The sequence below is a fragment of the Pseudomonas citronellolis genome (genome assembly GCF_900112375.1).
Taxonomy (GTDB): Bacteria; Pseudomonadota; Gammaproteobacteria; order Pseudomonadales; family Pseudomonadaceae; genus Pseudomonas; species Pseudomonas citronellolis.
In genome coordinates, this window is sequence record NZ_FOLS01000021.1 from 1 (window position 1) to 55358 (window position 55358).

Here is a 55358-nt window from a genome sequence, read left to right on the forward strand (position 1 = left end):
TAACCGATACTAATTGCCCGTGAGGCTTGACCATATAACACCCAAACAATTTGTGTGTTAGACGGTGAAGTCGACGAACCGAAAGTTCGTGAGAACCGCAAAGAAGACCTGTCACATACCCGAATCAGGGTGAGCGTGAGCGCAAGCCACGAGCATCCGAAAGAATTGCTTGACGACCATAGAGCGTTGGAACCACCTGATCCCATCCCGAACTCAGCAGTGAAACGACGCATCGCCGATGGTAGTGTGGGGTTTCCCCATGTGAGAGTAGGTCATCGTCAAGCACCTATCCCAAAACCCCTGATCAGCCTGGCTGGTCGGGGGTTTTGCTTTTGGGGCGGAAAAGCCGGGGCGGCGGCGCCAGGCAGGCCTCCCGTAGGAGCGGACCTTGTCCGCGATAGCCGGCGGTCCCGGCGCGATTCGCGGATGAGATCCGCTCCTACGCCGCCCCACCTGCGCCATTCCCCTTGTAGGCGCGCGCCCTGCGCGAATCGCGATGGGTATCGCTGCGCTCAACACCATCCTACGAGGGCGTGTCTCCTGCGCCCGTAGGAGTAATTGTCTACAGGCTGTAGTGCTCTTCGTAGGAGCGAGCTTGCTCGCGAACAAGCCCCGTCGCGGAGTCCGTTCGCGAGCAAGCTCGCTCCTACGAGAAGACATGTTCGCCGGCAATATGGGGCGCTCCTACACGGAACGCCCCCGCCCTGGCCCTAGTTCAGCTCTACCTTCTCCCCCTTCGCACTCAACTGCTCGAACGCCTGGTCCAGGCGCTGGCGGAGTTGTTCGGCATCGGGCGTGCGGCGGGAGACGATGAGCTTGAGCGGCAGGCGGTAGAGGGTGTCGTAGGCCAGCGGCGGCAGGCCGGCGGCGTTGCGGGCTTCTTCCACCGGGGCCTGGTAGTCCAGCAGGTAGTCGCCGCGGTCGCGCAGCAGCATCTGCAGCGCCGCGCTGTGGGTGGTGGTGCGGTGGACCTCCAGGTTGAGCCGCGGGTCGTCCAGCAACTGGGTGGCGGGCCGCCAGTAGCTGTAGCCGCTGATCAGGATCACCCGGCTGCCGGCCAGGCCCTGGGGCAGGCGCGGGGCGGGTTGGGACGCCAGGCGATAGAGGTTGAGGGTGACCTGGCCGAGCACGTGCTCGCACTCCAGGGTGCTTTCGGCCAGTTCGGGCTTGCCGGGCGCCCCGGCCCACAGTTGCACGCTGCCGTCGCGCAGGCCCTGGTAGAGGCGGGCACTGGGCAGGGCCCGGAGTTCGGCGCGGTAGCCTGCCTGGCGCAGCAGCTTGCGGATCAGCTCGGCACCTTCGCCCTGGGTGCTGCCGTCATCGTCGGTATAGATGTACGGCGGGAACTCGTAATAGCCGACCGCCAGCGACTGGGGGCCACCGGCCGGGCCTGGCAGGGCATGGGCCAGCGACGCCGGAAGCAGCGACGAGGCCAATGGGAACAGGAGTTTCTTGAGCATTGCTGCGCCGCACCTTTATCGTTCTTGTGTTGGTGTCTGCATTGAGCATGAGTCGCCAACCGGGGCTTGTCCAGTCCGCGGCCGGCAAAGCGGCGGCGACATTCAAGGGCTGCGACCAGCGGCACAAGGGGCAGCCGAAGCGTGACCGCCACGGGGCTATGCTTGAGGGGCAGCCGGCCGCACCCGGGCCTGGCCGAGGGCTCTGCACATGCCACGCAAGGTCTTCTCCAGCAAGGTCTACCTGCACAAGACGGTCCTGGTGACCGGCGGCTGCTCGGGCATCGGCCGTGCGCTGGTCTTGCGCTTCGCCCAGGCTGGCGCCAGGCCGGTGATCCTCGACCTGGACCAGGCCGCGCTCGACAGCCTGGTGCAGCACCTGCAGCAGCACCTCAACGTCGAGGCCCTGGGGCTGCGCTGCGACATCACCGAGCCCGCCGCGGTGGAGCAGGCCGTAGCCGTCGCCATCGAACGCTTCGGCGGCATCGACGTGCTGATCAACAACGCCGGCATCACCCACCGCAGCCTGTTCGCAGAGACCGACCTGAAGGTGTTCCAGCGGGTGATGGCGGTGAATTTCTACGGCGCCCTGCATTGCACCCGGGCGGCCTTGCCCAGCCTGATCGCCCGCCAGGGGCAGATCGTCGTGCTCAGTTCGCTGACCGGCTTCGCCCCCTTGCTCTATCGCAGCGCCTACAACGCCAGCAAGCATGCCCTGCATGGCCTGTTCGACACCCTGCGCATGGAACTGGAGGGCACCGGCGTCTCGGTGACCCTCGCCTGCCCCGGCTTCACCGCCACCGACCTGCGCAAGAACGCCCTGGTCGGCGACGGCTCGGTTATCCGCCAGCCGGCCGTGGTGCTGGGCAGCGAAGTGGCTTCCCCGCGCGACGTGGCCGAGGCGATCTACCAGGGCGCCCTGCAGCGCAAGCGCCTGCTGGTGCTGTCCAACGTCAACTGGCGCGCGCGCATCCTGGCCCGTTACTGCCCCTGGCTGTTCGAGCGCCTGCTGGTGCCGCGCATGTCCGGGCTGAAGCCGAGCCGGCGCTGAGCCGGGCCCGTCAGTGGGTGTGCGGCACGGCCTTGCCCAGGTCCCAGAAGGTGGCCTCGATCTTGTGCCCGTCCGGGTCGCGGACGAAGCAGCCGTAGTAGGGCTCGCCATAGTGCGGGCGAGGGCCCGGAGCGCCATCGTCGTGACCGCCGGCGGCCAGAGCGGCGGCGTGGAAGGCATCCACCGCTTCGCGGCTGTCGGCGATGAAGCCTATGTGGGTACCGTTGCCGACGCTGGCGGGGGCTCCGTCCAGCGGCGTCTGCACCCAGAACTCCGGGAACTCGCGGCCATAGGCCACGGCGCCGGGGTGTTCCATCACCCGGCGGCAGCCGAGCGTGGCCAGCACCGCGTCATAGAAGGCGCGGGCGCGGTCGTAGTCATTGGTGCCGATGGACACGTGGGAGATGCAGCTCGGCGGGCTGTTGTCGTCGCTCATGGCAGGTTCCTGGCGCGGTCGGGAGAGACAAGGTTAGCCGCCCGCGCCGGAGCCTGCCTCAGGCTTCCTCGCGCTCCGGGCCGAGGATGTAGATGCGGTAGGCGGCGACGGTCAGCAGCAGCTGGAAGAAGCCGCTGAGGGCGCTAAGCGCCAGGCTGTAGCCGAGGGCGTTCTCGCTCAGTTGCTCGATCCAGCCCTGCAGGGCCCAGGTGGGGGCGAGGATCACCAGCACGGTGCTGAGCAGCAGGAAGAAGTGCCCGCCGGTGAGGCGGAAGCTCTCGCGCATGGCATCGATCGGGCGCAGGCCGCGCTTGACCAGCAGCACCTCGGCGAAGGCCAGCTTGATCATCACGTAGATGCCCGGCAGCACCATCAGCGACAGGCCGATGACGATCAGCAGCGAACTCAGCGCCGAGAGCAGGGCGAAGGCCGGCCACAGGCGCAGCGCCGCGCGCCACAGCTCGCCGACGCCGCGCTGGCGGCCCTCGCCGAAGTCGACCAGGTAGAGCAGCAGGCTGGCGGTGTAGATGGGGTAGAAGATCAACCCGGCGGCCATGCCCCAGGGCGCGAACTGCTGGGAATTGGCGGCCATGCTCAGCTGTTGCTGGGTGAGCGTCTCCAGGACGATCCAGGGCAGGCAGAGCGGCAGCAGCGTGCCGATGTGGCGGCTGAAGAAGTACCAGGTATCGCGCAGGATGGAGATGGGATTCATCGGCTCGTCTAGGGGACCAGGTGGCAATCGACTCTAACCCAAGCCCGGCGGCGCAGGCCAGAGCCCCCGCCAGCGCGGATGAAGAAGTTTTCATCGACCGGAACTTGTTTTTTCTCCGGCCGATCCAATCTAGTGATGCGTTCCCTCCCCCGGTGCTCACTCGAGGCCCCAGATGAATTCCGAAGAGCAAACCCTGATCGATGGCCTGTTCACCCGCCTGCAGGAAGCCGAGCGGCAAACCGCGCCGCGCGACGCCCAGGCCGAGGCGCAGATCAACCAGCACCTCGTGCGCCAGCCGGCCGCGCCCTACTACATGGCGCAGGCGATGCTGATCCAGGAGGCGGCGATCAAGCGCCTGGACCAGCGCGTCAAGGAACTCGAAGCCCAGGTCGCCAGCCTGCAGCAGAACCGCCCCAGCAGCGGCGGCTTCCTCGCCGGCCTGTTCGGCGGCGGCCAGCGCGAAGCGGCGGCGCAGCCCCAGCAAACGCAACAGCGCCCGGACGGCTGGGGCCAGACGCGCTTCTCCCATCCCGGCGCCAATGCCAGCTACGCCAGCAACCCCAACGACTTCCGCCCCGCCGCGCCCCAGGCCGCTCCCGCCCAGGGCGGCGGCTTCCTGCGTGGCGCCCTGCAGACGGCGGCAGGCGTGGCCGGCGGGGTGATGGTGGCGGACCTGCTGACCAACATGTTCCACCACTCGCAGCCGCAGGAAATCGTCGAGGTGATCCAGGAAGAGGTTCCGGCCGAGCGTTTCGACCCGCAATCCTCCGGGCTGGACGACTCCAGCCAGTCCTCCCTCGATGGTGATCGCTACGCCGACAACGGTTTCACCGACACCGGCTACGACGATGGCGGTTTCGCCGACGACTCCAGCTTCTTCGACGACGACGGCGACATGTTCAGCTGATCGATAGCCCCGCGCCGACGACGCGGGGCTGGCGGTGCGGCGGTGGGCTGCGATAATGCGCGTCCACCGCCTGATCCGGAGCCGCCGTTGAAAACCCTCGCCCTGTTCGCCGATGTGCAGAACCTCTACTACACGGTTCGCCAGGCCTACGGCTGCCATTTCAACTACGCCGCCCTGTGGAGCGAGTTGAGCCGCGAAGGCCGCATAGTCGAGGCCTACGCCTACGCCATCGACCGTGGCGACCCGCGCCAGCAGCAGTTCCAGCAGATCCTCCGCAACCTCGGTTTCGAGGTGAAGCTCAAGCCCTACATCCAGCGCAGCGACGGCTCGGCCAAGGGCGACTGGGACGTGGGCATCACCATCGACGTGCTCGACGCCGTGGCGCGGGTGGACGAGATAGTGCTGTGCTCCGGAGACGGCGACTTCGACCTGCTGCTGCAACGCGTCCGCGCCCAGGGCAAGACCGCCGCCGCCTATGGCGTGCCGGGCCTGACCGCGCAGGCGCTGATCCGCTCGGCGACGCGCTACGTGCCCATCGAGGGCGAGCTGCTGCTGCGCCACTAGCGGCTACAATGCCGGCCATTCCCCCTTCCGTTGCGTGAGTGCTCCATGACCTTCGCCGCCCTCGGCCTGATCGAACCCCTGCTGCGCGCCCTCGACGGCCTCGGCTACCAGAACCCGACCCCCGTGCAGGCCCAGGCCATCCCCGCCGTGCTCAAGGGTCGCGACCTGCTGGCCGCGGCGCAGACCGGCACCGGCAAGACCGCCGGCTTCGCCCTGCCGCTGCTGCAGAAGTTGCTGCAGGAGGGCCCGCAGGTGGCCGCCAACTCGGTGCGCGCCCTGGTGCTGGTGCCCACCCGCGAGCTGGCCGAGCAGGTGCACGACAGCTTCCGCGCCTATGGCCAGCACGTGCCGCTGCGCACGGCGGTGGCCTATGGTGGGGTGAGCATCAACCCGCAGATGATGAAGCTGCGCAAGGGCGTCGACGTGCTGGTGGCCACCCCCGGGCGGCTGCTCGACCTGTACCGGCAGAACGCCCTGAAATTCACCCAGCTGCAGGTGCTGGTGCTGGACGAGGCCGACCGCATGCTCGACCTGGGCTTCGCCCGCGAGCTGGAAGAAGTGTTCGCCGCGCTGCCGAAGCGGCGCCAGACATTGCTGTTCTCCGCCACCTTCTCCGAGGCGATCCGCCAGATGGCCGGCGGCCTGCTGCGCGACCCGCTGTCCATCGAGGTGGCGCCGCGCAACACCGCGGCGAAGACGGTGAAGCAGCAACTGATCACCGTGGACAAGAAGCGCAAGGCCGAGCTGTTCCTGCACCTGCTGCAGGCCCGCCGCTGGCGCCAGGCCCTGGTGTTCGCCAAGACGCGCAAGGGCGTCGACGAGCTGGTCGGCGTGCTCCAGGCCGAAGGCATCGCCGCCGACTCCATCCACGGCGACAAGCCGCAGCCGGCGCGCCTGCGCGCACTGCAGCGGTTCAAGGACGGCGAGGTGGACTTCCTGGTGGCCACCGACGTCGCCGCCCGCGGCCTGGACATCGACCAGATGCCGCTGGTGGTCAACTTCGACCTGCCGATCGTCGCCGAGGACTACGTGCACCGCATCGGCCGCACCGGCCGCGCCGGCGCCAGCGGCCAGGCCCTGTCGCTGGTGTGCGCCGACGAAGTGCAGCAGTTGGCGGCCATCGAGACGCTGATCGGCCAGACCCTGCCGCGCAGCGAGGAAGAGGGCTTCGAGCCGGACCACCGGGTCCCGCAGACCGCGCCCGGCGGGCAGGTGCTGAAGAAGCCGAAGAAACCCAAGCAGCCCAAGGTGCCTGCGGCCAAGCCGGGCAATATCCACCTGGGCGACCTGCTGGCCGACAAGCCGCAGGTGAAGGCGGTGCGCAAGGCGCCGGGCTTCGCCAAGGCGCCGTCCGGCAAGGGCAAGCCGAAGGGCCGCTGAGGGCGAGCACGGGGCAGGGCGCCTCGCGTTGGTGCGCCGGCCCCTCGGCCTTGCCGCTGCGGGCCACGGCTGGCGGGCTTTCAGGATACTGGCGCAAAACCTGCATTTCCGTGCGCAATTCTGAACGCCTATAGTGTGTGCACTGCGCACACAACAAGAACGACAGCCCTATGCGCCACAAGGAACTCAAAGCCTGGACCGCCGGGCTCGCTCAGCTGCTCCCGCTCGCCCCCGGACGCCCGCGCCTGCTCGGCCTCAGCCAGTGGCTGCAACAGGCCTGCCCGGTGGACCACTTCGTGCTCTTCGTCTACGAGGGCAACCACCGCCCGTTGGACCTGTTCGACACCTTCCCGGCGGACGTGCGCCACGTCTACGTGCAGGACTACCAGGTCGGCCCCTACCTGCTCGACCCCTTCTACCTCGCCTGCACCCGCAACCAGGCGCCGGGCCTGTGGCGCCTGCGCCAGTTCGCCCCGGACCACTTCTACCTGGGCGAGTACTACCAGACCTACTACCAGCAGACCGGCCTGACCGAGGAGATCGCCTTCTTCGTCGACCTGGCCGGCGGCGCCAAGGCGGTGCTGTCGCTGATGCGCAAGACTTCGAGCCCGGCCTACAGCCGTGACGAGATGCAATTACTGGACTGCGCCCGCCCGGCGGTGGAGCAGGTGGTGCGCGAGGCCTGGGAACTGCGCCGCGCCCAGCCGCGCCCGGCGCAGGACCTGGACTACAAGATCCGCGAGGCCTTCGACCAGTTCGGCGCGCAGCTGCTCACCGCGCGCGAGCAGGAGATCGTCCAGCTGCTGCTGCGCGGCCACTCCAGCGCCTCGGTGGCCGAGCAACTGGACATCAGCCCGGGCACGGTGAAGATCCACCGCAAGAACATCTACGCCAAGCTCGGCATCGGCAGCCAGTCGGAGCTGCTCGGCCTGTTCATCCGCGAGCTGGCCGGGCAGGACGACGCCGGCGACCTGCGCGCCACGGGCTGACCGCCGGCGCCATGCCCATGTAGGAGCGCGCCCTGCGCGCGAAATCGCGGGCAGGGCCCGCTCCTACAGGTTCATCGCTATCCGCCGTTGCCCATGGTCGCGCGGCCTGAGGCAAGGGCGTCTTTTCGTAGGAGCGAGCTTGCTCGCGAACATCTCCGTGCCGATGCGGTAGGCCGTGCGCCCGGCATCTATCCCCCGAGGGATATATACACCCCGAAAGCCCCATTGCTAGCGTGGATGCCAACAAGAACAGCCACCGAAGGGGCGTGCGGCGATGGATTCCAGCCAGGCTTTCGACATCGAGTTCCGCAACGTGGTCAAGCGCTACGGCAGCGTGCCGGCGGTCAACGGCCTGAACTTCAGGGTCCGCCGCGGCGCCTTCCACTCCTTCCTCGGCAGCTCCGGCTGCGGCAAGACCACCACCCTGCGCATGATCGCCGGCTTCGAGCAGCCCAGCGAAGGCGAGGTGCTGCTGGCCGGCCAGGCGGTGGCCGGGGTGCCGGCGCACCGGCGCCCGGTGAACATGGTGTTCCAGCACTACGCGCTGTTCCCGCACCTGAGCGTGGCCGAGAACATCGCCTACGGCCTGCGCTACCGCACCCCGCGCCCGGACCGCGCCGCGCAACGGCGCATGGCCGACGAGGCGCTGGAGATGGTGCGCCTGTCCGGCTTCGGCGCGCGCAAGCCCCACGAGCTGTCCGGCGGCCAGCAGCAGCGCGTGGCCCTGGCCCGCGCCCTGGTCAACAAGCCCACCGTGTTGCTGCTCGACGAACCGCTGGCCGCGCTGGACCGCAAGCTGCGCAAGGAAATGCAGTCCGAGCTGCTGCGCCTGCAACGCGAGGTCGGCATCACCTTCGTGCTGGTCACCCACGACCAGGAAGAGGCGCTGTCGATGAGCGACAGCATCAGCATCATGAAGGACGGCCTGATCATCCAGACCGCCACCCCCGAAGCCCTCTACGAGACCCCGGCGAGCCGCTACGTGGCCGACTTCATCGGCGAATCCAACCTGTTCGGCGGCACCGTGCGCCGCATCGACGGCGGCCGCGTGGTGCTCGCCACCGCCGCCGGCCTGGAGCTGAGCAGCCCGCAGACGCCCACCGGCCCGGCCCTGGCGGCGCAGAGCGAAGGCTGCATCGCGGTGCGCCCGGAGCTGGTCGGCATCGCCGCCGCCGGCGCCGAGCTGGCCCGCGAGGTGCGCCTGGGCGGCAGCGTGGAAGACCGCATCTACCTGGGCAACCTCACCGAATACCGGGTGCGCACCGAGGCCTTCGGCATCGTCTGCGTGCGCGTGCCGCGCCAGGGCGCCGAGGCTGGCGAAGCCTTCGAGCACGGCGCGCGGGTGCAGGTCGGCTGGAACCAGGCCAGCGGCCTGGCCATGGGCCTCTGAGCAGTGCGGCCGCGCCCTGCGTGGCCTTCGAAGAACCAACCATAACGACAGCAGACAGGCGGGGAGTGACGATGGACAAGAAGACTTTCATCAAAACCATGCGCAGCTGGGAAAACGGCTCCATCACCCGCCGCGAGTTCCTCGGCCGCACCGGCCTGGGCCTGGCGGCGGCGGTGGTGGCGGCGAACACCCCGGGCCTGCTGCTGGGCAAGGCCTACGCCGGCGAGAGCGGCAACCTCGGCGACCGTGTGACCCTGGCCACCTGGCCGAACTACCACAGCCAGGAGAACTTCGACGCCTTCGCCAAGGCCACCGGCGCGCGGGTGCAGATGAACGTGTTCGGCTCCAACGAGGAGATGCTCGCCAAGCTGCAGGCCGGCGGCAGCGGCTGGGACGTCTTCGTGCCGACCAACTACACCATCAGCACCTACGTGAAGCTGGGGCTGATCGAGCCGCTGGACCTCTCGCGCATCCCCAATTTCGACGCCCAGGCCTTCGAGCAGCGCTTCATGGCCCAGGGCACGGTGGACGGCAAGGTCTACGCGGTGCCGAAGAACTGGGGCACCACCGGCATCGTCTACGACGCCAGCCGGATCAAGGACAACCTCGATTCGTGGAAACAGTTCTGGGACCTGACGCTGACCAGCGCCTCGGGCCGCACCATCGTCCACGACTACCAGCTCACCGCCATCGGCAACGCCCTGAAGTACTACGGCTACAGCTTCAACTCGGTGGACGAGAAGGAGCTGGCCGAGGCCGAGAAGCTGCTGATCAAGGCCAAGCCGCACCTGTTCGCCATCAACTCCGACATCCAGCCCTCGCTGCGCAACGGCGATGCCTGGATGGCCATGGCCTGGACCGGCGACGCCTCGCAGCTGCACCGCGACAACCCGGACATGACCTTCGTGCTGGGCAAGGAAGGCGGCGAGATCTGGAGCGACTTCTTCGCCATCCCCAAGGGCGCCGAGCACCGCGACGCCGCCTACGCCTTCATCAACTACCTGCTCGACCCGCAGCACAACAAGCTGGAGGTCCTGGCCCACGGCTACCCCAGCGGCGACAAGCGGGTGGATGCGCTGCTGCCCAAGGAGATGCTCGACGACCCGATCATGTACCCGGCGGCCGAGCGCCTCTCGCCCCTGGAGTTCGGCGCCGCGGCGACCCTCACCAGCCCGGCGCGGGCCGAGCTGATGGCGCGCTTCAAGGCCGCCTGAGGACGGCCCTTCGTAGGAGCGAGCTTGCTCGCGAACCGCTTCGGCATGGCGATGTTCGCGAGCAAGCTCGCTCCTGCAGGGGAGGGCCCATGCAACTCAATGCGTAGGGAATCGAACATGAACATCGCTGTCAGCGCCCCCCTGCAGGCCGCTGCGACGCCGGCGGCCGCTCCGGCGAGGAGCCTCGGCCGCCGCGTCACGCTGCTCCTGCTGCTGCCTTCCACCCTGTGGTTCCTGCTGCTGCTGTTGATGCCGCTGGTGATCATCCTGGTCTTCAGCTTCGGCGAGCGCAGCGCGGTGGGCGGCTACGGCGGCGGGCTGACGCTGGACAACTACCTCAACCTCGGCTCGCGCGCCCAGGCCTTCTGGAACACCCTGACCCTGGCCCCGCTGGGCACCCTGGCCTGCCTGCTGGCGGCCTACCCGCTGGCGTACTTCCTGGCGGTGAAGGTGCGGCGCAACAAGTCGCTGCTGCTGACCCTGGTGATAGTGCCGTTCTGGACCAGCTTCCTGATCCGCACCTACGCCTGGATCTTCATCCTCAGCGGCCGCGGCATCCCGGCGCTGCTGGAGAGCCTGGGGATCGCCGACGTGCGCCTGATCAACACGCCCTGGGCGGTGCTGATCGGCATCGTCTACGGCTACCTGCCGCTGATGGTGTTCCCCATCTACGTGAGCCTGGAGAAGCTCGACAAGCGCCTGCTGGAAGCCTCCGGCGACCTCGGCGCCAGCGCCTTCGAGACCTTCCGCCGGGTCACCCTGCCGCTGTCGGCGCCGGGCGTCATCACCGGGGTGATGCTGGTGTTCATCCTGCTCATGGGCGAGTTCCTGATCCCCGCCATCCTCGGCGGCGGCAAGGTGTTCTTCGTCGGCAACGCCCTGGTCGACCTGTTCCTGCAATCGCGCAACTGGCCGTTCGGCAGCGCGGTGGCCATGACCCTGGTGGCGATGATGCTGGCGATCATCGGCCTGTACCTGAAACTCGCGGCGCGCTATGGCGGCCCGCGCAACGACGGGGTGCTCTGACATGTGGCTGCGCGGCTATTCGACCTCGCTGTACCTGTTCCTCTACGCGCCCATCGCGCTGATCATGCTCTTCGCCTTCAACGCCGGGCGCAGCGCCCTGAGCTTCCAGTGCTGCTCGGTGCAGTGGTTCGGCCGCGCCTTCGGCAACCCCTTCATCATGGAGGCCCTGGGCAACAGCGCGCTGATCGCCTTGTGCTCGGCACTGATCGCCACCTTCTTCGGCACCCTGGCGGTGTTCGGCCTGCAGCGCGTGGGCAAGCGCGTGCGCCTGCTGTTCGACGCGCTGACCTACTGCGCGATCATCGTCCCGGGGATCGTCATCGGCATCGCCACGCTGATCGCCTTCATCACCCTGTTCGACGTGCTCAACCCGCTGCTGCTGGCGCTGGACATGGGCCTGCTGAAGCTGCGCATGGGCTTCCCCACCGTGGTGGCGGCGCACTCGCTGTTCACCATGGCGCTGGTGATGGTCATCGTGCGCACCCGCGTCGAGGCCATGGACAAGGCCCTGCTGGAAGCCTCCGCCGACCTCTACGCGCCGCCGCTGGAGACCTTCCGCCGGGTGACCCTGCCGCAGATCGCCCCGGCCATCCTCGCCGGCTTCCTGCTGGCGTTCACCTTCAGCTTCGACGATTTCATCATCGCCTTCTTCGTCGCCGGCTCCGAGACCACGCTGCCGATCTACATCTTCTCCTCGATCCGCCGCGGCATCACCCCGGAGATCAACGCCATTTCCACGGTGATCATCTGCGCCTCGCTGGCGTTGCTGTTCACCTCCCGCTACCTGCAGAACCGCCGCGCCGGCGTACAGGCCGCCTGAGGGCCGCATTCAAGGAGACGAGCGATGCGTGACCAGCTGTACATCAATGGGCAATGGGTGAGCCCGGACCTGGGCGGCACCTTCACCAGCTTCGACCCGGCCAGCGGCCGGCCGCTGCGCGACGTGCCGGCGGCCACCGAGGAAGACGTCGACCACGCCGTGCGCGCGGCGCGCCAGGCGTTCAACCGCGGCTGGGGGCAGAGCCGCGGCAGCGAGCGCGCCGAGTGGCTGGAGGCCCTGGCCAACGAACTGGAGCGCAACCAGGCCGCCCTGGCCGAACTGGAAGTGCGCGACAACGGCAAGCCGCTGCCCGAGGCGCAATGGGACGTGGCCGACGCCATCGGCTGCTTCCGCTACTACGCCGAACTGGCGCGCGAGCTGGACGGCCGCCAGGACCAGGCGCTGGCGCTGCCCGACGAGCGCTTCCGCTGCCGCATCCGCCACGAGCCGGTGGGTGTGGCCGGGCAGATCATCCCCTGGAACTACCCGCTGCTGATGGCCGCCTGGAAGGTCGCCCCGGCCCTGGCCGCCGGCGCCACCTGCGTGCTCAAACCGTCCGAGCTGACGCCGCTGAGCGCCCTGGAACTGGCCGCCGCGGCCGACGCCATCGGCCTGCCCGCCGGCGTGCTCAACGTGCTGCCGGGCCTGGGGGCCGACGCCGGCGGGCCGCTGGCCCAGCACCCGGGCGTGGACAAGCTGGCCTTCACCGGCAGCGTGCCGACCGGGGCGAAGATCATGTCGGCGGCAGCCCAGGACATCAAGAACGTCAGCCTGGAGCTAGGCGGCAAGTCGGCCTTCATCGTCTTCGACGACAGCGACGTGGAAGCGGCGGTGGAGTGGATCCTGTTCGGCATCTTCTGGAACCAGGGCCAGGTGTGCAGCGCCACTTCGCGCCTGCTGGTGCAGGAGGGCATCGCCCCGCGCCTGCTGGAACGCCTGGTGGAAGCCACCCGCGCCATCGCCATCGGCAACGGCCTGCAGCCGGGCGTGCTGCTCGGCCCGCTGGTCAGCCAGGGGCAGTACGACAAGGTGCTCGGCTTCATCGAACAGGGCAAGGCCAGCGGCGCCCGCCTGCTCACCGGCGGCCGGCGCCCGGCGGGGCTGGAAGAGGGCTGGTTCGTCGAGCCGGCCATCTTCGACGAGCCGGCGGAGAACGCCATCGTCTGGCGCGAGGAAATCTTCGGCCCGGTGCTCTGCGTGAAGCGCTTCAAGACCGAAGCCGAGGCCCTGCGCCTGGCCAACGACAGCCGCTTCGGCCTGGCGGGCGCGGTGATGTCTGGCGATCCGCAACGTGCTGCAAGGGTGGCCGATGGGTTGCGGGCGGGGATCGTGTGGGTCAACTGTTCGCAACCGACCTTCACCCAGGCGCCTTGGGGGGGCATGAAGCAGAGTGGGATCGGGCGGGAGTTGGGGGTGTGGGGGTTGGAGAATTATCTGGAGGTGAAGCAGGTGACGGAGTATGTGTCCGACCAGCCTTGGGGGTGGTACCTGTAGGAGCGAGCTTGCTCGCGAACGGCGTTGGTTCGGTGTGCATCCTCAAGAGCACCCTCTCCCCAGCCCTCGGCTGCGCGCCCCGCCCTGAAGGGAGAGGGGGCTTGTCCGTGCTGAGAGAAGAATTGGCACAAGCCGGAAATCACCGAAGCCGCCGGCTAACGCCATAACATCAAGCCCTGCCCAACGGTCCCCTCTCCCTTCAGGGAGAGGGTTAGGGAGAGGGAGCGGAGTCAGGCCAAGGCAGCGGAATCGCCGGAAAGCTCTGTTCGCGAGCAAGCTCGCTCCTACGAAAAGCCGTGCCCCTGCTCAATCAAGATTGTGGCCGATACGCCACAATACCCCGCTCGGGTCATGCAGCGTGAAATCCCGCATCCGCCAAGCCCGATCCTCCGGCTCCCCCAACTGCACGCCATAACGCCCCGCGATATCGATCTCCCGCAGACGCTGCCACCAGGCGTCGGCGTCTTCCACCAGCAGGTGCAGCATCAGGTTCTCGGCGAATTCCTTCACGTAGTAGTTCTGCAACAGGAAGGCGCAGTGGTCGCCGTGGTGGAAGTAGCTCAGCTCCTCCGAGCTCCACGGGTTGGCGAAGCCCAGGTCGCGGTAGAAGGCCTGGGACTGGGCGTAGTCGCGGGCCGGGACGAAGACTTTCAGTTCGATGCTGTTCAGCTTGCTCATGGCGCTTCCTTGTCGTGGCACTGGCCGGCACGGTGGGCCGCCGCCTCTGCCGGGCGGCTGGCGCGCAGTCTAGCGCAGGCTCAGAGGGCGCGCTGCATGTAGCGGTGGCTGGCCACGCCCGGCAGGTTGGAGTGGCGCTCGGCCTGCACCACGAAGCCCAGGCGCTCGTACAGCGCCTGGGCGCGCGGGTTGGCCACCGACACGTCGAGGGCGGCCATGGGCAGGCCGGCGCGGCGGCCGCGTTCGAGGAAGTGGGCGATCAGTTGGCTGCCCAGGCCTTCGCCACGCAGTTCCGGCGCCACGCCGAGATGGGCGAGGTACAGCGTCCGCTTCGGTGGCGGGCAGATGATCCGCTCCAGCTGCAGGCCACGGCGGATCACCGCCGCCGCGCCCAGGCCGAAGAAGCCGAGTACCTGCCGGCTGGCGGCGAGCAGGTAGCCGAGGTTGGCCTCGCCGCCGAACACGGTGCCCACCGCCACCACCCACCCGTCCAGTTCGCCCACCGTGTGCTGGCGCCAGCCGAACTGGCCGCCGCCCTGGACGAAGGCGTGGCGCAGGAAGTCCTGGGCGCTGTTGCGGCCGGGGCGGGCGAAGGCGTAGTCGAAGGCGTCGGGACCGGAGCTGTAGATCAGCGGGACGGCGGCGTCGACGTCCTCGGGGCGGGCCGGGCGGAAGCTCAGGGGCATGGCGCGGACTCTGCTGGGGAGAATCCGCAATCTAGCACTATGGTTCCAGTTTCAGCCAGCGCAAGGCGCCCAGGCCGGCGGCGCGGCCGCTGGCGAAGCTGGCGGTGAGCAGGTAGCCGCCGGTTGGCGCTTCCCAGTCGAGCATCTCGCCGGCGCAGAACACGCCGGGCAGGGCGCTGAGCATCAGCTGCTTATCCACAGCCTCGAAGGTGACGCCGCCGGCGCTGCTGATGGCTTCGTCCAGCGGGCGCGGGCGCACCACCGTCAGCGGCAGGGCCTTGATCAGCGCGGCCAGGCGCTGCGGCTCGGCGTAGTCGGCGGCTGTGGACAACTCGCGCAGCAGGCCGGCGCGCACACCGTCCAGGCCCAGGCGGCCGCGCAGGTGGTTGGCCATGGACTTGGAGCCGCGCGGCTGGGCCAGGGCTTTCGCCACCTGCTCGATGCTGCGGCCCGGCAGCAGGTCGAGCAACACGCTGGCCGAGCCGTCGCGGGCGATGCGCTCGCGGATGCCGGCGGACAGCGCATAGACCAGGCTGCCCTCGATGCCGCCGGCGGTGACCACGAACTCGCCCTGGCGCGGCGCCTCGCCCTCCAGGCTCATGGCCACCGGCTTGACCGGCGCGCCGGCGAACTTGTCGCGGAAGAACTCGCTCCAGCCCGCCACCTCGAAGCCGCAGTTCGACGGCCGCAGGGGCGCGACTGCCACGCCGCGCACCTGCAGCGTCGGCACCCAGGCGCCGTCGGAGCCCAGGCGTTGCCAACTGCCGCCGCCCAGGGCCAGCACGGTCACGTCGGCCTGCAAGGCCTGGCGCCCTTCGGGGCAGTCGATCAGCAGGCGGCCTTGTTCGTCCCAGCCCTGCCAGCGGCTGCGGGTGTGGATAACCACGCCGCTGTCGCGCAGGCGCTTGAGCCAGGCACGCAACAGGGGCGCAGCCTTCATGTCGGTGGGGAAGACGCGGCCGGACGTGCCGACGAAGGTATTTATCCCCAGGCCATGGATCCACTCGCGCAGGGCCTGGCTGTCGAAATCCGCGAGCAGTTCGCCGATCTCCCCGCGGCGCTCGCCGTAGCGGCCGACGAAGGCCGCCTGATCCTCGGAGTGGGTGATGTTCATGCCACCCACGCCGGCCAGCAGGAACTTGCGCCCCACCGAGGGCATGGCGTCGTACAGCGCCACGCGCACGCCGGCGCCGGCCAGCACTTCGGCGGCCATCAGGCCGGCGGGGCCGCCGCCGATGACGATGGCGCTGGGGGAGGGCAGGGAGCTGTGCTCGGTCATGGGCTGGGCATGGTCGGTGGAAAGGGCGCGCATTCTAGCCTAGCCGCTGGCGGCCGGGGCTGGTCAATTCGCCGGCGGCCGCGTGTGGGCCCCGGCGCGTGGGCAAGTCACAGGTTTGTACCCAGGATATCCACAGGCGGCTCCACAGCTTTCGGGGACAAATCAGCGTGCCCGGCCGACTGTAGGAGCGAGCTTGCTCGCGAACCCCAACCCCGCCGCGGCACCGTTCGCGAGCAAGCTCGCTCCTACGAAAAGCGCGTTGGTCATGTTTTGTTCATCGGGCTGGAGGGCCCGTGAATACTGGGCTGCAGCGAATGCCCCGCAGTTTTTCCACAGGAGGTTCCACAGCATCCGTGGAAAAGTCGCACCTTTTCCTTCGAACGCTGTCTGGTCATCTTTCGTACATCCGGCTGCGGCCCAGGCCCGGCGTGGGCCAGGGCAGACTCCCCGCAGCTTTTCCACAGGTTGCTCCACAGTTGCCGTGGACAACTCAACCCAGGCCCAGGCGCTGCCAGACCCGCTGCGCGCTGTGGTGGAGAATGCCGTGACGCCGCGCCAGGGCCGCGCGGTCCTTGTCGTAGCCGCCGCCGATCACCCCGAGCACCGGGACGTCGCGGGCCAGGCAGCGTTCGATCACGCGCTCGTCGCGGGCGGCCAGGCCGGCGTCGGTGAGGTTCAGGTAGCCCAGGGCGTCGTCCTTGTGCACGTCCACCCCGGCGTCGTAGAGCACCAGGTCCGGCTGGTACAGCGGCAGCAGGTAGTCCAGCGCCTCGTCCACCACCCGCAGGTAGTCGGCGTCGCCCATGTGCAGCGGCAGGGGGATGTCCCAGTCGCTGTGCGCCTTGCGCGCGGGGAAATTCTTCTCGCAGTGCAGCGAGACGGTGATGGCGTCCGGCACCTGCTCCAGGATGCGCGCGGTGCCGTCGCCCTGGTGCACGTCGCAGTCGAAGATCAGCACGCGCCCGGCGCGGCCGCTTTCCAGCAGGTGCAGGGCGATCACCGCCAGGTCGTTGAAGATGCAGAAGCCCGAGGCGTGGTCATGGTGCGCGTGGTGGGTGCCGCCGGCCAGGTGGCAGGCCAGGCCGTGCTTGAGCGCCAGGTCGGCGCCCAGCAGCGAGCCGCCCACCGCGCGCACCGTGCGCCGGGCCAGGGCCTCGCTCCAGGGCAGACCGAGGCGGCGCAGTTCCTCGCGGCTCATGTCGCCGCTGCAATAGCGCTCGATGTAGCCGCGGTCGTGGGCCAGGGCGAGGATGTCCGCCGGGCAGGGCTCGGGGCGCAGCAACGCCGCGTCGCTGGTCAGGCCGCTGTCCACCAGGTGTTCCTTGAGCAGGCGGAACTTCTCCATGGGGAAGCGGTGGCCGGCGGGGAAGGGCGGGCTGTAGTCGTCGTGGTAGACCAGGGGCAACGGCATGGGGCAGGGCTCGGGCGGTTCAGCGGCAAGGGTAAGCCGGCCCCGCGGCCGGGCGCCAGGGCCGCGCATGGGGCACAATAGGCAGCTGACGAACCTTGCCGAGGCGAACCATGCACCTGTCCAGCCTGAGCACTCCGCGCCTGCTGCTGCGCCCCTGGCGCGATGGCGACCTGGAGGCCTTCGCCGCCCTCAACGCCGACCCCGAGGTGATGCGCCACTTCCCCGCCTGCATGGGCCGCGAGGACAGCGACGCCCTGGCCGCGCGCATCCACGCGCACTTCGCCGAGCACGGCTTCGGCCAGTGGATAGTCGAGCGTCGCGACGATGGTGCCTTCCTCGGCGTGCTGGGCGTGCAGCACGTGGGCTTCGAGGCCGCCTTCACCCCGGCGGTGGAGATCGGCTGGCGCCTGAACCGGGCGTTCTGGCGCCAGGGCTATGCGCTGGAGGCGGCGCGGGCGGTGCTGGAATACGCCTTCGCGCACCTGCGCCTGACCGAGGTGGTGGCCTTCACCGTGCCGGCCAACCTGCCGTCCCAGGGCCTGATGCGGCGCCTGGGCATGCGGCGCGATGCGGCCGCCGACTTCGAGCACCCGCGCCTGCCCCAGGGCCACGCGCTGCGTCCGCATGTGCTGTTCCGCATCAGCCGCGAACAATGGCTGGAGGCGCAGACATGAGCGCCGCCGACGATGTGCGCGCCTACCACGCGCTGAGCTGCCACGAGCCGCAGCGCTTCGCCCCGGGGCCCGGCCAATTGGACTGGGCGACCCAGCCGGCGCCCTTCCGCCGCTACGCCGGGGCGCGGCCGATCGAATTGCTGCACCGCCCGCAGGAGGAGTCGCCGGGCTACGACGGCGTGTTCGCCGGCCCCCTCGGCGAGCCCGCGCCGCTGGGCCTGGAAAGCGTCTCGCAACTGCTCTACGACAGCCTGGCGATCTCCGCCTGGAAGGAAGCCGGCGGCAGCCGCTGGGCCCTGCGCGTCAACCCCTCCAGCGGCAACCTGCACCCCACCGAGGCCTACCTGCTGCTGCCGGCCGGGGCTGTGGACAAGTCCGCTGTGCTGGCGCACTACACCGCCGACGAACACCTGCTGGAAGTACGCGCCGAGCTGCCGCCCGCCTTGGCCCAGCAACTGCCCGGCGCGGGCCTGCTGCTGGCGCTGGCCAGCATTCCCTGGCGCGAGGCCTGGAAGTACGGCGAGCGCGCCTACCGCTACTGCCAGCACGACTTCGGCCACGCGCTGGCGGCCCTGGCCATCGCCGCGGCCATCCAGGGCTGGGAAGTGCGGCTGCTGCGCGCGGTGGACGAGCGTAGCCTGGATGCCGCGTTCGGCCTTGACCGCGAGGGTTTCCACGAGCGCGAAGCGGTGGATGCGTTGCTGTGGATAGGTCCGCCCCAGGACAGCGAGCCCCGCGTACCCGATGCGCTGCTGCGGGGGCTGGCGGCGCTGGAGTTGCAGGGCGCTCCGAATCGCCTGTCGCGCAGCTACCGGCACTGGCCGGAGCTGGAGCGCGTCCACGCGCTGTGCCGTGCGCTGGCGCTGGCTCCTGCCGATTGGCGCCTGCCGCGTGCCGAGGCGACCACGGACAACCCCGGCCTGCCATTGCGCCCGATCCTCCACCGCCGGCGCAGCGCGCAGAGCCTGGACGGCCGCAGCGGCATCCACGCCGAGCTGCTGCTGTCCTGGCTGCGCCGGCTGCTGCCGGAAAACTCGCCGGTGCCCTTCGCCTGCTCGGGCGAGCCGCCGCGCCTCGACCTGCTGCTGTTCGTCCACCGCGTCCAGGGCCTGGCGCCGGGGCTCTACTGGCTGGGCCGCAGCGGCCGCGCGCCGGGTGGCTTGCGCGGGGACTTCCTATGGCGCCGGGCGGATGCCGAACTACTGCTGTACCTGTTGCTGGAAGGTGACGCCCGCCAGCTCTCGGCCTTCCTCTCCTGCGGCCAGGACATCGCCAGCGACGGCTGCGTGGCCTTCGCCATGCTCGCCGACCTGGACGCCGCCCTGGCCGAAGGCCCCTGGACCTACCCGCGGCTGTACTGGGAGGCCGGGCAGATCGGCCAGTTGCTCTACCTGGAGGCCGAGGCCGCCGGGCTCTCGGGCACCGGCATCGGCTGCTATTTCGACGAGGCGCTGCGGGAATTGCTCGGCGAAGGACCGGACCGCCCGGTCAGCCTCTATCATTTCACCGTCGGCCGCGCGGTATGGGACACTCGCCTGAGCAGTTCGCCCGCGTACCCCCAGCCGCGCCGCCCGCATCCCATTCGCAGTACCGATTCCGAGGAAACGTCATGACCCAGATCCTGGACAACCTGGTGGCTTTGCTGAGCCTGGAACCCATCGAGGAGAACCTGTTCCGGGGCATCAGCCAGGACCTCGGCTTCCGCCAGCTGTACGGCGGCCAGGTGCTCGGCCAGGCGCTGTCGGCGGCCAGCCAGACGGTGGAGCCGGCGCGCCACGTGCACTCCATGCACGGCTACTTCCTGCGCCCGGGCGACGCCAGCATGCCGGTGGTCTACCAGGTCGACCGCGTGCGCGACGGCGGCACCTTCAGCACCCGACGCGTCACGGCGATCCAGAAGGGCCAGCCGATCTTCGCCCTGAGCACCTCCTTCCAGTACGACGAGGAGGGCTTCCAGCACCAGATCCCGATGCCCGACGTGGCCGGCCCGGAGAACCTGCCGACGGACCTCGAGCTCAAGCAGCGCAGCATCGCCCAGTTCCCCGAGCGCATCCGCGACAAGCTGCTGTACCCCAAGCCCATCGAGATCCGCCCGGTCACCCAGAACGACCCCTACGACCCGCAGGTCGGCGAGCCGATCAAGTACCTCTGGCTGCGCGCCGACGGCAAGCTGCCGGACGTGCCGGCGCTGCACAAGTACATCCTCGCCTACGCCTCGGACTTCGGCTTCCTCACCACCTCGCTGCTGCCCCACGGCCGCTCGGTGTGGCAGAAGGACATGCAGGTGGCCACCATCGACCACTCCGTGTGGTTCCACCGCGACCTGCGCGCGGACGAGTGGCTGCTGTACGCCATCGACAGCCCCTGGGCCGGCAACGGCCGCGGCTTCGTGCGCGGCAGCATCTTCAACCGCGACGGCCAGCTGGTGGCCTCGTCGACCCAGGAAGGCCTGATCCGCCGCCGCGAGGACTGGGCATGAAACCGGGCCTGATCCGCCACTGGGTGTTCGACATGGACGGCACCCTGACCCTGGCGGTGCACGATTTCCCGGCGATCAAGCGGGCCCTGGGCATTCCCCAGGAAGACGACATCCTCACCCACCTGGCGGCGCTGCCCGCGGCCGAGGCGGCGGCCAAGCATGCCTGGCTGCTGGAGCACGAACGCGAGCTGGCGCTGGCCTCCACCGCCGCGCCCGGCGCGGTGGACCTGGTGCGCGCGCTGCATGAAGCCGGCTACCGCCTCGGCATCCTCACCCGCAACGCCCATGAGCTGGCGCTGGTGACCCTGCAGGCCATCGGCCTGGGCGACTGCTTCGCCACCGGCGACATCCTCGGCCGCGGCGAAGCCCGGCCCAAGCCCAACCCGGACGGCCTGCTGCACCTGGCCGAGCGCTGGGGCGTGCAGCCCAGGGAGATGCTGATGGTCGGCGACTACCGCTTCGACCTGGAATGCGGCCGCGCGGCGGGCAGCTACACGGCGCTGGTCAACCTGGCGGAAAACCCCTGGCCGGAACTGAGCGACTGGCACGCCGCGGATTGCGCAGCGCTGGGGCGCTTGGCCGGGGTGTTGGCGTAGGGCGTATAACGCTCCGCGTTATACGCCGTTTAACGGCGATCCCCGGCGGCACCAAGGGCCTGGGCGTCGTCCGCCCTGCCGGCGGAATCGCGGATGAATCCGCTCCTACGGGTGAGAATGCCATGCCTCACGGCAACCTGTAGGAGCGGGCCCTGCCCGCGATTTCGCGCGCAGGGCGCGCTCCTACATTGGAATGGCGTGGGTGGGGTTGCGTAGGAGCGGATTCATCCGCGAAACGCGCCGGTGGTTCCGGCTATCGCGGACAAGGTCCGCTCGAAGTGCGGAGAAACGCCGTCGTAGGATGGGTCGAGCGAAGCGATACCCATCACCACGGCAGCATGGGTTTCGCAGGCTCAACCCATCCTACGAAGAGCGCCTCGGCGCGGTCAGCAAGACAGTTGTCCCAACGGGGACATGCCGTGCAGGGGCAACGGCGTATAACCGCGAACGGTTATACGCCCTACGGTTGGCGTGGGAATGACGGGGTGAGCGTCGTGTTTTCCAACGTCATTCCCGCGAACGCGGGAACCCAATGGACACTTGCCCCTACTGGGCCGTGAAGGTGCTTTTCGTAGGAGCGAGCTTGCTCGCGAACGGTGTTTACCGGCAGCAACTGTGTTCCGGGTTGGCGCCGTCCCCTCTCCCCAACCCTCTCCCTGTGTAAGGGAGAGGGGGCTGTCCGGCGTGAACGGGACGTTCGGCGTCAACCTGTAGGAGCGGGCCCTGCCCGCGATGGCTACAGCTCCGGCGTCCAGGTCAACGCCAGCAGCGCGGTGCGGCCGGCTTCCTTGTAGTGCACGGTCTCGCTGGGGAAGCCCATGGGATCGGTCGGGCGCTGGTAGCTGGCGCGGGCGTAGTCGCGGTCCAGCAGGTTCTGCAGCTTCAGGTCCCAGCGCAGGGTTTCGCTGAACTGCCAGCTGCCGCGCAGGTCGAGCACGCCGTAGCCGCCCAGGCGGTCCTGGTTGGCCGCGTCGGCGTAGCTGTTGCTCAGCGCGCGCCAGGTGCCGCCGACGCCGAAGGCGCCGAACTGGCGGTCCAGGTCCAGGCTCAGGGTGCGCCGGGCGCGGCGCGGCAGGGTGTGGCCGGTGTCGCGGTCGCGCGGGTCGATGATGCTCAGGCCGAGGTTGGCCTGCCAGCCGAGGACCTCGCGGGCCAGGCTGGCCTCGAAGCCGTCGATGCGCGCCTTGGCGATGTTCTGCGGCATGTTGCTGGCGCTGTCCCAGGCGATCAGGTCGTCCACCTCGGTGCGGTACAGCGCGGCCTCCAGATGCGTGCCGGCGAAGTCGCCGCGCCATTGCAGCTCGTAGGTCTTCGAGGTCTCGGCCTTCAGGTCCGGGTTGCTGGCGCCGGGGTAGTAGAGGTCGCTGAAGGTCGGCGCGCGGAAGCCCTCGCCGTAGCTGGCGATCCAGCTCTGGTTGTCACCCACCGGCAGGGTGACGGCGGCGTTCCAGCTGTTCTGCGAACCGTAGCGCTCGTTGTCGTCGTGGCGCAGGCCCAGCTCGGTGGAGAAGGCCTCGCCCTTGAAGCTGTGCTGGGCGAAGAAGGCGTGGTTGGTGCGGCTGTCCTCGGCGAAGGCGGTGCTGCCGTCGACCTTGTCCTCGTACCAGTCCGCGCCCAGGGCGAGCTGGTTGCGCGCGTCCAGCTGCAGGCGGTTGAGCCAGCTGGCGGAGTGCCGGGTGGTTTCCAGGGTGCCGTTGTTCCACACCTCGGCGGCGCCGACGGCCTTGTTGCGGTCGAAGCTGCGGCCCAGCTCCACGCGGCTGTTCCACATCGAGGTCAGTTGGCCTTCGAGGTAGCCGCTGTAGCTGCTGACGCGGAATTCGTCGTGGGGCTCGGCGGGGGCGTAGCTGTAGGCGTCGTCGTATTCGCTGTCGCCGCGCTGGTCGTTGAGGCTGAAGCCGGCCTTCCAGTCGTCGTTCAGGCGGTGGTCCAGGTTCAGGTGCACGGCCTTGTTGCGCTGGCCGTCGTGGTCGCTGTCGGCGCCGACGTTGTCGCGGGTGTAGTCGTAGCCGCGGCTCTCGTCGAGGCTGGCGCCGAGGTCGAAGCGGGTGCGCTCGTCGCCGCCGGCGAGCGAGGCGCTGCGCTGGAAGGTGCCGTTGCTGCCGGCGGCCAGGCGCACTTGCGGGTGCAGGCCGGCTTCGCCGCGGCGGGTGAAGATCTGGATCACCCCGCCGATGGCGTCGGCGCCGTACAGCGCCGAGCGCGGGCCGCGGGTCACTTCCACGCGCTCGATGTTGTCGATGCTCAGGTAGTCCAGGCGGGCGATGCCGCTGCTCGCCGAGGCGATGCGCTGGCCGTCCACCAGCACCAGGGTCTGGCCGGGGTTGGTGCCGCGCAGGAAGTAGCTGGTCAGGCCGCCGGCGTTGCTCAACTGCGCGCCGGGTACGCGCTGCAGCAGCTCGGGCACGCTGCGCGCCTGCAGGCGCTCGATGTCGTCGCGGGTGAAGACGGTGTTGGCCGAGGTGGCCTGGCCGCGGGGTTCGGCCTGGCGCGCCGAGGTGATGACCATCGACGGCAACTGGTAGGCCTGTTCGGCATCGTCGCCGGCGAAGGCCGCCGCGGGCAACACGGCGACGGCCAGGGCAAGACGGGAAAGTTTCATCGCTGGGGTTCCTCAAAAGTGGACTTTCGAGGAGGGCTGGCAAGGGCGGGAGTGGCCGCGCTTGAAGGTGCGGCCCTCCGCAACACCTGTCATGCGTGTCGAGGGCGGTCTCCGGGCTGCCGACTCGCACGCTCCCGGCCTTCCCATGCGTGGCGCACAGTGGCGGGTTGGAGCGCGGCAGGCGCAAGGCCTGCGGTCGGTTACCGTTGCGGGGGCAGCGCAGGTCTTCCACCTGCTTCCCGTTACCTCGAACGAAAACGTGCGCACCTTACGAACAACGCGACGGCCGGGCAAGTCGGGCCGACGCGGAACCTGTCCGTCAGACGCCCCTTTCCTCTGCGGCCCGTCACGTCCATGGCGGCGCCCCGCCTGTGCCCGGAGGCTTTCCGGCGGCTGCGACAAAGTCACTCAGCACGGTGCGAACCGCGGCCGGAAAGCTCCGGCCAGCAGTCGCCAATGCGGCGCCGTGCGGGCGTTCCAGCCGGTTTTTGTAGGAGTTTTCTGGTCTTTCGGGGCGGCGGAAAACTTTGCCGGATTTTGATAGGGCCGCCGTCCGGGCACTTGTTAGCTTCCTAAGCAGTAGAGGAGGGGAGCACGTGTCCAAAGAGCGCATCATCCAGGAATTCGTCCCGGGCAAGCAGGTGACCCTGGCGCACCTGATCGCGCATCCCCAGGAGGAGCTGTCGAGCAAGATCGGCGTTCCCGGGGCCCAGGCCATCGGCATCATGACCCTCACCCCGGGCGAGACCGCGATGATCGCCGGCGACTTCGCCACCAAGGCCGCCGACGTGCGCATCGGCTTCCTCGACCGCTTCAGCGGCGCGCTGGTGTTGCACGGCAGCGTCGGCGCGGTGGAGGAGGCGCTGGCGCAGACCTGCGCCGCCCTCGGCCGGCTGCTGGACTACAGCGTCTGCCCGGTGACCAGGAGCTGACCATGGACGCGCCGCGTTATGCCCTCATCGGTGGCGTCGGAGCCGGCAAGACCACCCTGTTCAACGCCCTGTGCGGCAATCCCGCGGCGGCGCGCAAGACCCAGGCGCTGGACTACGGCCCCTGCGGCGCGCTGGACACCCCCGGGGAGTTCGTCAGCCACCCGCGCCTGTACCGCGCGCTGATCACCAGCACCGACGACGTCGACACCCTGGTCTACGTGCACCCCGCCGATGCGATGGAGTGCCGCCTGCCGCCCGGGCTGCTGGACATCCACGCCGGCAAGCGGCTGATCGGGGTGATCAGCAAGTGCGACCTGCCCGGCGTCGACCTGCCCGCCATCGAGCGCCTGCTGCGCAGCCACGGCATCGACGGCGAGATCGTCCATACCGCCAGCGACGACCCCGCCAGCATCGAGCGCCTGCGCGCGCTGCTGAACGCACGGAATCCGATCGAGGACCTGTTGAGATGAAGAAGCTGATTACCGCCAACGACATCCGTGAAGCCATCGCCGCCGGGCAGAGTTCCCTGGCCGTGGAGCTGCCGCGCTGCATCGTCACCCCGGAGGCGCGCACGGTCGCCGAACAGGCGGGCCTGGCGCTGATCGAGCGGGTGGCCGGCGAGCCGGCGGCGGCAGCGCCCGAGTCGGCCGTAGCCGGGCCGAGCGAGGACGAGCTGGCGCGGATTCGCGCCGAGGTGCTGGCGCGGCTGCCAGCCGAAGTGGACGCGCAACTGGTCGACCAACTGGTGCGCAAGGCCGCGCAACAGGGCGGCGCCTGCGTGGCCCGGGCGGCCTTCGAGGCGCGCACCGGCGCCGGCGGGATCAAGCTGGTGAAGGGCGGCAGCGTGCGCTTCGGCCGCCTGGAAGGCGTGCCGGGCGAATACCAGATCGGCATCACCGACGTGGTCGGCGCCGAGGACGGCAGCAGCATGGGCGCCGGCTTCATGCAGTGGGAGAACGCCTTCTTCCCCTGGACGCTGAACTACGACGAAGTGGACCTGGTGCTGGAGGGCGAGCTGCACATCCGCCAGAACGGCGAGACCCTGGTGGGCCAGCCCGGCGACCTGCTGTTCATTCCCAAGGGCAGCGCCATCGAGTTCGGCACCCCCAGCCGGGTGCGCTTCCTCTACGTGGCCTGGCCGGCCAACTGGCAGGAACAGTGAGGCGGCCATGAGCACTTTCATCACCGAAAGCTGGCTGCGCGAGCGCCACGGCCTGAGCGAAGGCACCGAGCTGCGGCTGCCCGCCGACGCGCGGTTGACCCCCGCCGCCCGCGCGCTGATCGACGAGCGCCACCTGTCGCTGAAGTTCCATGACGAACAGGGCCGCCTGTACCGGGCGACCGAAGAGCCGGACGCGGACGGCGCGCCGTGCCTGCAGGCGGTGCACGGGCTGACCGGCAGCGCCCGGCGCGTCGCCGCGACCTGCCAGCTGTGCGGCTCGGCGCCGGCCGACAAGCCCGCCGGGATGACCCACCTGAACGCCCACGAACTGGTGGCCAAGAACGACCCGCGCCTGCAGTTCCGCGCCCAGCTGGACGCGGCCATCGCCCTGGCGGTGTGGCTGCAGGTGGAACTGCCGGAGCCGGCCGAGCTGGCCGCCTGGCTGGCCGACATCCGTTCGCTGCTCGGCCAGCTGATGCGCGCCGACGTGCTGGACGAGGAGCTGGCCGGGTTCGCCGTCGGCGGGCTCGACCAGGCCGTGCTGCACCGCCTGTCCCACGCGCCGCTGAAGTACCTGGGCCACGACCACCTGGTGCCCGAGTGCGGCCACGGCCGCGCGCCGGCGCTGCTCAACCTGCTGCGGGCCAAGGTCCGCGAGGTGGAAATCTGCGCCGCCCAGGTGTTCATGGCGGCCGGTTTCAAGCTGCGCCGCGCGGACCTGCTGCACGCCCTCAACCGGCTTTCCAGCGCGCTCTACGTGGCCATGCTGCTGAGCCTGCTGCACCGGCGCGGGCAACCCTGGCCGAGCGCCGCGGAACTGAGCCGGCGCGTGCAGGGGGAGGCCCCATGAAACTGTTCGACGACTGCCGCCGGGCCGCCCGGCAGAACCCGCCGCGGGTGGTCTTCCCCGACGCCCTGGACCGCCGCGCCATCGAGGCGGCGCAATACCTCAAGGCCGAGGGCCTGGCCGAGCCGCTGCTGCTGGGCAACCCCTTCGCCCTGCGCGGCTACTGCCTGGAGCGGCACATCCGCCTGGGCGACCTCGGGCTGATCGACCCCGCGCGCTCGCCCTGGCTGCACGGCTTCGCCCAGGACCTGGCCCGGCGCCAGGACAAGCTGAGCCCCGAGCAGGCCCTGGAACAACTGCACGACCCGCTGTGGTTCGGCGCGGCGCTGCTGGCGGCCGGCCAGGTCGACCTGTGCATCGCCGGCAACCTCAGCGCCACCGCCGACGTGCTGCGCGCCGGCCTGCGGGTGGTCGGCCTGGCGTCGGGCAACCGCACGCTGTCCTCGGTGTTCTTCATGCTGCCAGCGGACGGCGGCGCCCCGCTGGCGTTCGCCGATTGCGGCGTGGTGCCCCGGCCGACGGTGGAGCAGCTGGCGGACATCGCCCTGGCCTCGGCGGCCAGCTTCGAGCGGGTGACCGGCGAGCCGGCGCGGGTGGCGATGTTGTCGTTCTCAAGCCACGGCAGCGCCAGGCACGCCGACGCTGAGGCGGTGCGCCAGGCCTGCGAACTGGTGCGCGAGCGCCGGCCGGAGCTGTGCGTCGATGGCGAGATCCAGTTCGACGCCGCCTTCGTCCCCGAGGTGGCCGCGGCGAAGGTGCCCGGCAGCCCGCTGGGCGGGGCGGCCAACGTGTTCGTGTTCCCCAGTCTCGAGGCCGGGAACATCGGCTACAAGATCGCCCAGCGGCTCGGCGGCATGAACGCCATCGGCCCGATGCTGCAGGGCATGAACGCGCCGCTGCACGACCTGTCGCGCGGCTGCACGAGCGAGGAAATGATCCAGACGGTGCTGCTGGCCAACAAGATGGCCGGCGGCGCCGAGGCTGTCGGGCGAGTCGCCTGAGCCGGACGGCGGCCCCCGCCGTCCGGGGGTAACGCGAGTGGCTAGCCACTCCGAAGAGGCCCTGCGAAGGGCGATCGATTGTTCGAGGAGAGTGAGATGGAAGCATTAGGCATGATCGAAACCAAGGGCCTGGTGGCGCTGATCGAGGCCTCCGACGCCATGGTCAAGGCCGCCCGGGTGAAGCTGGTGGGCGTCAAGCAGATCGGCGGTGGCCTGGTCACCGCCATGGTCCGCGGCGACGTCGCGGCCTGCAAGGCAGCCACCGATGCCGGCGCGGCCGCCGCGCAGCGCGTCGGCGAAGTGGTCTCGGTGCAGGTGATCCCGCGTCCGCATTCGGACCTGGAAGAGGTCTTTCCGATCAAGCTGGCGGCGGATCGCCCGGTGGATTGAGCGGCTCGCCGCGACCGTCCGAGCGGTGCCTGCGCTCGCCCTGCGCGTTCCGGGCGCCGCCACTGAGGAACCATGCGTACGCCGCGAGGGACGCGGCCCGACGAGGTAACAGGCGATGAAACTGGCGATTGTCGTGGGGCAGGTGGTGTGCACCGTGAAGCATCCGGGCGTGGGCCTGGACCGGCTGCTGCTGGTCGAGATGCTCGACCGCGCCGGCCGTCCCGACGGTGAATGGCACGTGGCCAGCGACAGCCTCGGCGCCGGCAACGGCGAGTGGGTGATGCTGGCCGGCGGCAGCGCCGCGCGCCAGGCCCTGGCCGAGGTGCGCGCGCCGATCGACCTGTGCGTGGTCGGCATCGTCGACGAAGCGGTGCTCGACGGCAGCCTGCTCTACCGCAAATAGGCCCGCCCCCGGCGGTCATTCACGACAAGCGTCCTCCACCGGCCCGCGCCAGGTGGAGTGGCCCGGCTCATCCCTGAATTCTGTGAGGCACGACGTGGACATCAACCCGAAGGAAATCGAACAGGTGGTCAAGGCGGTGCTCGCCTCGATAGGGGCGACCTCCACGGCCGCTGTCGCGTCGCCGGGCGCGACCTGCGCCCCCGGCGTGTTCGTCGAACTGGACGCCGCCGTGGCCGCCGCCGCGCAGGCGCAGCAGGCATTGCGCTCGGTGGCCATGCGCGACCGGGCCATCGCCGCCATCCGCGCCGCCGGCGAGCGCCACGCCGAGGAGCTGGCGGAGCTTGCGGTGGAGGAAACCGGCATGGGCCGGGTGGCCGACAAGACCGCCAAGAACATCGCCCAGGCCCGCCACACGCCCGGCAGCGAATGCCTGCAGGCGCAGGTGCTCAGCGGCGACCGCGGGCTGACGCTGATCGAGAACGCGGCCTGGGGCGTGATCGCCTCGGTGACGCCCTCGACCAACCCGGCGGCCACCGTGATCAACAACGCCATCAGCATGATCGCCGCCGGCAACAGCGTGGTGTTCGCCCCGCACCCGGCGGCCAAGCGGGTGTCGCAGCGCACCGTCAGCCTGCTCAACGAGGCCATGGTCGAAGCCGGCGCGCCGGCCAACCTGATCACCACCGTGCAGCGCCCGGACATCGAGACCGCCCAGCGGCTGTTCCGCTACCCGGGCATCGGCCTGCTGGTGGTGACCGGCGGCGAGGCGGTGGTGGAGGCCGCGCGCAAACACACCGACAAGCGCCTGATCGCCGCCGGCGCCGGCAACCCGCCGGTGGTGGTGGACGAGACCGCCGACCTGGCCCGCGCCGCGCGCGACATCGTGTTCGGCGCCTCGTTCGACAACAACATCATCTGCGCCGACGAGAAGGTGCTGATCGTGGTCGACAGCGTCGCCGACGCCCTCAAGGCCGAGATGCTCAAGCAGCAGGCCGTGGAGCTGAGCGCCGCCCAGGGCCAGCAACTGCTGCCGTTGCTTTTGCCGAAGGTCGACGAGCAGGGGCGCGGCAGCGTCTCGCGCGACTGGGTCGGCCGCGACGCCGCCAAGATCGCCGCCGCCATCGGCCTGCAGGTGCCGGAACAGACGCGCCTGCTGCTGCTGGAAACTCCGGCCGACCATCCCTTCGCCATCACCGAGATGATGATGCCGGTGCTGCCGATGGTGCGCGTGGCCAACGTCGACCAGGCCATCGCCCTGGCGGTGAAGCTGGAGGGCGGCTGCCACCACACGGCGGCCATGCACTCGCGCAACCTCGACCACCTGGACCGCATGGCCAACGCCATGGACACCAGCATCTTCGTCAAGAACGGGCCGTGCCTGGCCGGCCTGGGCTTCGGCGGCGAGGGCTGGACCACCATGACCATCACCACGCCGACCGGCGAGGGCGTGACCTCGGCGCGCACCTTCGTGCGCCTGCGCCGCTGCGTCATGGTCGACCACCTGCGGATCGTCTGAGGCGGCCATGCAACGCGATCTCGAAAACTGGCTGCTGCCGCGCCTGGAACGCGCCGCCTACTGCCTGGCGCACCCCGTCGCGCAACCGGGCGACCGCGGGCCGCTGAGCCTGGGCATCGACCTGGGCACCAGCGCCGTGGTGTCGGTGGTGCTCGATGCCCAGGCGCTGCCGGTGGCGGTGCGCCTGGACTGGGCCGACGTGGTGCGCGATGGCGTGGTCTGGGACTTCTTCGGCGCGGTGAAGCTGGTGCGCAGCCAGGTGGAGAGCCTGGAGCGGCAGTTGGGCGTGTGCTTCCAGCGCGCCGCGACCTCGTACCCGCCGGGCACCGAGGCGAGCATTTCCACCCATGTGCTGGAGGCCGTCGGCCTGGAAGTCGGCTGCGTGATCGACGAGCCCTCGGCGGTGGCGCGGATGCTGCGCCTGGACCGCGCCGCGGTGGTGGATATCGGTGGCGGCACCACCGGCGTCGCCGTGGTGCACGGCGGCGAGGTGACCTACTCCGCCGACGAACCCACCGGCGGGCATCACGTCAGCCTGGTGCTCGCCGGCCACCTGGACGTGTCGCTGGAGGAAGCCGAGCGGCGCAAGCGCAAGGAGGGCGAGGCCCTGTGGCCGCTGGCGCGCCCGGTGTTCGAAAAGATGGCCGACATCGTCCACACGCACCTGCAAGGCCAGGACGTGGACGCCATCTACCTGTCCGGCGGCTCCTGCACCCTGCCCGGCGTGCAGCCGCTGTTCGCCGCGGCCTTCCCCGCGCAGCGGGTGATCCTGCCCGCGCCGCCGCTGTTCACCACGCCGCTGGCCATCGCCGCCTGCGGCCTGCAAGCCGAGGAGGAACGCTGACATGCACGAGCAGGACGTCGGCCGGGTGATCTATCGCGCCCTGGACATGCTCAATGCCCGCGCGGTGCGCGAATTCCGCGTGCCGCCCAGCACCTACATCGGTCCCGGCGCCACCGTGCGCGCCGGCGAGGCCTGCGCGGCGCTGGGTATCCGCCGGCTGTTCGTGATGGTCGACGGCCGCCTGCACGAGCAGGCGCTGGACCAGGGCCTGCTGCGCTCGCTGGACGACGCCGGGCTGGGCTGCGAATGCCTGGTCTACGCCGGCGGCGAGCCGCACAGCGAAGTGGTGGAGGCCGCCGGCCGGCAACTGCTGGCCGCCGACTGCGACGGCGTGCTGGCCTTCGGCGGCGGCTCGGTGCTGGACGCGGCCAAGGCCACCGCGCTGCTGGCGGCCAACCCGGAACGCCGGGTGAGCGACCTCGGCGACGGCCCGGCGCTGCGCCGGCGCATGCCGCTGATCGCCGTGCCGACCACCGCCGGCACCGGTTCGGAGGCCACCAACGTGGCGGTGATCACCGACAGCCAGCGGCACCTGAAGCAGGTGCTGGTGCACACCGACCTGATTCCCGACCTGGCGATCATCGACGCCTGCCTGACCCTCGGCGTGCCGCCGGCGGTGACCGCCGCCACCGGCATAGACGCGCTGACCCACGCCATCGAAGCCTACGTCGCGCCGAGCGCCACGCCGCTGACCCAGGGCCTGGCCCTGCGCGCCGTGGCGCTGATCGGCGAGGCCCTGCCGCTGGCGGTGGGGCAGGGCGGCAACGTCGGCGCCCGCGAGTCGATGATGCTCGCCTCGTACATGGCCGGCATGGCCTTTTCCAATTCCGGCCTGGGCCTGTGCCACGCCACCGCGCACCCCCTCGGCGCGCGCTACGGCATTCCCCACGGCCAGGCCAACGCGCTGATGCTGCCGGCGGTGATGCGCTTCAACCAACTGGTGTGCAAGCGCGCCTACGCCGACATCGGCCACGCCCTCAGCCGCGAAAGCCTGGATGCCGAACGCAGCATCGCCGCGGTGCAGCGCCTGATCGACGAAGTCGGCGCCGCCGGCCGCGACCTGCGGGCCCACGGCGTGCGCCGCGAGGACTTCGCCGCGCTGGCCGAGGCGGCCCTGCAGGACATCTGCCTGGCCGGCAACCCGCGCAGCGCCTGCGCGCAACAGATCAGCGCGATCTACCAGGACGCCTGGCAGCGCCGAGGCGCCTGCCAGCAAGGAAACAATTCTGTTCAGGAGCAGTTGTCATGAGCATCAACGAAATCATCCTGTACGTGATGATGGTCTTCCTGCTGATCGGAGCGGTGGACCGGGTATTCAGCCAGTTCGGCGGCTCCGAGAAGGTCCTCGGCCATCTCGGCCTGGGCTGGCTCGGGCGCGGCATCGGTGGCTCCGGCGGGCAGTTCGAGGAAGGCTTCATGGCCATGGGCGCGCTGGGCCTGGCCATGGTCGGCATCACCGCCCTGGCGCCGGTGCTGGCCAACCTGCTGGGGCCGCTGGTGATCCCGCTGTACGAGAGCGTCGGGGCGAGCCCGGCGATGTTCGCCGGCACCCTGCTGGCCAACGACATGGGCGCCTTCTCCCTGGCCAAGGAGCTGGCCGGCGGCGACACCGCCGCCTGGCTGTACTCGGGGCTGATCCTCGGCGCCATGATGGGCCCGACCCTGGTGTTCATCATCCCGGTGGCGCTGGGCATCATCGACCCCGCCGACCGCCGCTACCTGGCCCTGGGCACCCTGGCCGGGATCGTCACCGTGCCCCTGGGCTGCATCGCCGGCGGGCTGGTGGCGATGTACTCGGGCATCGAGGTCAACGGCGAGCCGGTGAGCTTCTCGTTGGCGATGATCCTGATCAACATGATCCCGGTGCTGGCGGTCGCGGCGCTGATCGCCCTGGGCCTGAAGTTCTGCCCGGAGAAGATCATCGCCGGCTTCGAGGTGTTCGCCAAACTGCTGGTGGGGCTGATCACCCTCGGCCTGGCCGCCGCGGTGGTGCAGTTCACCGTGGGCTGGACGCTGATCCCGGGGCTGGACCCGATCTTCATGGCCGAGGGCGACGAGCCCGGCGCGGTGATGCGCGCCATGGAGGTGATCGGCTCGATCGCCTGCGTGCTGCTCGGCGCCTACCCCATGGTGCTGCTGCTGACGCGCTGGTTCGGCACCCCGCTGATGAAGGTTGGCGGCCTGCTGGGCATGAACCGGGACGCCGCCGCCGGCATGGTGGCGAGCCTGGCCAACGTGATCCCGATGTTCGGCATGTTCGGCAAGATGGATGCGCGCGGCAAGATCATCAACTGCGCCTTCGCCGTGTCCGCCGGCTTCGCCCTGGGCGACCACCTCGGCTTCACCGCGGCGAACATGTCCGCGATGATCTTCCCGATGCTGGTCGGCAAGCTGTTCGGCGGCATCACCGCGGTGGCCGTGGCCATGCTCATCGCGCCCAAGTCCGAAGCCCAGCCCGAGCCGGTGGCGTTGCCCGACGCCGACCTGCAGCGGGCCGAGTAGGGCGCGGCCATGAGCAGGCGCGAACTGCGCAGCGTCGGCATCGACGTCGGCACCACCACCACCCAGGTGATCTTCTCGCGCCTGGTGCTGGTCAACCGTGCCTCGCTGTCCCAGGTGCCGCACTACGAGTTCGCCGCGCGGGAGGTCACCTACGTCAGCCCGGTGGCCTTCACCCCGATCGACTTCGAGGGCCACCTGCGCGAGGACGAGCTGCTCGCCTTCATCCTCGAACAGTACCGCGCCGCGGGCCTGGAGCCCGCGCAGGTCGAGTCCGGCGCCATCATCATCACCGGCGAGACCTCCAAGGCGCGCAACGCCCGCCCGGCGGTGCTGCGCCTGGCCGAACGGCTGGGCGACTTCGTGGTCGCCAGCGCCGGGCCGCACCTGGAATCGGTCATCGCCGGGCGCGGCGCCGGCGCGGCGGAGCTGTCCGCCGCCTGCGCCGGGCGGGTGCTGAACATCGACATCGGCGGCGGCACCGCCAACTACGTGCTGTTCGAGGCCGGCCGGGTGATCGGCTCGGCCTGCCTGAACGTCGGCGGGCGCCTGGTGGAAACCGACAGCCGCGGCGCGCTGCTGCGCCTGCACGGGCCGGCGCGGGCGATCTGCCGCGAGCTGTTCGGTGGCGAGCCGCAGGCGCTGTCCATCGAGCAGTTGCGCACGATCGCGCGGCGCATGGCGGCGCTGCTCCATGAGGTGATCGACGGCGCGCTTTCGCCGCTGGCCCGGGAACTGCTGATGACCGAGCCGCTGCCGGCGGCGGGCCAGTTGCAGGCGCTGACCCTCTCCGGCGGCGTCGGCGAATGCTTCTACCACGGCGCGGAGCAGGCGCCGTTCCGCTTCGGCGACATCGGCCCGCTGCTGGCCGCGGCGCTGCACGAGGACCCCGGCTTCCAGCGCCTGCCGCTGGCCGAGCCGAAGCAGACCGTGCGCGCCACGGTGATCGGCGCCGGCGCCCACAGCCTGTCGCTGTCCGGCAGCACCATCTGGCTGCGCGAAATGCAGCTGCCGATGCGCAACGTGCCGGTGGTGCCCTGCGCGACCGATTGGGCCGCCGGCCAGGGCGCGGGCCTCGCCGACGGCTGGCGGCAGAACCTGCTGCGCATGGACCTGCGCGCCGACGAAGACCTCTACGCCCTGGCCCTGCCGGCGGACCTGCCGGTGGCCTACCGGGCCATCCAGCGCTGCGTGGAAGAACTCGCCGGCTTCCAGCGCCATGAATCCCAAGCCCATCCGTTGCTGGTGGTGGCCGCCCAGGACCTCGGCAAGGTCCTCGGCATGCTCCTGCAGCCGCGCCTGGCCGGCCGCGCCCTGGCGGTCATCGACGAGGTGGCGACCAGCGATGGCGACTACATCGATATCGGCAGCCCGTTGTTCGACGGCGAGATCCTTCCGGTCACCGTCAAGTCACTGGCTTTCCCTTCCTGAGGTGGTGTGATGAAACTCAAGACCCAGTTGTTCGGCAAGACCTATCAGTTCAAGGACGTCAAGGAGGTCCTGGCCAAGGCCAACGAACCGCGCTCGGGCGACGTGCTCGCCGGCGTGGCGGCGGGCACCGCCCAGGAGCGGGTGGCGGCCAAGCAGGTGCTTTCTGAACTGACGGTGGCCGACGTGCGCATGAACCCGGTGATCCCCTACGAGGAGGACAGCGTCACCCGGCTGATCCAGGACGGCATCAACGAGAGCGCCTACGCGCGCATCGCCCAGTGGCGCATCGGCGAGCTGCGCGAATACATCCTCGCCGACGACACCGGCGCCGACGACATCGCCTTCCTGCGCAAGGGCCTGAGTTCCGAGGTGGTGGCGGCGGTGGCGAAGATCTGCTCCAACGCCGACCTGATCTACGCCGCCAAGCGCATGCCGGTGGTGAAGAAGGCCAACAACACCATGGGCCTGCCCGGGCGCTTCAGCGCGCGGCTGCAGCCCAACGACACCCGCGACGACGTGCAGAGCATCGCCGCGCAGATGTACGAGGGCCTGTCCTACGGCATCGGTGACGCGGTGATCGGCGTCAACCCGGTGACCGACAACGTCGAGAACCTCACCCGCGTGCTGCACACCGTGTACGAGGCCATCGACAAGTTCGCCATCCCCACCCAGGGCTGCGTGCTGGCCCACGTCACCACGCAGATGGAGGCGATCCGCCGCGGCGCGCCGGGCGGGCTGATCTTCCAGAGCATCTGCGGCAGCGAGAAGGGCCTGCGCGAGTTCGGCGTGGAGCTGGAGATGCTCGAGGAGGCGCGCGCGGTGGGCGCCGAGTACAACCGCATCGCCGGGCCCAACTGCCTGTACTTCGAGACCGGCCAGGGCTCGGCGCTGTCCGCCGGCGCCCACTACGGCGCCGACCAGCTGACCATGGAAGCGCGCAACTACGGCCTGGCCCGCCACTTCGACCCCTTCATGGTCAACACCGTGGTCGGCTTCATCGGCCCGGAGTACCTGTACAACGACCGCCAGATCATCCGCGCCGGCCTGGAAGACCACTTCATGGGCAAGCTCAGCGGCATCTCCATGGGCTGCGACTGCTGCTACACCAACCATGCCGACGCCGACCAGAACTCCAACGAGAACCTGATGATCCTGCTCGCCACCGCCGGCTGCAACTTCATCATCGGCATGCCGATGGGCGACGACATCATGCTCAATTACCAGACCAACGCCTTCCACGACACCGCCACCATCCGCCAGCTGCTGGGCCTGCGCCCGGCGCCGGAGTTCGAGCGCTGGCTCGAACGCATGGGCCTGATGAGCGACGGCCGGCTGACCGCCCGCGCCGGCGATCCATCCATTTTCTTCTGAGGGAAGCGACATGCATCAGCAGCAGATCGAGGACATCGTCCGTTCGGTATTGAATGAGCTCCAGGCCCGCCCCGCGCCGGCGGCGCCTGGCGCTGCGGCGGCGGCGCCGAGCGCCGTGGAAGAGGGCCTGTGCGCCTGGGACCTGGGCTCGGAGCAGGCCCGCCAGTGGATCGGCGTCCAGGCCCCGCAGCGCCCCGAGGTGCTGGAGGAATTCCGCAAGGCCACCGCCGCGCGGGTGTGCCTGGGCCGCGCCGGCGTGCGCCCGCGCACCCAGGCGTTGCTGCGCTTCCTCGCCGACCACTCGCGCTCCAAGGACACCGTGCTCAAGGAGGTGCCCGCCGAGTGGGTGGCCCAGCAGGGCCTGCTGGAAGTGCAGTCGGAAATCGACACCAAGGACCAGTACCTGACCCGCCCGGACATGGGCCGCCGCCTCAGCGAAAAGGCGGTGGCGACCCTGCAGGCCGAGTGCCGGAAGAACCCGCAGGTGCAGGTGGTGATCTCCGACGGCCTGTCCACCGACGCGGTGACGGTGAACTTCCAGGAAATCCTCCCGCCCCTGCTGGAGGGCCTGAAGAACGCCGGGCTGGACGTCGGCACGCCGTTCTTCGTGCGCTACGGGCGGGTCAAGGTCGAGGACCAGATCGGCGAACTGCTCGGCGCCCAGGTGGTGATCCTGCTGGTGGGCGAGCGCCCCGGCCTGGGCCAGTCCGAGAGCCTGTCCTGCTATGCGGTGTACAAGCCGACCCTGGCCGGCACCGTGGAGGCCGACCGCACCTGCATCTCCAACATCCACCGCGGCGGCACGCCGCCGGTGGAAGCGGCGGCGGTGATCGTCGACCTGGCCCGGCGGATGCTGGAGAAGCAGGCCTCCGGCATCGCCCTGAACCGCTGAGCCCATTGCTGAGGAGCAACCCGACATGAGCATTCTCGATCCGATCAAACCGAGCGTCACGGCCATGCGCCTGATCGCCTCGTTGCAGGAAGACTTCCGCCGCGAGCTGAAGGTGGGCGAGCACATCCGCAGCCTCGGGCTGATCAGCGTCGACTCCGACGACGTCGCCTACATCGCTGCCGACGAGGCCACCAAGCAGGCCCAGGTGGAAGTGGTCTACGGCCGCTCGCTGTACGCCGGGGCGGCCAACGGGCCTTCGTCCACCGCCGGCGAGGTGCTGATCATGCTCGGCGGCCCCAACCCCGCCGAGGTACGCGCCGGGCTCGACGCCATGAGCGAGGTGATCGAGGCCGGCCCGAGCTTCCGCTGGGCCGACGACGCCCACAGCGTGGCCTTCCTCGCCCACGTGGTGTCGCGCACCGGCAGCTACCTGTCGGCCGGCGCCGGCATCGCCCTGGGCGACCCCATCGCCTACCTGGTGGCGCCGCCGCTGGAAGCCACCTACGGCATCGACGCCGCGCTCAAGGCCGCCGACGTGCAACTGGTGACCTACGTGCCGCCGCCCTCGGAAACCAACTACTCGGCGGCCTTCCTCGCCGGCAGCCAGGCGGCTTGCCGCGCCGCCTGCAACGCCTTCTCCGAGGCGGTGCTGGAGATCGCCCGCAACCCCATCCAGCGGGCCTGAGGAGATGAGCGCCATGATCGATGCCCTGGGCTTGCTGGAGGTCAGGGGCCTGGCCTGCGGCATAGAGGCCGCCGACGCCATGCTCAAGGCGGCGTCGGTGCGCCTGCTGCGCCAGGCCGTGACCAACCCGGCGCTGGTCACCCTGGTGGTGGAGGGCGACCTGGCCGCCTGCCGCGCCGCGCTGGACGCCGGCGCGGCGCTGGCGACCCGGCGCGGCTGCCTGGTCAGCCGCAAGGAGATCGGCCGCCCGGAAGACGACACCGCCTACCTGCTGGGCAGCCTGCTGGACGCCGGGCAGGGCCCGGCCCCGGCGCCGGCCCCGCAGGAGGCGCTGCTCGGCCTGCTCGCCCGGCGCAAGCACGGCTACAGCGCCAGCGAGGTGGCGGCGGCCTTCGACATCCCGGTGGCGCAGGCCCGGGCTTGGCTGGAAGGCCTCTTCGCCCAGGGCCGGCTGCGCCGCCGCAGTAGCCGCTACCGCCTGCCGGGAGGGGCGCCGCGATGATCGCCGTCGAGGTCCTGGACGCCGGGGAAATCCGCCGCCGGGTGTTCGCCGCCGGCGTGGTGGGGGCGGGGGGCGCGGGCTTCCCGACCCACGTCAAGCTTAAGGCCGAGGCGGAGATCTACCTGGTCAACGGCGCCGAGTGCGAGCCCCTGCTCAAGGTCGACCAGCAGCTCGCCGTGGAACAGGCCGAATGGCTGCTCAAGGGCCTGCTCCACGGCATGGCCGCCACCGGCGCGAAGGAAGGCATCATCGCCCTCAAGGCCAAGTACCGCGCGGCCATCGAGCGCCTGCAGCCGCTGCTGCCCGAGCGCGTGCGCCTGCACATACTGCCGGACGTCTACCCGGCCGGCGACGAGGTCATCACCATCTGGTTGGCCACCGGCCGGCGCGTGCCGCCGGCGGCGCTGCCGCTGGCCATCGGCGTGGTGGTGAGCAACGTACAGACGCTGATCAACGTCGGCCGCGCGGTGGAACGGCAGCAACCGGTGACCCACCGCACCCTGACCGTGAACGGCGCGGTGCGCCAGCCGCTGACCCTCAGCCTGCCGCTCGGCACGCCGCTGCGCGAGGTCCTGGCCCTGGCCGGCGGCAGCACCCTGGAGCGCCCGGCCTTCATCAACGGCGGGCCGATGATGGGGCGCCTGCTGGACGACCTCGACGAACCGGTCAGCAAGACCACCGGCGGCCTGCTGGTGCTGCCGCAGGATCACCTGCTGGTGCGCCGCCGCCGGCAGAGCATGGACTCGGTGCTGGCCATGGCGCGCTCGGTGTGCGAGCAGTGCACGCTGTGCACCGAGCTGTGCCCGCGGCACATGATCGGCCACGAGCTGCCGCCGCATCTGATCGTGCGCGCCACCAACTACCAGCACGTCGCCCAGCCCAGCGTGCTGCTGTCGGCGCTGACCTGCTCCGAATGCGGCATCTGCGAGGCCTACGCCTGCCCGGTGGAGATTTCGCCGATGCGCCTGAACCAGGCGCTCAAGGCCCGCCTGCGCGAAGAGGGCGCCCGCTACCAGGGCGAACTGCGCGGCGCCGACCCCATGGCCGAATACCGCCTGCTGCCGGTCAGCCGCCTGGTCTCGCGCCTGGAGTTGCAGGCCTACAACCACAAGGCGCCATTGCTGGCGCAGGAATATCACCCCGCCGAAGTGCGCCTGGCGCTGCGCCAGCACATCGGCGTGGCCGCCCGGCCCCGCGTTGCCGTGGGCCAGCAGGTGGCGCTGGGCGAATGCATCGCCGAAGTGCCCGAAGGACAACTCGGCGTGCCGCTGCACGCCAGCATCGCCGGCCGCGTGGCGGAGGTCGGCGACAGCCACATCCGCCTCGTCGCCAACCCGCCAGGAGAAGCCTGATGCACCACGCCATAGGTTTGATCGAACTGACCAGCATCGCCCGCGGCGTGCAGCTCGCCGACCTGATGCTGAAAAGCGCCGACGTGCAGCTGCTGGCGGCCAAGACCATCTGCCCCGGCAAGTACATCGCCATGGTCGGCGGCGAGGTCGCCGCGGTGCGCCAGGCGGTGCAGGCCGGCGCGGCCGAGGGCGGGCAGATGCTGGTGGACCAGTTCGTCCTGGCGAACATCCACGAATCGGTGCTGCCGGCCATCAGCGGCGTCAACCCGGTGGACCAGCCGCGGGCGCTGGGGGTGGTGGAAACCTTCAGCGTGGCGGCCTGCATCGAGGCCGCCGATGCCGCGGTGAAAGCGGCCAACGTCACCCTGGTGCGCGTGCACATGGCCTTCGGCATCGGCGGCAAGTGCTACCTGGTGCTGACCGGCGAGGTCGCCGACGTGGAGGCGGCGGTGCGGGTGGCCTGCGCCAGCGCCGGGGAAAAGGGGCTGCTGGTCCACGGCATGACCGTGCCCAGGCCGCACCTTGACCTGTGGCAACACCTGCTCTGAGCAATCCTCCACAGTGTGAGGTGGCCATAGAGCCACCCACTTGGCCGTGCCTTGCATGACGAAACCCGACCCGCTCGCGCGGGTCCCTGAAGCTATCGGGCAAGGCGTCATGTCGGACAAGAAAAGTGCAATCGATCTGCATCACCTCTGGGCGTGCGACGACACGCCGGGCAGGCTGGACGAACCCCTGGGCCACTGCGACGGCGTGCGCCGGCGGCAGACCCGCGACGTCTACGCCCACGCCTGCAACATCACCGCCTGGCAGCAGCTCTACGACCAGCTCGATCCCGGGTCCTTCCGCGGCGAGCTGACCGAGGTCTGGCTCGACGGCCTGCAGTTTTTCCGCGAATACACCAGCCACGCGCTGCACCAGTCCTGCATGGTCTGGCCCGGCGCCTTCTGGTTCGGCATCCCCTACGGCGACAAGGACGTCGGCTACATCGGCCGCGACTGCATCGACGCCCAGGCCATCGCCGTGCGCCCGGGCGGCCGCGAGTTCGAGCTGAGCACCCCGGACGACTACAACATCCTCGGCCTGGTGGTGGAGCGTGAGGCGCTGCTGGAACACCTGGAGCTGGAGGAGCTGCGCCACCTCGGCCTGCTGCTGGAGGAGTCGCGCCTGCTGCAGGTCGAGCCCGGCACCCGGCGGCGCCTGTGCGATTTCATGCGCGCCGCGCTGGCGTTGGCCCAGGTCGAGCCGCTGAGCCTGCGCGAGCCCGCGGTGGCGCGGCAGTTGAACCACGACCTGCTGCTCTGCCTGCTGGACCTGCTGCAGGGCGCGGAACCCGCCCGCGACGCCTGCTCCCGCACCCTGCTGCGCAAGCACTGGGTGGTCGCCCGGGCGCGCGAATACGTGCTGGACAACCCCTGCCGGCCGGTGAGCGCGCTGGAGCTCTGCCGGCTCCTGCACGTCAGCCAGCGCACGCTGCGCAACTGCTTCCTGGACGTGCTCGGGCGCAGCCCCATCCACTACCTCAAGGCCGTGCGCCTGAACGCCGTGCACCGCGAACTGGGCAGCCCCCACTCGCCCTACGCGACCGTGCAGGACGCCGCCATGGCCTGGGGCTTCTGGCACATGGGGCAGTTCGGGCGCGACTACCAGCAGCTCTTCGGTGAACGGCCCTCGGCCACCCTGGCCAACCGCGAACGCCTGAGCGCGGCCTGGTAGGCCGCACCCCTTCTCCCCGGCGCGCCCGTGCCCGGCCCTTCGCGGTCCGGGCGCGGCGCGGCGCGCCGGACCCTCCCTTGTCCTGCAGGAAAACCTTCCATGTCCGACCGAAGCATCCTCGTCATCAACTGCGGCAGTTCGTCGATCAAGTTCGCCCTGGTCGACGAAAGCGCCCCCGAGTTCCGCGCCAGCGGCATCGTCGAATGCCTGGGCACGCCCCAGGCCAGCCTGCGCATCGTCGATGCCGGCGGCCGCGTCGACCTCGCCCTGCCGAACGCCGACCACCGCCAGGCCCTGGCGCGCCTGCTGCCGCTGGTGCAGGTAGCCGCCGAAGGGCGCTTGCAAGGCATCGGCCACCGCGTGGTGCATGGCGGCGAGCACTTCAGCCAGGCCTGCCGCATCGACCCGCAGGTCATGCAGAACATCCGCGACACCGTCGCCCTGGCGCCGCTGCACAACCCCAGCGCCCTGGCCGGCATCGAGGCCGCCGTGGCGCTGTACCCGCAACTGCCGCAGGTGGCGGTGTTCGACACCGCCTTCCACCAGAGCCTGCCCGAGCACGCCTACCGCTACGCCCTGCCGGAAAGGCTGTACCGGCATTTCGGCGTGCGCCGCTACGGCTTCCACGGCACCAGCCACCGCTACGTCAGCCAGTGCGCCGCCGCGCTGTGCGGCCTGCCGCCGGAGGACAGCTGCTGGTTGTCGGCGCACCTGGGCAACGGCAGCTCCACCTGCGCCATCGTCAACGGCCGCAGCCGCGACACCAGCATGGGCATGACGCCGCTGGAGGGCCTGGTGATGGGCACGCGCAGCGGCGACGTCGACCCCAACCTGCACGGCCACCTGATCCGCAGCCTGGGCTGGACCATCGAGGAAGTCGACAGGATGCTCAACGAAGACAGCGGCCTGCTCGGCCTGTCGGGCTTGTCCAACGACATGCGCACCCTGGAGCAGGCGCGCGCCCGGGGCCACGCGGGCGCGGCCCTGGCCATCGAAGTGTTCTGCTACCGCCTGGCCAAGTCCCTGGCGGCGATGGGCTGCGCCATGCCGCGCATCGACGGCCTGGTGTTCACCGGCGGGATCGGCGAGAACTCGGTGCTGGTGCGCGCCAGGACCCTGGCCCACCTGGGGTTCCTCGGCTTCGCCGTCGACGAGGCGGCCAACGCGGCCTGCGTGGGCGGCCGCTGCCGGGAAATCCACCGGCCCGGCTCGCCGCGGGTGCTGGTGGTGCCCACCGCCGAGGAGCGGATGATCGCCCTGGATACGCTGGCGCTGCTGGTCTGACGCCGCGCGCCGGGGCTCAGGCCTCGGGCGCGGAGGTGGCCAGCAGGGCCAGGCGCTCGGCGATGGCGCGCTCGATGCCGGCGGTGTCCAGGCCGCATTCGGCGAGCATCTGCGCCGGCTTGGCGTGCTCCACGTAGTAGTCCGGCAGGCCCAGGTGCAGCAGCGGCTGCTGGCGGTTCTCGCGGGCGAGGAACTCGCCGACCGCGGCGCCGGCGCCGCCCATCACGGCGTTTTCCTCGAGGGTCACCAGCAGTTCGTGGCTGTCGGCCAGCTCACGCACCAGGGCCTCGTCCAGCGGTTTGACGAAGCGCATGTCGGCCACCGTGGCGTCGAAGCGCTCGGCCACCTGCAGGGCCTCGGCCAGTTGCACGCCGAAGGCCAGGATGGCGACCTTGCCGGCCTTGCCCTGGCGGCGCAGCACGCCCTTGCCGATCTCCACCGGCGCAAGCGTCGGGTCGATCGGGGTGTTCGGCCCGCTGCCGCGCGGGTAGCGCACCGCCGCCGGGCCCTGGAACAGGTAGCCGGTGGTCAGCAGCTTGCGCAGTTCGTCCTCGTCGCTGGGGGTCATCACCAGCATGCCGGGGATGCAGCGCAGGTAGGAAAGGTCGAAGCTGCCGGCGTGGGTCGGGCCGTCCTCGCCGACCAGGCCGGCGCGGTCGATGGCGAAGAGCACGTCGAGGTTCTGCACCGCGACGTCGTGGATCAGTTGATCGTAGCCGCGTTGCAGGAAGGTGGAGTAGATCGCCACCACCGGCTTGATGCCGTCGCAGGCCATGCCGGCGGCGAGGGTCACCGCGTGCTGCTCGGCGATGGCGACGTCGAAGTAGCGCTCCGGGAAGCGCTCGGCGAAGGCCACCAGGTCAGAGCCTTCCTTCATCGCCGGGGTGATGCCGACCAGGCGCGGGTCCCGCGACGCCATGTCGCACAGCCACTGGCCGAAGACGTTGGAGTACTTCGGCCCGCCGGCCTTCTTCGGCGCGGCGCCGGCCGGTTCCAGCTTGGTGATGGCGTGGTAGCCGATGGGGTCGGCCTCGGCCGGGGCGAAGCCCTTGCCCTTCTTGGTCACCACGTGGAGGAACTGCGGGCCCTTGAGGTCGCGCATGTTGCGCAGGGTGGCGATCAGCGTGGGCAGGTCGTGGCCGTCGATCGGGCCGATGTAGTTCCAGCCCAGCTCCTCGAAGAGGGTGCCGGGGACCAGCATGCCCTTGGCGTATTCCTCGGTGCGGCGGGCGATCTCCCAGGCGCCGGGCAGGCGCGAGAGCACCTTCTTGCTGCCCTCGCGCATGCTGCTGTAGGTGCGGCTGGAGAGAATCTTGGCCAGGTAGTTGGACAGGCCGCCGACGTTGTGCGAGATCGACATGTCGTTGTCGTTGAGGATCACCAGCATGTCGGCCTGCACGTCGGAGGCGTGGTTCAGCGCCTCGAAGGCCATGCCGGCGGTCAGCGCGCCGTCGCCGATCACCGCCACCGACTTGCGCCCGGAGCCCTGCATGCGCGCGGCGATGGCCATGCCCAGCGCGGCGCTGATGGAGGTGCTGGAGTGGCCGACGCCGAAGGTGTCGTACTCGCTCTCCGAGCGCCGCGGGAAGGCGGCCAGGCCGTCCTTCTGGCGCAGGGTGCCCATACGCTCGCGGCGGCCGGTGAGGATCTTGTGCGGGTAGGCCTGGTGGCCGACGTCCCACACCAGGCGGTCGTCCGGGGTGTCGAAGACGTAGTGCAGGGCGATGGTCAGCTCGATCACCCCCAGGCCGGCGCCGAAGTGGCCGCCGGTCTGGCCGACGCTGTAGAGCAGGTACTGGCGCAGTTCGTCGGCGAGGCTGACGAGCTCCGCCTCGCCCAGCCGGCGCAGCTCGACCGGCGTATTGGCGCGGTCGAGCAGGGGGGTGGCGGGGCGCTCGCGGGGGATCTCGTGGAACGTCGTGGGCATCAGGCTGATCGTTATGAGAGGCAAAGATGCGGCAGTTTACCTGATGCTTCTGACAGGCCCAAGCAAGGTGGGGGTGCTGTTTGGTTGGGGGAGGGGGTGGGTTTCTTGCGGTTGTTCCTGTGGGGCGGGGCTGGTTTTGCCTGTGGGCCTTGGGCCAGAGCGCTTGGCCTTCCAAGGGGCGTTCCGGTGCGCGCGGATGTTTCTCTGGAAATCCGCACGGCGTTATGCGCCGAATCGCGGACGGAGTCCGCTCCTACGGTTCCAGGAAGCACGGGTGTAGGAGCAACTGTCTTGCGCCGAGGTGCTCTTCGTAGGATGGGTTGAGCTTGCGAAACCCATGCGGTTGCGGTGATGGGTATCGCTTCGCTCAACGCCATCCTACGAAAAGCCGTGCTTCCTGGAACCGTAGGAGCGGACTTCGTCCGCGATTGGATTCACCGGCCACACCGGGCATCCCGGTGCAATTGGCCTACGGCGTATAACCGCGGAACCAGCCGGCTAACGCTGTGTTATCCGCCCACGCCGAACGGCCCCCTCTGCCTCTGGGAGAGGGCTGGGGTGAGGGTTGCGGACTTCGCCGATACCTCGTTGCCTGACCCGTACCGCCGACCCCTCAGCTACGCCGATCGACGATATAGCGAGCCAGCTCCCGCAGCGGCTCAGCACCTTCGCCGAAGCCTTCCAGGGCCGCCAGGGCCTGGTCGCGCAGGGCCAGGGCGTAGGCCTTGGCGGCTTCCAGGCCGAGCAGGGCGGGGTAGGTGGGTTTGTCGTGGGCCTGGTCCTTGCCCTGGGTCTTGCCCAGGGTAGCCGTGTCGCTTTCCACGTCGAGGATGTCGTCCTGCACCTGGAACGCCAGGCCGATGGCTCCAGCGTAGCGGGCCAGGGCCTCCAGACGTTCGGCGTCGGCCTGGCCGCTGGCCAGGGCGCCGAGGCGCACGCTGGCTTCGATCAGCGCGCCGGTCTTGTGCCGGTGCATGGTTTCCAGGGCCGCCTGGTCGATCTTGCGGCCCACCGCCTCGAGGTCGATGGCCTGGCCGCCGACCATGCCGGCGGAGCCGGCGGCGCGGGCCAGGGCGGTGACCATGGCCAGGCGCGTTTCGGCGTCCTGCGGGTTCAACCGGGCCTCGGCCAGCACTTCGAAGGCCAGCGCCTGCAGGCCGTCGCCGGCGAGGATGGCGCAGGCCTCGTCGAAGGCGATGTGGGTGGTCGGCTGGCCGCGGCGCAGGTCGTCGTCGTCCATCGCCGGCAGGTCGTCGTGGACCAGCGAGTAGGCGTGGATCAGCTCCACCGCGCAGGCCGCGCCGTCGGCCCGGGCGGGGTCGCCGCCCAAGGCCTCGCAGGCGGCGTAGGCCAGCAGTGGGCGCACGCGCTTGCCACCGTTGACCACGCTGTAGCGCATGGCCTGGTAGAGGCGCTGGAGGTCTTCGCGGGGCGGGGTGAACAGGGTTTCCAGGGCGGCGTCTACACGCGCCTGGCAGCGCGCCTGGTAGGCGGCGATCATGCGTCTTCGCCTTCGCTGTCGAACGGCGCCTCGCTCAGCTCGCCATCGCGCTCCAGCAGCACCTGCACCTTCTGCTCGGCCTGGCTCAGCGCCGCCTGGCATTCGCGGGTCAGGCGGATGCCCTGCTCGAAGGCGCCGAGCGAGTCCTCCAGGGACAACTCGCCACTTTCCAGGCGTTCCACCAGGGTTTGCAGTTCGGCGAGGGACTGTTCGAAATCGACGGCTTTCTTGCGGGCCATGGGACATCTCGGCGGGGTATTCGGAACCCGGCGACACTAGCAGAGACGCGCCTTGCGGGCAAATCCGCGGGCCTTGCCCGGCATCCCGGTGGCGCATGTTTCGCGCTAAGCTTGGGCCATGAACTACCTCGCCCATCTCCACCTCGGCGGTTCGCAGCCGGCGCAGTTGCTCGGCAGCCTCTACGGCGATTTCGTCAAGGGGCCGCTGGCTGGGCGCTGGCCGGCGGACATCGAGGCGGCCATCCGCCTGCACCGGCGCATCGACGCCTTCACCGACAGCCATCCGCTGGTGCATGCGGCGAAGCTGCGTTTTCCCGCCGAGCGGCGGCGCCTGGCGGGCGTGCTGCTGGACGTGTTCTTCGACCATTGCCTGGCGCGGGACTGGGACACATTCAGCAACGAGCCGCTCAGCGAATTCACCCGCCGCGTCTATGGTGTACTGAACACCACCCCGCAGTTGCCCGAGCGCCTGGCGCGCATCGCCCCGCGCATGGCGGCGCAGGACTGGCTGGGCAGCTACCGCGAGTTCACGGTGCTGCAGGACGTGCTCGCCGGCATGGCCCGCCGGCTGTCGCGCCCGGGCCTGCTGGACGGCGCCTGGGAGGAACTGGCCGAGCGCTACCAGCCGCTGAGCGACGACTTCCGCGCGTTCTACCCGCAACTGCTGGCGCTGGCTGGGCGGCGCGACAATTTGCCTGGGGATCGCCCCCCGGCTTGATATGCATCAAACGTAGGAAAGCCATGAAAGGATGCAATAGAACCCACGACGGAGAGGGAGGTGCAGCATGCTCAAATCATTGATGATCGCCACGGATTTGTCTTCGCGCTCGGAGAAGGCCCTGCAACGCGCCGGCGCCCTGGCCAAGCGCTTCGGCTGCCCGTGGACGGTGCTCTGCGTGGTGGATGAGGACCAGCCGGCGGCGCTGGTCGAGCAGGAGGCGACGCAGGTCCGGCTGCTGCTGGAGGCGCGCCTGGTCGAACTCACCGCCCTGGGCGGCAGTTGCCCGCGCATCCGCGTCGAGGTCGGCGACCCGAACCAGAAGATCGTCAGCTGCGCGCTGGAGGAGGATGTCGACCTGCTGGTGATGGGCTCGCACCGCAAGAGCGTGCTGCGCGACATCTTCGTCGGCACCACGGTGGAACGCGTGGTGCGCGCCGGCAAGCTGCCGGTGCTGATGGTCAACCAGCCGGCGGTCGGTGAATACCGTGACCTGCTATTGGCGCTGGACACCTCGCCGGCCTCGGCCAATGCGGTGCGCGTCGCCGAGCGCCTGGGCCTGCTGCAGGGCGCGGTGCGCCGCGCCATCTATGCCTTCAGCCCGCTGGCCAAGGGCATGATGCAGTACTCCGGGGTCAGCGAGGAGCGCATCGACGAGTTCGTCGGCACCGAGACGCGCCAGGCGGTGGACGAGTTCAAGGCGTTCCTCCGGGACCAGCAGCTGGAACCCTGGATCGACGAACAGCTGGTCGCCGTCGGCCTGCCGGGCAACGTGCTGGAGCGCATGTCCGAGAAGCACCGGCCGGACCTGCTGGTGATGGGTACCCGGGGCATGGGCGGGATCAAGCGTGCCCTGATCGGCAGTGTCGCCGACTACGCCCTGCGCGAACTGGATTGCGACATCCTGGTCGTGCCGCCGGAAACCGGCGTGTAGGACGGCGCGGCGCAGGTCCGCGCGCTAGGGAAACGACGGCGCCCGCCAATGGCGGGCGCCGTGCTTTCCGGTTGGCGCCCAAGCCTGCGCCGCCGTCCGGGGCGGAACCTGCCAGCCGTGGCGCCCGGCAGGTTCGACTTCTTCTTTCAGGCGGCCAGCGCCTGCTCCCGAGCGACTTCCCCGTAGATCACCGTGCCGATGGCGGCGTGGGCCTGCTGCGCCAGCTGGGCGCGGTCGCGGCCCTGGCTGGGCAGCGGCGCGAGCAGGTGGATTTCCACGCAGCCGCGGTCGTTGCGCAGCAGCCGCAGCAGGTGGCTGACCAACTCGTCGTCGCCGATGAAGGGGGCCAAATGGTCCGGCTCGCCGTCGCGCAGGTAGCGCAGGGCCACCGGCTGCAGCGGCACCCCGGCGTGGATGGCGCCGGCCAGCAGGCGCCCATGGAAGTTGCGCAGGCCGCGGCCGTCGGTGGTGGTGCCTTCCGGGAAGATCAGCGTCGAGCGGCCCAGTTGCAGGGCCCCGGCGATCTGCTCGCCGAGGCGGCTGCCGTCGCCCGAGCCGCGGCGGATGAACAGGGTGCCGGCCTTTTCCGCCAGCCAGCCGGCCAGCGGCCACTGGCGCACCTCGGCCTTGGACAGGAAGGTCAGCGGGGCCAGGGCGCCGAGCAGCGGGATGTCGAGCCAGGACACGTGGTTGCTGACCCACAGCGCCGGCTGCCGGGGCAGCTCGCCGTAGACCTTCACCCGCAGCGGCAGGGCGCGGCTCAGGCGCGCCAGCCACCAGCGCGTCAGGCTCTGGCGCAGGGCGGTCCAGTCGTAGCCGGGCAGGCGTTCGAGCAGCGCCACCCCGGCGGCCAGCGCCAGGCCCAGACCGATCACCGCCAGCAGGCGGGCGATGCGCCAGGCGCCGCGCATCACACGGCCGCCTTGAAGTGGCGGGCGTAGCGCGGGCACAGCTCGTCGCGCTTGAGCAGGATGAACACGTCGGCGACCTGGAAGTCCGGGTCCCAGCAGGGCTCGCCGCAGATCTTCGCGCCCAGGCGCATGTAGGCCTTGAGCAGCGGCGGCAGCTCGGCGGTGAGGTTGTCCGGCAGCTCCTGCGCCGGCAGCGGCGTCTTCGGCTCGGCGCGCAGGTTCTCGCGGCACAGGTAGCGCTCGCGCAGGCGCTGCATCACCGCCAGGGCCTGGATGCCGCCGTCGCGCATGGGGATGCTGGCGCAGCCCATCAGGTAGCGGTAGCCGCCCTCGTTGAGCACCTCGGCCAGCTCGCCCCAGAGCACGGCGATGGTGGCGCCGTTGCGGTAGGCCGGGTCGACGCAGGTGCGGCCGATCTCCAGCACCGGGCCCTGCAACTCGGCCAGGCCGTCGAGGTGGAATTCCTCCTCGCTGTAGAAGCGCCCCAGGCGTTCGGCGGCGCGGTGGTCGAGCAGGCGGGTGGTGGCCACCAGGGCGCCGCTGGCCAGGTCGCGCACGCCGATGTGCTGGCAGTGGCTGTCGTAGTCGTCCAGGTCCAGGCCGAGCTCGGCACCCTTCAGGCGCGCATCGAATTCGGTGCTGAACACGCTGAAACGCAGGGCCTGGGCTTCGCGCAGGGCGCGGGCGCCGCGCAGGCGCACGGCTTTCAGGCGGCGTTCTTCGCGCGGGGTGTCGCAGGCGTGGGCGGTCTGACTCATGCGGAGGCCTCCATGGGCCGGCCAGGCGGGTTGCGGCCGGTCGCCTTTGTTGTGCAAGCTCAGGCTAGGAAGCGGCGGTGTCACGCTTGTGACCCTGGCGTGATGCTTGTATGACAACACCACCCCCCGGATGAGGATCGCCCCATGCCCTGGAACCGCCTGCTCGGCCCCCTGGAGCCACTGTCCGCCGGCCTGGCCCTGGAGGACTGGTACGCCGAACTGCTGGCCTGCGCCGCTGGCGCCGGGCCGCTGGAGCTGGCGGTGCTCGCCGGGCGCCTGGCGGCGACCCCCGGCCTGGCCTTCCTCGGCGGCTACCAGGCGGCCCTGCGTGCCCTGTGGCCGGCGGCCCCGGCCGGGCTGGGCGCGCTCTGCGTCAGCGAGGGCAAGAGCCTGCGCCCGGCGGACCTGGCCACCCGCCTGGACGGCCTGACCCTGCACGGCCGCAAGGACTTCGCCACCGCCGCCGACAGCGCCGCCTGGTACCTGGTGGCGGCGCGCGACGAGCCGGACGGCGAGGCCCCGCGCCTGGCCATGACCGTGGTGCTGGCCGGCGCCCCCGGCGCGCGCCTGGAGCCGATGCCGGCCATGCCGCTGATCCCCGACATCCCCCACGCCCGGCTGATCCTCGAGGGCGCCCACTGCGAGCGCCTGCCGGGCGACGGCTGGGACGCCTACAGCAAGCCGTTCCGCGGCCTGGAAGACCTGCACGTGATGGCCGCGCTGCTGGCCTGGCTGTACGGCGTGGGCCTGGCCAGCCGTTGGCCGCGGGAATTGCCCCTGCGCCTGGCCGGGCTGCTGGCCGGCTGCGCCGAAGTGGCGCGGCACCCGGTGGGCGACACGGCGACGCACCTGCTGCTGGGCGGCCTGTTCGCCCAGTTCGACGCCCTGACCCCGGCGCTGGACGCCGCCATCGCCCAGGGCCCGGAGCATTGGGCACAGTTGTGGAAGCGCGACCGCGCCGTGCTCGCCCTGGGTGGCAGCGCCCGCGCCAGGCGCCTGGACAAGGCCTGGGCGGCACTGGGGCTTGACCCAGGTCAGTGAGGCCGGCGCCCGCGCCTGGGTACCCTGCGCGACATTCCGCCGCCCCACCGGCATGACCCCGCAGGAAGCTCCATGCGTCGCGAACCCATAGTGCTGTTCGACAACGGCACCCACCAATGCCTGTGCTTCGACGACCTCGTCAGTGGCGACGGGGTGCAGTCCAACCAGTTCCTCATCGTCGACCACGGCCAGTACCTGCTGCTCGACCCGGGCGGCGACCTGACCTACACGCCGCTGTCGCTGGAGCTGTCGAAGCTGATGCCGCTGCAGGAGCTGGACTACATCTTCGCCTCGCACCAGGACCCGGATATCATCGCCGCGCTGGACAAGTGGCTGCTGCACACCCGCGCCAAGGTCATCTGCTCCAAGCTCTGGGCGCGCTTCCTGCCGCACCTGACGGCCAGCTACCTGGCGGTCAGCCACGGCATCTCCACCTACGACCGCGTCATCGCCGTGCCCGACCGCGGCCAGTCGCTGAACCTCGGGCGCTGCCAGTTGAAGGTGCTGCCGGCGCACTTCCTGCACTCGGTGGGCAACTTCCAGATCTACGACCCGGTCAGCCGCATCCTCTTCTCCGGCGACATGGGCGCCTCCCTGGTGGACGACGCCAACCCGGTGCAGGACTTCGCCGAGCACCTGCCGCACATGCTCGGCTTCCACCGCCGCTACATGGCCAGCAACAAGGTGTGCCGGCTATGGGCGGACATGGTGCGCACCCTCGACGTGCAGATGATGGTGCCGCAGCACGGCCGGCCCTTCGTCGGGCGGCCGATGATCGACGCCTTCCTGGACTGGATCAGCGGCCTGGAATGCGGCATGGACCTGCTCGGCCCGGCCGACTACCAGGTGCCGCGCTGAATTCGTCCGCCATTCCGGCGTGATCGGCGCTTATAGCCGTCATGGCAGCGTGCTAGGGTTCCGCCGGAGCTGACAACAAGAGGCCCGCCGATGCCCATGCCCTCCCTGCGCCCGCTGCTGCGTGGCCTCACCCTGGTCGCCGGCCTGTGCCTGCTGGCGCCGGCCCATGCGGAAACCTGGCCGGACGCCGACTGGCAGCCCGGCCCCGCGCCCAGCGGCCCGGCGTTGCAGGCCTTCGAAGCCTATGCCTTCCCGGCGCGCGACGACGCCACCCGCCAGGGCGTGCGCAGCGACGCCGTGGTGGTGATCCGCGACGGCCAGCTGGTCTACGAACGCTATGCCGGGCCGACACGGGCGCAGACCCCGCACCTGGCCTGGTCGATGAGCAAGAGCATCATGGCCTGCGTGCTCGGCGTGGCCTACGGCGAGGGCCGTTTCCAGCTGGACGACGCGGTGGCGCAGCACTTCGCGCCCTTCGCCGAGCACCCGCAGGTGAAGATGCGCCACCTGCTCAACTGGGCCTCGGGCCTGGCCTGGGGAGAGGACTACGAATACGCCCCGCTGAAATCCTCGGTGGTGGCCATGCTCTACACCCGCGGCCGCGACGACATGGCCGGCTTCGTCGCCGGCTTCCCCGCCGACGCCGAGCCGGGCCAGCGCTTCCGCTACTCCAGCGGCGACAGCAACGTGCTCGCCGCCAGCCTCAGGCAGATGGTCGGCGATGCCTACGCCGATTACCCCTGGACTGCGCTGTTCGAGCCCCTGGGCATCCGCTCGGCGGTGTGGGAACGCGACGCCAGCGGCACCTTCGTCGGCTCCTCCTACGCCTACATGACCGCCCGCGACCTGGCGCGCATCGGCCTGCTGATGCAGCGCGGCGGGCGCTGGAAGGAACGCCAGCTGCTGCCGCAGGCCTGGATGCAGTTCGCCCTCACGCCGTTCGCCAACTACCGCCCGAGCGCGGAAGACGCCAGCGACGGCGTGCCCGGCGGCCAGTGGTGGCTCAACCGCGCCCCGGCCGGCGCCGGCCTGCCCTGGCCGAACGCCCCGGAAACCACCTTCGCCGCCCTCGGCCACTGGGGCCAGGCGCTCTACGTGCTGCCCGACCAGAAGCTGGTGATCGTGCGCTACGCCGACGACCGCGACGGCAGCTACCGCCACGACGACTTCCTCAAGCGGGCCCTCGCGGCCTTCGCCCAGCCGGAGGCCAAGCCATGATCCGCCGCCACCCGCTGCTCAGTCTGCTGCTCCTGGCGCTGGTCGCCCTGGCCGGCTGGGCCTGGGCCAACCGCGTGCACCTGGAGTCCTTCCCGCCGATCATCGGCGCCTACACGGCCAAGGAGTACTGCTCCTGCCGCTACGTCATGGGCAACAGCGCCGAATACTGCCAGGGCTACACCAAGCAGTACGTACCGACCAGCGCCTTCCTCGACGACGCCGAGCACAAGCGCGTGACCGCCCGCGGCCTGGGCAGCACCCAGACCGCCTCCTGGCTCGGCCCGCGCGAGGGCTGCCGGCTGCTGCCCCAGCCGTAGGGCGCATAACGCCTACGGCGTTATCCGCCGCTTGGCCTTGATCCCCGGCGGCTCCTGGGTTGGCCTGGGCGTTGGCCATGGCCTGGGTGTATCGGCGTATAACCGCGAACGGTTATCCGCCCTACGCCTGAACCAATTACGTCTGAACCAATGGCGCTGCCGCCTGCCCAACGGGCTCGCCGGCCGGTTTGCAAGCCGACGGCGGGCGGCTATCGTTGGCCGTTGATCCGGTCGTTTTCCATGTAAGGGATTTCATGCGCTCGCTGTTCGCCTTCCTCTTCGCGGCCTGCTTCGCCGCCTCCGTCCAGGCGGCCTGGTACCTCGACTACGAGTCCTCGCGGCTGAACTTCGTCACCGGCCGCGGCGCCGCCGGCGCCGACAACAACCGCTTCCTGGTCATGCACGGCAGCGTCGACGACCACGGCAAGGCCAGCCTGCGCATCGAGCTGGACTCGGTGCTCAGCGGCGTGCCGCTGCGCGACGAGCGCATCCGCGAGCTGCTGTTCGAGACCGAACGCTACCCCGAGGCCAGCGTGGACGCGCAGCTGGACCTGGGGCCGATCCTCGGCCTGGCCAACGGCGCGCAGCTGGAAATGCCGCTGCCGTTGCGCCTGGACCTGCACGGCGCCAGCCGCGCCTACCGCGCCGAGGTGCTGGTGACGCGCCTGGACGAACGGCGCTTCCAGGTGGTGACGCTGTCGCCGCTGATCCTCGACGCCGCCGACTTCGGCCTGGCGCCGGGGGTGGAGAAACTGCGCAAGCTCGCCGGCCTGCAGACCATCAACCTGGCGGTGCCGGTGGGCGCCGTGCTGATCTTCGCCCAGCGGTGAGCGGGCCGGTCTTCCCCTGGCGCAGCGGCAACCGCTTCGCCCTGCTGGTGGACGGGGAGGACTTCTTCCCGAGCATGCTCACGGCCATCGCCCGGGCGCAGCGCCAGGTGGACCTGGAGCTGTACCTGGTGGAGGGCGGCACCTGTTCCGAGCTGCTGCTGGAAACCCTGATCGACGCCCTGCGCCGCGGCGTGGCCGTGCGCTGCCTGTTCGACGGCTTCGGCGCCCTGCGCCTGGGCAGCGCCTGGGGCCGCCGCCTGCGCGAGGCCGGCGGCGAGCTGCGCCTGTACAACCCGCTGCGCTGGCGCGGTGGCTGGCGCAACCTGTTCCGCGACCACCGCAAGCTGCTGCTGGTGGACCAGGACCTGGGCTACGTCGGCGGCGCCGGCGCCACCGACGAGTTCTGGTCGGTGCCGGAGAACGCCAGCGCCTGGCACGAGGTGATGGTGGAAATGCAGGGCCCGGTGCTGGCCGACTGGCTGGTGCTGTTCGAGCGCCAGTGGCATGCCTGCCTGCAGGCCAAGGCCTGGCGCCCGCTGCAGATGGTGTCGCCGGCGCGCCTGCCGCCCACGCCCGTCGGCAGCAGCGGCCTGGGCCGGGTGGCCTACGCCGACGCCCGCCAGCACCGCGACATCCTGCAGTCGCTGGTGCGCAGCCTGAACAGCGCGCAGCAGCGCATCTGGCTGGCCACGCCGTATTTCCTGCCCACTTGGAAGGTCCGCCGGGCGCTGCGCAAGGCCGCGCGGCGCGGCGTGGAGGTGCGCCTGCTGCTGACCGGCCGGCTCACCGACCACGCCCCCGTGCGCTATGCTGGGCAGCGTTATTACCCGCGCCTGCTGCGCGCCGGCATCCGCATCTTCGAGTACCAGCCGCGCTTCCTGCACATGAAGGTGGTGCTGGTGGACGATTGGACGAGCGTCGGTTCGTGCAACTTCGACCATTGGAACTTGCGGTTCAATCTGGATGCCAATATCGAGATACTGGACGCCGACTTCACGGCGGCGGTGGCCGATTGCCTGATCGCCGACTTCGCCGCCAGCCGGGAGATCGATTTCACGCTGTGGCACGGCCGCTCCCTGTGGATGCGCCTGCACCAGCGGTTGTGGGGCTGGCTCGACCGGGTGGTGGTCAACTTCCTCGATCGCCGCCGTTGAGCAGTCCGCCGGGGCAGGCACCCCGGGGAGAACGGGAGTAAGGTCGTGAACAAGATCGGCAAGGAAAGGTTCATCGGGCTGGAGTGGTTGCGCTTCCTGCTCGGGATGTACGTGGTGGTCTACCACACCCTCCATGTCTACCCGGCGGAGCAGAAGTTCCGCGGGCTGGACGAGCTGACCAGCCTGGGCTTCTTCGCCACCAGCACCTTCTTCGTGCTCTCCGGCTTCCTCCTGGCCCACGTCTACGTCACCGACGGCCAACTGCGCGAGAGCCCGCGCA

At 70.2% G+C, this 55358-nt stretch carries 56 protein-coding genes, 1 rRNA gene and 1 riboswitch (1 of these 58 running past the window's edge); of the genes, 44 read left to right on the top strand and 13 right to left on the bottom strand.

Annotation, left to right across the window (positions count from 1 at the left end):
- The first annotated feature begins 168 nt into the window (after positions 1-168).
- Positions 169-284 (top strand): 5S ribosomal RNA (gene rrf, locus BM060_RS19505).
- A 426-nt stretch (positions 285-710) separates the two neighbouring features.
- Here rrf and BM060_RS19510 read toward each other — a convergent pair.
- Positions 711-1460, bottom strand: coding sequence for a substrate-binding periplasmic protein (locus BM060_RS19510; RefSeq protein ID WP_074982102.1), 750 nt, complete (start codon positions 1458-1460; stop codon positions 711-713).
- A 208-nt stretch (positions 1461-1668) separates the two neighbouring features.
- Here BM060_RS19510 and BM060_RS19515 point away from each other — a divergent pair, with 208 nt between their 5' ends.
- Positions 1669-2508: an SDR family oxidoreductase gene (locus BM060_RS19515; protein WP_043315738.1), complete on the top strand. Its 840-nt coding sequence runs from the start codon at positions 1669-1671 to the stop codon at positions 2506-2508.
- A 10-nt stretch (positions 2509-2518) separates the two neighbouring features.
- Here BM060_RS19515 and BM060_RS19520 read toward each other — a convergent pair whose 3' ends face one another.
- Both BM060_RS19520 and BM060_RS19525 read right to left on the bottom strand, forming a co-directional pair.
- Positions 2519-2944, bottom strand: a complete 426-nt coding sequence (locus BM060_RS19520) for a VOC family protein (protein WP_074982105.1) — start codon at positions 2942-2944, stop codon at positions 2519-2521.
- A 58-nt stretch (positions 2945-3002) separates the two neighbouring features.
- A complete protein-coding gene (locus BM060_RS19525) occupies positions 3003-3656 on the bottom strand; it encodes a YciC family protein (protein ID WP_043273363.1) in 654 nt (217 codons plus the stop codon).
- Between the two features lie 172 nt (positions 3657-3828).
- Here BM060_RS19525 and BM060_RS19530 point away from each other — a divergent pair, with 172 nt between their 5' ends.
- From BM060_RS19530 to BM060_RS19570, 9 genes are all read left to right on the top strand, one after another.
- Positions 3829-4563 (top strand): DUF2076 domain-containing protein, encoded by a 735-nt coding sequence (locus BM060_RS19530; RefSeq protein ID WP_074982108.1) that lies wholly within the window; start codon positions 3829-3831, stop codon positions 4561-4563.
- 87 nt (positions 4564-4650) lie between these two features.
- Positions 4651-5127 carry a LabA-like NYN domain-containing protein gene (locus BM060_RS19535; protein ID WP_058070349.1) on the top strand — a complete coding sequence of 159 codons (477 nt, stop codon included), beginning with the start codon at positions 4651-4653 and terminating at the stop codon, positions 5125-5127.
- Positions 5128-5172: 45 nt separating this feature from the next.
- The gene (gene rhlE1 / locus BM060_RS19540) at positions 5173-6507 is read left to right on the top strand and encodes an RNA helicase RhlE1 (protein ID WP_074982110.1); all 1335 of its coding nucleotides are present in this window, start codon (positions 5173-5175) and stop codon (positions 6505-6507) included.
- Between the two features lie 170 nt (positions 6508-6677).
- A complete protein-coding gene (locus BM060_RS19545) occupies positions 6678-7496 on the top strand; it encodes a helix-turn-helix transcriptional regulator (RefSeq protein ID WP_074982113.1) in 819 nt (272 codons plus the stop codon).
- A gap of 274 nt (positions 7497-7770) precedes the next feature.
- Complete coding sequence (locus tag BM060_RS19550) at positions 7771-8886, top strand: ABC transporter ATP-binding protein (RefSeq protein WP_074982116.1); 1116 nt, start codon at positions 7771-7773, stop codon at positions 8884-8886.
- Between the two features lie 71 nt (positions 8887-8957).
- Positions 8958-10100 (top strand): ABC transporter substrate-binding protein, encoded by a 1143-nt coding sequence (locus tag BM060_RS19555; protein ID WP_074982119.1) that lies wholly within the window; start codon positions 8958-8960, stop codon positions 10098-10100.
- Between the two features lie 117 nt (positions 10101-10217).
- On the top strand, positions 10218-11126 hold the full coding sequence (locus tag BM060_RS19560) for an ABC transporter permease (protein ID WP_074982122.1): 909 nt from the start codon (positions 10218-10220) through the stop codon (positions 11124-11126).
- Between the two features lies 1 nt (position 11127).
- Positions 11128-11946 carry an ABC transporter permease gene (locus BM060_RS19565; RefSeq protein ID WP_074982125.1) on the top strand — a complete coding sequence of 273 codons (819 nt, stop codon included), beginning with the start codon at positions 11128-11130 and terminating at the stop codon, positions 11944-11946.
- A gap of 24 nt (positions 11947-11970) precedes the next feature.
- Positions 11971-13440, top strand: a complete 1470-nt coding sequence (locus tag BM060_RS19570; RefSeq protein WP_074982128.1) for an aldehyde dehydrogenase family protein — start codon at positions 11971-11973, stop codon at positions 13438-13440.
- Between the two features lie 306 nt (positions 13441-13746).
- Here the strand turns inward: BM060_RS19570 and BM060_RS19575 are convergent, their stop codons facing one another.
- The 4 genes from BM060_RS19575 to BM060_RS19590 all read right to left on the bottom strand — a co-directional run bounded on the left by BM060_RS19575 (position 13747) and on the right by BM060_RS19590 (position 17494).
- A complete protein-coding gene (locus BM060_RS19575) occupies positions 13747-14118 on the bottom strand; it encodes a VOC family protein (RefSeq protein WP_074982131.1) in 372 nt (123 codons plus the stop codon).
- A gap of 80 nt (positions 14119-14198) precedes the next feature.
- Positions 14199-14804, bottom strand: a complete 606-nt coding sequence (locus tag BM060_RS19580) for a GNAT family N-acetyltransferase (RefSeq protein WP_074982133.1) — start codon at positions 14802-14804, stop codon at positions 14199-14201.
- A gap of 37 nt (positions 14805-14841) precedes the next feature.
- Positions 14842-16083: a TIGR03862 family flavoprotein gene (locus tag BM060_RS19585; RefSeq protein ID WP_074982333.1), complete on the bottom strand. Its 1242-nt coding sequence runs from the start codon at positions 16081-16083 to the stop codon at positions 14842-14844.
- A gap of 490 nt (positions 16084-16573) precedes the next feature.
- Positions 16574-17494 carry a histone deacetylase family protein gene (locus BM060_RS19590; protein ID WP_074982135.1) on the bottom strand — a complete coding sequence of 307 codons (921 nt, stop codon included), beginning with the start codon at positions 17492-17494 and terminating at the stop codon, positions 16574-16576.
- Between the two features lie 110 nt (positions 17495-17604).
- Here BM060_RS19590 and BM060_RS19595 point away from each other — a divergent pair, with 110 nt between their 5' ends.
- From BM060_RS19595 to BM060_RS19610, 4 genes are read left to right on the top strand one after another with little or no spacing between them, the layout of a single operon-like run.
- Positions 17605-18168, top strand: a complete 564-nt coding sequence (locus BM060_RS19595) for a GNAT family N-acetyltransferase (protein WP_074982138.1) — start codon at positions 17605-17607, stop codon at positions 18166-18168.
- The gene (locus tag BM060_RS19600; protein ID WP_074982141.1) at positions 18165-19781 is read left to right on the top strand and encodes a nitroreductase family protein; all 1617 of its coding nucleotides are present in this window, start codon (positions 18165-18167) and stop codon (positions 19779-19781) included. The genes BM060_RS19595 and BM060_RS19600 overlap by 4 nt, the downstream gene beginning before the upstream one ends.
- Complete coding sequence (tesB, locus tag BM060_RS19605) at positions 19778-20647, top strand: acyl-CoA thioesterase II (RefSeq protein ID WP_074982143.1); 870 nt, start codon at positions 19778-19780, stop codon at positions 20645-20647. Before BM060_RS19600 ends, tesB begins: the two co-directional genes overlap by 4 nt.
- A complete protein-coding gene (locus BM060_RS19610; RefSeq protein WP_074982146.1) occupies positions 20644-21243 on the top strand; it encodes an HAD family hydrolase in 600 nt (199 codons plus the stop codon). The genes tesB and BM060_RS19610 overlap by 4 nt, the downstream gene beginning before the upstream one ends.
- Before the next feature lie 736 nt (positions 21244-21979).
- Here the strand turns inward: BM060_RS19610 and BM060_RS19615 are convergent.
- Complete coding sequence (locus BM060_RS19615) at positions 21980-23845, bottom strand: TonB-dependent receptor domain-containing protein (RefSeq protein WP_074982148.1); 1866 nt, start codon at positions 23843-23845, stop codon at positions 21980-21982.
- Positions 23846-23931: 86 nt separating this feature from the next.
- Positions 23932-24131, bottom strand: a riboswitch (cobalamin riboswitch).
- A gap of 310 nt (positions 24132-24441) precedes the next feature.
- Between BM060_RS19615 and eutS the strand changes: the two genes are divergently transcribed.
- The 20 genes from eutS to BM060_RS19715 all read left to right on the top strand — a co-directional run bounded on the left by eutS (position 24442) and on the right by BM060_RS19715 (position 42672).
- Positions 24442-24777 (top strand): ethanolamine utilization microcompartment protein EutS, encoded by a 336-nt coding sequence (eutS, locus tag BM060_RS19620; RefSeq protein WP_009615694.1) that lies wholly within the window; start codon positions 24442-24444, stop codon positions 24775-24777.
- A 2-nt stretch (positions 24778-24779) separates the two neighbouring features.
- Positions 24780-25247, top strand: a complete 468-nt coding sequence (locus tag BM060_RS19625) for a EutP/PduV family microcompartment system protein (RefSeq protein WP_074982150.1) — start codon at positions 24780-24782, stop codon at positions 25245-25247.
- Positions 25244-25939, top strand: a complete 696-nt coding sequence (eutQ, locus tag BM060_RS19630; RefSeq protein ID WP_074982153.1) for an ethanolamine utilization acetate kinase EutQ — start codon at positions 25244-25246, stop codon at positions 25937-25939. Before BM060_RS19625 ends, eutQ begins: the two co-directional genes overlap by 4 nt.
- Positions 25940-25946: 7 nt before the next feature.
- Positions 25947-26789: an ethanolamine utilization cob(I)yrinic acid a,c-diamide adenosyltransferase EutT gene (eutT, locus tag BM060_RS19635; protein ID WP_074982157.1), complete on the top strand. Its 843-nt coding sequence runs from the start codon at positions 25947-25949 to the stop codon at positions 26787-26789.
- A complete protein-coding gene (locus BM060_RS19640) occupies positions 26786-27787 on the top strand; it encodes a phosphate acetyltransferase (RefSeq protein ID WP_074982160.1) in 1002 nt (333 codons plus the stop codon). Before eutT ends, BM060_RS19640 begins: the two co-directional genes overlap by 4 nt.
- A 96-nt stretch (positions 27788-27883) precedes the next feature.
- Positions 27884-28177 (top strand): ethanolamine utilization microcompartment protein EutM, encoded by a 294-nt coding sequence (gene eutM / locus BM060_RS19645; protein ID WP_009615702.1) that lies wholly within the window; start codon positions 27884-27886, stop codon positions 28175-28177.
- 115 nt (positions 28178-28292) lie between these two features.
- Complete coding sequence (gene eutN, locus BM060_RS19650; RefSeq protein ID WP_074982164.1) at positions 28293-28580, top strand: ethanolamine utilization microcompartment protein EutN; 288 nt, start codon at positions 28293-28295, stop codon at positions 28578-28580.
- 94 nt (positions 28581-28674) lie between these two features.
- Positions 28675-30096 (top strand): aldehyde dehydrogenase family protein, encoded by a 1422-nt coding sequence (locus tag BM060_RS19655; protein ID WP_210147060.1) that lies wholly within the window; start codon positions 28675-28677, stop codon positions 30094-30096.
- 7 nt (positions 30097-30103) lie between these two features.
- A complete protein-coding gene (eutJ, locus tag BM060_RS19660) occupies positions 30104-30940 on the top strand; it encodes an ethanolamine utilization protein EutJ (protein WP_074982166.1) in 837 nt (278 codons plus the stop codon).
- Between the two features lies 1 nt (position 30941).
- A complete protein-coding gene (locus tag BM060_RS19665; protein ID WP_074982168.1) occupies positions 30942-32189 on the top strand; it encodes an iron-containing alcohol dehydrogenase family protein in 1248 nt (415 codons plus the stop codon).
- Positions 32186-33442, top strand: a complete 1257-nt coding sequence (eutH, locus tag BM060_RS19670) for an ethanolamine utilization protein EutH (protein ID WP_074982170.1) — start codon at positions 32186-32188, stop codon at positions 33440-33442. Before BM060_RS19665 ends, eutH begins: the two co-directional genes overlap by 4 nt.
- A gap of 9 nt (positions 33443-33451) precedes the next feature.
- Positions 33452-34870, top strand: coding sequence for an ethanolamine ammonia-lyase reactivating factor EutA (locus BM060_RS19675; RefSeq protein ID WP_074982172.1), 1419 nt, complete (start codon positions 33452-33454; stop codon positions 34868-34870).
- A gap of 9 nt (positions 34871-34879) precedes the next feature.
- Positions 34880-36241 (top strand): ethanolamine ammonia-lyase subunit EutB, encoded by a 1362-nt coding sequence (locus BM060_RS19680; protein WP_043273343.1) that lies wholly within the window; start codon positions 34880-34882, stop codon positions 36239-36241.
- 10 nt (positions 36242-36251) lie between these two features.
- Entirely contained in the window at positions 36252-37133 is an 882-nt protein-coding gene (gene eutC / locus BM060_RS19685) for an ethanolamine ammonia-lyase subunit EutC (protein WP_074982174.1), read from the top strand.
- 25 nt (positions 37134-37158) lie between these two features.
- On the top strand, positions 37159-37818 hold the full coding sequence (gene eutL, locus BM060_RS19690; RefSeq protein WP_061562765.1) for an ethanolamine utilization microcompartment protein EutL: 660 nt from the start codon (positions 37159-37161) through the stop codon (positions 37816-37818).
- Between the two features lie 13 nt (positions 37819-37831).
- Positions 37832-38320 (top strand): BMC domain-containing protein, encoded by a 489-nt coding sequence (locus BM060_RS19695; protein WP_064584334.1) that lies wholly within the window; start codon positions 37832-37834, stop codon positions 38318-38320.
- Positions 38317-39672: a 4Fe-4S dicluster domain-containing protein gene (locus BM060_RS19700; protein WP_074982176.1), complete on the top strand. Its 1356-nt coding sequence runs from the start codon at positions 38317-38319 to the stop codon at positions 39670-39672. The genes BM060_RS19695 and BM060_RS19700 overlap by 4 nt, the downstream gene beginning before the upstream one ends.
- Entirely contained in the window at positions 39672-40220 is a 549-nt protein-coding gene (locus BM060_RS33555; RefSeq protein ID WP_074982178.1) for a BMC domain-containing protein, read from the top strand. Before BM060_RS19700 ends, BM060_RS33555 begins: the two co-directional genes overlap by 1 nt.
- Positions 40221-40329: 109 nt before the next feature.
- Positions 40330-41388, top strand: a complete 1059-nt coding sequence (gene eutR / locus BM060_RS19710) for an HTH-type transcriptional regulator EutR (RefSeq protein WP_074982180.1) — start codon at positions 40330-40332, stop codon at positions 41386-41388.
- Positions 41389-41487: 99 nt separating this feature from the next.
- On the top strand, positions 41488-42672 hold the full coding sequence (locus tag BM060_RS19715) for an acetate/propionate family kinase (RefSeq protein WP_074982182.1): 1185 nt from the start codon (positions 41488-41490) through the stop codon (positions 42670-42672).
- 16 nt (positions 42673-42688) lie between these two features.
- Here BM060_RS19715 and dxs read toward each other — a convergent pair whose 3' ends face one another.
- The 3 genes from dxs to BM060_RS19730 form a co-directional block, all read right to left on the bottom strand.
- Positions 42689-44599 carry a 1-deoxy-D-xylulose-5-phosphate synthase gene (dxs, locus tag BM060_RS19720; RefSeq protein WP_074982184.1) on the bottom strand — a complete coding sequence of 637 codons (1911 nt, stop codon included), beginning with the start codon at positions 44597-44599 and terminating at the stop codon, positions 42689-42691.
- Positions 44600-45212: 613 nt separating this feature from the next.
- On the bottom strand, positions 45213-46100 hold the full coding sequence (ispA, locus tag BM060_RS19725) for a (2E,6E)-farnesyl diphosphate synthase (protein ID WP_074982187.1): 888 nt from the start codon (positions 46098-46100) through the stop codon (positions 45213-45215).
- Positions 46097-46339: an exodeoxyribonuclease VII small subunit gene (locus tag BM060_RS19730; protein WP_009615726.1), complete on the bottom strand. Its 243-nt coding sequence runs from the start codon at positions 46337-46339 to the stop codon at positions 46097-46099. The genes ispA and BM060_RS19730 overlap by 4 nt, the downstream gene beginning before the upstream one ends.
- Before the next feature lie 118 nt (positions 46340-46457).
- On the opposite strand from BM060_RS19730, the gene BM060_RS19735 reads away from it, so the two are divergent.
- The gene (locus tag BM060_RS19735) at positions 46458-47057 is read left to right on the top strand and encodes an acyl carrier protein phosphodiesterase (RefSeq protein ID WP_043316628.1); all 600 of its coding nucleotides are present in this window, start codon (positions 46458-46460) and stop codon (positions 47055-47057) included.
- A 67-nt stretch (positions 47058-47124) separates the two neighbouring features.
- Positions 47125-47991, top strand: coding sequence for a universal stress protein (locus BM060_RS19740; protein WP_074982190.1), 867 nt, complete (start codon positions 47125-47127; stop codon positions 47989-47991).
- 146 nt (positions 47992-48137) lie between these two features.
- Here the strand turns inward: BM060_RS19740 and BM060_RS19745 are convergent, their stop codons facing one another.
- Positions 48138-48902, bottom strand: coding sequence for a lysophospholipid acyltransferase family protein (locus BM060_RS19745; protein ID WP_074982192.1), 765 nt, complete (start codon positions 48900-48902; stop codon positions 48138-48140).
- Positions 48902-49660, bottom strand: coding sequence for an L-ornithine N(alpha)-acyltransferase (olsB, locus tag BM060_RS19750; RefSeq protein ID WP_074982194.1), 759 nt, complete (start codon positions 49658-49660; stop codon positions 48902-48904). The genes BM060_RS19745 and olsB overlap by 1 nt, the downstream gene beginning before the upstream one ends.
- 144 nt (positions 49661-49804) lie before the next feature.
- On the opposite strand from olsB, the gene BM060_RS19755 reads away from it, so the two are divergent.
- The 7 genes from BM060_RS19755 to BM060_RS19785 all read left to right on the top strand — a co-directional run.
- Positions 49805-50701 carry an acyl-CoA dehydrogenase middle domain-containing protein gene (locus BM060_RS19755; RefSeq protein WP_074982196.1) on the top strand — a complete coding sequence of 299 codons (897 nt, stop codon included), beginning with the start codon at positions 49805-49807 and terminating at the stop codon, positions 50699-50701.
- A gap of 72 nt (positions 50702-50773) precedes the next feature.
- Entirely contained in the window at positions 50774-51559 is a 786-nt protein-coding gene (locus BM060_RS19760; RefSeq protein WP_074982198.1) for an oxygen-binding di-iron domain-containing protein, read from the top strand.
- A gap of 90 nt (positions 51560-51649) precedes the next feature.
- Positions 51650-52777, top strand: coding sequence for a serine hydrolase domain-containing protein (locus BM060_RS19765; RefSeq protein ID WP_074982201.1), 1128 nt, complete (start codon positions 51650-51652; stop codon positions 52775-52777).
- On the top strand, positions 52774-53094 hold the full coding sequence (locus BM060_RS19770) for an amidase (RefSeq protein WP_074982202.1): 321 nt from the start codon (positions 52774-52776) through the stop codon (positions 53092-53094). Before BM060_RS19765 ends, BM060_RS19770 begins: the two co-directional genes overlap by 4 nt.
- Before the next feature lie 254 nt (positions 53095-53348).
- Positions 53349-53924, top strand: a complete 576-nt coding sequence (locus BM060_RS19775) for a YceI family protein (protein ID WP_074982204.1) — start codon at positions 53349-53351, stop codon at positions 53922-53924.
- Positions 53925-53998: 74 nt separating this feature from the next.
- A complete protein-coding gene (locus BM060_RS19780; RefSeq protein WP_135499950.1) occupies positions 53999-55078 on the top strand; it encodes a phospholipase D-like domain-containing protein in 1080 nt (359 codons plus the stop codon).
- Positions 55079-55123: 45 nt separating this feature from the next.
- Positions 55124-55358, top strand: partial view of an acyltransferase family protein gene (locus BM060_RS19785; protein WP_074982210.1) — the beginning only. Its footprint extends 1043 nt past the window's final position; the window shows 235 of its 1278 coding nt (coding positions 1-235); the start codon lies at positions 55124-55126; the stop codon falls past the right edge of the window.

Bases quoted from the DNA above. Each gene is read 5' to 3' on its own strand.
- BM060_RS19510 (WP_074982102.1), bottom strand. From the start codon at position 1,460: ATGCTCAAGAAACTCCTGTTCCCATTGGCCTCGTCGCTGCTTCCGGCG.
- BM060_RS19515 (WP_043315738.1), top strand. From the start codon at position 1,669: ATGCCACGCAAGGTCTTCTCCAGCAAGGTCTACCTGCACAAGACGGTC.
- BM060_RS19520 (WP_074982105.1), bottom strand. From the start codon at position 2,944: ATGAGCGACGACAACAGCCCGCCGAGCTGCATCTCCCACGTGTCCATC.
- BM060_RS19525 (WP_043273363.1), bottom strand. From the start codon at position 3,656: ATGAATCCCATCTCCATCCTGCGCGATACCTGGTACTTCTTCAGCCGC.
- BM060_RS19530 (WP_074982108.1), top strand. From the start codon at position 3,829: ATGAATTCCGAAGAGCAAACCCTGATCGATGGCCTGTTCACCCGCCTG.
- rhlE1 (WP_074982110.1), top strand. From the start codon at position 5,173: ATGACCTTCGCCGCCCTCGGCCTGATCGAACCCCTGCTGCGCGCCCTC.
- BM060_RS19545 (WP_074982113.1), top strand. From the start codon at position 6,678: ATGCGCCACAAGGAACTCAAAGCCTGGACCGCCGGGCTCGCTCAGCTG.
- BM060_RS19550 (WP_074982116.1), top strand. From the start codon at position 7,771: ATGGATTCCAGCCAGGCTTTCGACATCGAGTTCCGCAACGTGGTCAAG.
- BM060_RS19555 (WP_074982119.1), top strand. From the start codon at position 8,958: ATGGACAAGAAGACTTTCATCAAAACCATGCGCAGCTGGGAAAACGGC.
- BM060_RS19560 (WP_074982122.1), top strand. From the start codon at position 10,218: ATGAACATCGCTGTCAGCGCCCCCCTGCAGGCCGCTGCGACGCCGGCG.
- BM060_RS19565 (WP_074982125.1), top strand. From the start codon at position 11,128: ATGTGGCTGCGCGGCTATTCGACCTCGCTGTACCTGTTCCTCTACGCG.
- BM060_RS19570 (WP_074982128.1), top strand. From the start codon at position 11,971: ATGCGTGACCAGCTGTACATCAATGGGCAATGGGTGAGCCCGGACCTG.
- BM060_RS19575 (WP_074982131.1), bottom strand. From the start codon at position 14,118: ATGAGCAAGCTGAACAGCATCGAACTGAAAGTCTTCGTCCCGGCCCGC.
- BM060_RS19580 (WP_074982133.1), bottom strand. From the start codon at position 14,804: ATGCCCCTGAGCTTCCGCCCGGCCCGCCCCGAGGACGTCGACGCCGCC.
- BM060_RS19585 (WP_074982333.1), bottom strand. From the start codon at position 16,083: ATGACCGAGCACAGCTCCCTGCCCTCCCCCAGCGCCATCGTCATCGGC.
- BM060_RS19590 (WP_074982135.1), bottom strand. From the start codon at position 17,494: ATGCCGTTGCCCCTGGTCTACCACGACGACTACAGCCCGCCCTTCCCC.
- BM060_RS19595 (WP_074982138.1), top strand. From the start codon at position 17,605: ATGCACCTGTCCAGCCTGAGCACTCCGCGCCTGCTGCTGCGCCCCTGG.
- BM060_RS19600 (WP_074982141.1), top strand. From the start codon at position 18,165: ATGAGCGCCGCCGACGATGTGCGCGCCTACCACGCGCTGAGCTGCCAC.
- tesB (WP_074982143.1), top strand. From the start codon at position 19,778: ATGACCCAGATCCTGGACAACCTGGTGGCTTTGCTGAGCCTGGAACCC.
- BM060_RS19610 (WP_074982146.1), top strand. From the start codon at position 20,644: ATGAAACCGGGCCTGATCCGCCACTGGGTGTTCGACATGGACGGCACC.
- BM060_RS19615 (WP_074982148.1), bottom strand. From the start codon at position 23,845: ATGAAACTTTCCCGTCTTGCCCTGGCCGTCGCCGTGTTGCCCGCGGCG.
- BM060_RS19625 (WP_074982150.1), top strand. From the start codon at position 24,780: ATGGACGCGCCGCGTTATGCCCTCATCGGTGGCGTCGGAGCCGGCAAG.
- eutQ (WP_074982153.1), top strand. From the start codon at position 25,244: ATGAAGAAGCTGATTACCGCCAACGACATCCGTGAAGCCATCGCCGCC.
- eutT (WP_074982157.1), top strand. From the start codon at position 25,947: ATGAGCACTTTCATCACCGAAAGCTGGCTGCGCGAGCGCCACGGCCTG.
- BM060_RS19640 (WP_074982160.1), top strand. From the start codon at position 26,786: ATGAAACTGTTCGACGACTGCCGCCGGGCCGCCCGGCAGAACCCGCCG.
- eutM (WP_009615702.1), top strand. From the start codon at position 27,884: ATGGAAGCATTAGGCATGATCGAAACCAAGGGCCTGGTGGCGCTGATC.
- eutN (WP_074982164.1), top strand. From the start codon at position 28,293: ATGAAACTGGCGATTGTCGTGGGGCAGGTGGTGTGCACCGTGAAGCAT.
- eutJ (WP_074982166.1), top strand. From the start codon at position 30,104: ATGCAACGCGATCTCGAAAACTGGCTGCTGCCGCGCCTGGAACGCGCC.
- BM060_RS19665 (WP_074982168.1), top strand. From the start codon at position 30,942: ATGCACGAGCAGGACGTCGGCCGGGTGATCTATCGCGCCCTGGACATG.
- eutH (WP_074982170.1), top strand. From the start codon at position 32,186: ATGAGCATCAACGAAATCATCCTGTACGTGATGATGGTCTTCCTGCTG.
- BM060_RS19675 (WP_074982172.1), top strand. From the start codon at position 33,452: ATGAGCAGGCGCGAACTGCGCAGCGTCGGCATCGACGTCGGCACCACC.
- BM060_RS19680 (WP_043273343.1), top strand. From the start codon at position 34,880: ATGAAACTCAAGACCCAGTTGTTCGGCAAGACCTATCAGTTCAAGGAC.
- eutC (WP_074982174.1), top strand. From the start codon at position 36,252: ATGCATCAGCAGCAGATCGAGGACATCGTCCGTTCGGTATTGAATGAG.
- eutL (WP_061562765.1), top strand. From the start codon at position 37,159: ATGAGCATTCTCGATCCGATCAAACCGAGCGTCACGGCCATGCGCCTG.
- BM060_RS19695 (WP_064584334.1), top strand. From the start codon at position 37,832: ATGATCGATGCCCTGGGCTTGCTGGAGGTCAGGGGCCTGGCCTGCGGC.
- BM060_RS19700 (WP_074982176.1), top strand. From the start codon at position 38,317: ATGATCGCCGTCGAGGTCCTGGACGCCGGGGAAATCCGCCGCCGGGTG.
- BM060_RS33555 (WP_074982178.1), top strand. From the start codon at position 39,672: ATGCACCACGCCATAGGTTTGATCGAACTGACCAGCATCGCCCGCGGC.
- eutR (WP_074982180.1), top strand. From the start codon at position 40,330: ATGTCGGACAAGAAAAGTGCAATCGATCTGCATCACCTCTGGGCGTGC.
- BM060_RS19715 (WP_074982182.1), top strand. From the start codon at position 41,488: ATGTCCGACCGAAGCATCCTCGTCATCAACTGCGGCAGTTCGTCGATC.
- dxs (WP_074982184.1), bottom strand. From the start codon at position 44,599: ATGCCCACGACGTTCCACGAGATCCCCCGCGAGCGCCCCGCCACCCCC.
- ispA (WP_074982187.1), bottom strand. From the start codon at position 46,100: ATGATCGCCGCCTACCAGGCGCGCTGCCAGGCGCGTGTAGACGCCGCC.
- BM060_RS19730 (WP_009615726.1), bottom strand. From the start codon at position 46,339: ATGGCCCGCAAGAAAGCCGTCGATTTCGAACAGTCCCTCGCCGAACTG.
- BM060_RS19735 (WP_043316628.1), top strand. From the start codon at position 46,458: ATGAACTACCTCGCCCATCTCCACCTCGGCGGTTCGCAGCCGGCGCAG.
- BM060_RS19740 (WP_074982190.1), top strand. From the start codon at position 47,125: ATGCTCAAATCATTGATGATCGCCACGGATTTGTCTTCGCGCTCGGAG.
- BM060_RS19745 (WP_074982192.1), bottom strand. From the start codon at position 48,902: ATGCGCGGCGCCTGGCGCATCGCCCGCCTGCTGGCGGTGATCGGTCTG.
- olsB (WP_074982194.1), bottom strand. From the start codon at position 49,660: ATGAGTCAGACCGCCCACGCCTGCGACACCCCGCGCGAAGAACGCCGC.
- BM060_RS19755 (WP_074982196.1), top strand. From the start codon at position 49,805: ATGCCCTGGAACCGCCTGCTCGGCCCCCTGGAGCCACTGTCCGCCGGC.
- BM060_RS19760 (WP_074982198.1), top strand. From the start codon at position 50,774: ATGCGTCGCGAACCCATAGTGCTGTTCGACAACGGCACCCACCAATGC.
- BM060_RS19765 (WP_074982201.1), top strand. From the start codon at position 51,650: ATGCCCATGCCCTCCCTGCGCCCGCTGCTGCGTGGCCTCACCCTGGTC.
- BM060_RS19770 (WP_074982202.1), top strand. From the start codon at position 52,774: ATGATCCGCCGCCACCCGCTGCTCAGTCTGCTGCTCCTGGCGCTGGTC.
- BM060_RS19775 (WP_074982204.1), top strand. From the start codon at position 53,349: ATGCGCTCGCTGTTCGCCTTCCTCTTCGCGGCCTGCTTCGCCGCCTCC.
- BM060_RS19780 (WP_135499950.1), top strand. From the start codon at position 53,999: ATGCTCACGGCCATCGCCCGGGCGCAGCGCCAGGTGGACCTGGAGCTG.